Raw genomic sequence first — 57,671 nt, forward strand, 5'->3', positions numbered from 1 at the left:
CAACTTTTATTGTCATCGCAACCTTCCTTAATATAGGGTGGTTGATATTAAGCATTAAAGGTTTTTCAGTAAAAGATGATAATAAATGGGCACGCTGGAATTTTCTATATTCTGTAAATTATATTTTGATTATCTTTTTGTCGATGGTACTTGTGACACTCCCGAAATATATAGGGTAAGAAATGGATAGACCTCGCTGCTTTCTAAGTGGCGGGGTTTTTTGCATGTCGAGGAGACGTAATCTATTGAAAACTCAGAACCTGTTGTCACAAATTCGATTGTTCAATCGTCTTAGGTATAAATCGAACAATGGGAGTGAACAGGATGCAATTAGAAGAAAAAAGATGGGATTGTGTCATTATCGGTAGTGGGGTGGCTGGTCTAACTGCCTCTATATACTTGGCGCGTGCAGGGAAGTCGGTGCTTGTATTAGAAAAATCTAAAAACATAGGTGGGAGAGGAAGAACGACAGAGAAGGAGGACTCCTTTTTAAACCTGGGTCCACATGCATTATATACAAAAGGTAGATCAATGGAGATATTACAGGAGCTGGGGATATATGTTAAGGGAGGTGTCGTTCCCACGAAGGGAAAGATTGTTCAGAATGGCATTTGTTATGATATTCCTGCAACTCCTTATAGTTTGTTAACCAGTCCGCTCTTAAATTGGAAGGCAAAGAAAGAACTACTCACTTTCTTTATCAACTACAAAAAAATAGATACAGAAAACCTTCAACATATACCATTACGTCATTGGGTAGAGCATAAGTTTAAAGATAAAGTGGCACAGCATCTTATTCTAATGCTAACTCGATTATCATCTTATTCAAACGATCCAAATAGATTGAGTGCAGGCGCTGCGTTAAAGCAACTACAATTAGGAAATGCAATGTACCTCCATTATGGTTGGCAAAGTATGATACGACAGCTTGAGGAGAAAGCAGAATCATTTGGAGTATATTTTTATAGAGAGGCAAATGTGAAAATGATAAGTGGTTTTTCACCTCAACTAAAGGTTTATACAAATAATGAAGCAGTTCTTGCTAAAAACGTTCTATCAACGGCTAGTCCTGATGAAACCTATGCTATGTTGGAGGGGCATGAGAGTTTTTCTATTTTACGGAAATTAAAGGAGCGTAATCCAGTTCGTGTCGCATGTATGGATCTCGTTTTATCAGAACTTCCGAATCCTAAAATTAATTTTGCAATGGATTTAGAGAATCCCTTTTACTTTTCAAATCATTCAAAAATAGCAAAGCTTAGCTTGCAGGATTATCAGATTGTACATGTTATGAAATATAGAAATCCTTCAGATACCGATGATGCAAAGGAAATACAAAATCAGTTAATTTCCTTTTTAGGAGGAATTCAGCCTGGTTGGGAGGAATTTGTCCTTTATAAAAGATATCTTCCTACTATGATTGTTTCTCACAACACCGTTTTAGCAGAGACGAATGGTTTTCATGGAAGACCAAAACCACAAGTAGACCAGATACCTGGTTTGTATGTGGCAGGTGACTGGGTGGGACATGAGGGAATGCTTGTAGATGCAGCGTTTTCTAGTGGTAGGCAGGCTGCCGAATATATCATAGAACAATATGGCGCGGAAGGTTGTGTTGGAAATCATGATTGATAATCAATCTTATAGTGAATATAAGCCTTTGCTTTTTGCGATTGCATATCGAATGGTTGGAACGATTACAGAGGCTGAGGACATTGTTCATGATGTTCTACTTGCTTATGAGAAAGCGAGCCGTGAACAAATTGAGAGTAAGAAGGCGTATCTTTGTAAAATGGTTACAAATCGTTCTATTGATTATTTGAAATCAGCAAAAAAGCAAAGAGAGGTATATATAGGCCCTTGGCTACCAGAACCACTCATAATATCTGAAAATGAAGATCCCTTGCATGAAGTTCTGAGACAGGATGAAATTTCGTATGCATTACTTTCTCTGATGGAGCAACTAAACCCGGTCGAACGAGCAGTGTTTGTTTTAAGAGAAGCTTTCGACTATGAGTATGGTGAAATTGCGTCAATACTAGAAAAAGAAGAGGCAAACTGTAGAAAAGTGTTAAGTCGGGCCAGGAAAAAACTAAACTATAACAATACTAAATATGTAAAAAGGAACGAAAAAGAGTTAAACCAGTTTGTTCAATCCTTTCTCTATGCAGCAGCAACTGGAAATACAGAAGGCCTGTTACGCATGCTCACCAACGATGTTGTTCTCTATTCAGATGGAGGTGGTAAGGTGAAAGCTGCTTTAGTACCAATTGTATCTCAAGAAAGGGTTGTACAATTTATATTGGGGCTTCTTCGAAAGTTTGGGAATGATGATACTATGGAAATTGATTTGGCAAATGTGAATGGGGAAATCGGTATTATAATAAAGAGAAATAACGAACCTGAGAATGTGGTATGCTTTGAAACAGAAAATAACCAAATCAGTCACATATTTTTAATTCGAAATCCTGAAAAGCTAAAGTATGTGAATAAAGGGATATCACTTTAAAGGTAGTATAAGGAGATTAGGAATAACCCAATGAATGATTACTATACTGATGCACTTTTACATGTAAAAACGAGTGGAGGGCAAAAGGGATTTAGCTCCTCCGTTCATAACCATCGATACGAACCCACACCATATGAGGGACTTGATGCACTTTTTAAACAATATCAAGTAAAAAGTGATGATCGGGTGGTTGATTTTGGGTGTGGGAAGGGTAGATTGCTTTTTTATATTCATCATTTTTTCTCAGTATCTGTCGTCGGGATAGAAGTAGAGAAGAGCCTCTTCCAGGATGCACTTGATAACAGAGACCGTTATTTGAAAAAGACGGGTGCGCGTAAAGAGGAGATCAATATTCATCATTGTAAGGCACAGGATTATAGAATACATCCATTAGATAATCGATTTTACTTTTTCAACCCTTTTTCGATACAGGTTTTTAAGCATATCATTAACAATATCGTTCGGTCATTACAGCAGAATCCACGTGAAATAGAAATTATTCTTTACTATGGATCAGCGGATTACACTTATTTTTTAGAAAATCATACAGCCTTTCAGTTTAAGAAAGAAATTATCATTCCTGGATTATATGAGAGAAACAGCTATGAGCGCTTTTTGGTATATCATATCTCATAGAATAAACAGAAGCCTCCAAAGCTGGAGGTTTTTTTGTGTAAGAAAATGTATGTTCATCAATTTGTCAATTTTGCAAATGCCTATCTTCCATACAAATCAAAAAGGATGAAAATGCCGAATTAACGCGGTTCTTATATTGATTTACATATTTAAAAGGACGAGAAAATTCAATTTTCTCGTCCTTTTCTCATGGGGGTGTAATAAATATTACAGCTAATGTGTGATTCAGTTCACTTCTTTGAGAATGGTTACTAATTAAGATGTAAGTAAGAAGAACATAAGGAGGTTGAACTGGATGGGAGCTTCAAAAGTAAACCGAAATAAAAAAGAAGGTGGAGAATATCAAGGACCACTAGTAGGAACTTGGATCTCTGTCGGAGTGGTTGGAGCAGTCATTCTTGCTACGTATATATTATTATTTGGATTATTTATGTCTAGATTTTAGGAGGGAAAATGATGAAACAAAAAATGCATCTTGATGAAAAGATATGGCTAACAATAAGTTTCGGTATGATCATGGCGTTCATGCTTGTAACAGGTTATCAAACCTTTGCGTTAGAAATGGGGCCTCCAAGTAATATGGAAACAATTGATCCCGAGAAGGTTGATGAAACAGCTCCATTTGATAAGCCTGGTGTTTATCAGATTGATGAAAATGAATATGAAGTTGTTATGACATTAGAAGTTTTTAGTTTTAACCCAGCTAAAATAGAAGTGCCAGCGGGGGCAAAGGTTCACTTCACAATGACATCTAAGGACGTTGTACACGGATTCCAGGTTGCAGGTACAAACTTAAATGCAATGGTTATGCCTGGACATATCCAAAAAATTTCTCAAACCTTTGATGAACCAGGTGAATATTTAGTGCTTTGTAATGAATATTGCGGTGCTGGTCACCAATTAATGGGTACAACTATTACGGTTAAATAAAGGAGGGAAGACCCTTGGAAACAGTATTAAGAAATACAGATACTAGCTTTAAAGAGAAAACAAATAAAGTACTAGGTGTAAATCTAGAGGATGCAAAAATCGCGAAATCCTATATCTCAGTAGCAATTATTGCTTTATTACTAGGTGGTCTTTTAGGTTTATTACAGGGTTTGAACCGTGCAGGTCTTCTAGAATTACCAAGCTATCTCACTTATTATCAAGTATTAACAGCTCATGGTTTACTTTTAGTAGTGGTATTTTCAGCTTTCTTTACAACAGGTTACTTTTACGCAGGATTGTCTCACGACCTAGGGGGCTTACTGCCTAAGGTTAGAAAAATAGCGTGGATCGGGTTTTGGACAAAGATTGTTGGGATTGTATTGGTTGTCATTCCAATCCTTATGAATGAAGCATCTGTTATGTATACGTTCTATCCGCCAATGGCAGCACACCCTGTATTCTATATCGGGTTAGCGCTGGTTGTTGTTGGTATCTGGCTCCTATCAGTTGGGGCATTTATTCAAGTAGCTAACTGGAGAAAGAATCATAAAGGACAGCATCTACCAATCTTTTCTTTCTTTGCAACTGGGGTATTCATTCTTCTAGTTGGTGCAACAGCGTTTGTTGCAGTTGAAGTATTATTCATGATACTCCCATGGACACTAGGTTGGGTAGATACAATTAACGTAATGGTATCTCGTACATTGTTCTGGGCATTCGGTCATACGGCAGTTAACATTTGGTATTTAACAGCAGTGTCAGCATGGTATGTCATCATACCAAAAATTATCGGCGGAAAACGCTGGAGCGATTTACTAACTCGTGTAGTTGTAATTGCATTAGTTATCATGAATATTACAGGTGGATTCCACCATCAAATCATTGACCCAGGTATCCTACCGTCAGTTAAATTTTTACATGTATTTATGAGTTTAGCAATTGGTTTCCCATCTTTAATGACAGCTTACGCATTGTTTGCAGTATTTGAACGTACAGGTAGAAGAAAAGGTGGAAAGGGCGCACTAGGTTGGTTTAAAAAGCTTCCATGGAAAGATGTTCGTTTCTTATCACCATTTATCGCAATGGCTGCTTTTATCCCAGCAGGAGCTGGTGGAATTGTACAAAGTACAAACCAATTAGACCAAGTCGTTCACAATTCAATGTGGGTAGTTGGACACTTCCACTTAACACTTGGTATGTCAGTCGTTATGACATTCTTCGGAGTTTGTTATTGGTTAGTTCCACATATCTCTGGACGTGTGTTAACAAAAGGGATGAATAAACTAGGTATTGTACAAACAATTATTTGGACCATTGGTATGGCATTAATGTCAATCTCTATGCACTGGGTTGGACTTCTTGGTTCACCTCGTAGAACATCTTTCTCAGATTACTTTGGAAATGCTACAGCTCAAAGCTGGGAACCATTGTTAATGTTTGTAGGTATTGGAGCTACGTTCTTACTTGTCGGAGTAATCATTCAAGTGTATGCAGTATTCAACATGATGTTCTTTGCACCAAAAGGTTTAACAGAGTTTCCGATTGCAGAAGTGGAAGAAAATTCAGCAAAAACGCCATTCTGGACCGAGCGTTGGGGACTATGGGTTGTGCTAATGGTGTTAGTCATCGCAATGGCGTATGTCTTACCATTAACCGAAATGATTGTAAACGCACCTCCAGGATCACCACCATTTAAGACTTGGTAAAAAGAAAAGCGGATGCGAGCGTATAGCGACGTACGGACTGGACTGAGGCCGTAGGAGATAAAGGAAACACGGGGAGCAAAGCGAGCCGATGTTGAGCTTATCGTACGAAGGGTGAGGGAAGTCTCGCTAGTCGCTGCGAGCGGAGCTAGACAATAAAGAAAAGCGGATGCGAGCGTATAGCGACGTACGGACTGGACTGAGGCCGTAGGAGATAAAGGAAACACGGGGAGCAAAGCGAGCCGATGTTGAGCTTATCGTACGAAGGGTGAGGGAAGTCTCGCTAGTCGCTGCGAGCGGAGCTAGACAATAAAGAAAAGCGGATGCGCCTTGATCAGAAACGAGAAAACTGGCCGACTAAAACGCCACGTCCTGTGGCGACGTCGGCACTAGCACATCCTGTGCGTCGGATACTCCGACAAAGAGGCGCTTTTTGCGTCTGCAGGAGGAGTTGAAGTTTCTCGAGTTTCTAGGCGCAGCAGCTAGACAGAGAAGAAATCGGATGCGAGCGGAGCTAGACAATCAAGAGACGTAGATAGATTCCTTAAATAGAAAGAGATAGCTACTTTTCCTGCTATCTCTTTCAAGCCTTCTATCAAATACGCCTTGGCGTATTTGCGCCCAGATTTTTTCGAGCTTGCTCGAAAAACTTCCGTTGAAAATCTGAGGCATCCGCCGGAGGCTTTAACTTTATTCAGCCTAGTTGAAAACTCTAATAACTGTTTACTTTTTTTGTATACATTTCCCATATATAGAAGTAGGATCTTCTGCTGAATAAAGTTAAGGAAAATTGAGAAATAGGATGTGATCTTCGTGATCAAACAGAATCGAAAAACATTCGCTTGTATACTGATATTATTATTTGGATGTGTATTATTCTATACGGGAACTGACGGATTTCGGGCATTCACAGCAGAGACAGCTAGGGTAAATCAACTGATTGAAGACAAGCCAGTATTTCCAGATGTAACTCTCGAGGATAGCGAAGGGCGAAGATATCCTATTTCTGAGTTTAAAGACAAATTTGTATTTATCACTTTTATTTACACATCCTGTACAACGGTTTGTCCACAACTAGAAATGAATATGGCGCAGGTATATGAGCAGTTGCCACAGAAATACATCGGAAAAGATATTGTCTTTTTAAGCATAAGTTTTGATCCAACCAGAGATGACCCTGCTACTTTAAGTAAGTATCGAAACTATTTTGGTGCTGACGGAGCAACTTGGAGAATGGCTAGGATTTCAGACCAAATTGAATTACAAAGCCTACTTGATGAATTCGGTGTAATCGTGATTCCAGATGGTAAAGGGAATTTTGCTCATAACTCAGCTTTTTATTTAGTTGATCGCAATGGGTCATTACTTGATGTGATGGATTATCGGGAGATAGATGAAGCAGCTGCTAAAGTTACTAGCATCTTAGAAGATAATAAGGGGGAGTAAGTTATGAAACAATTTTTAATAGGAACTTTCTTATTACTTGTCTTGGCGCTGCCTCCTGTTACGAACTTACTTGAATCCATTATGATCGTTCACATGCATATGCAAATGCCATCAATTGTATTTGCGGGCTTCTTAATGGCGAAATTATTGCAAGAAAAGTTTCCGCGTTTTTTTGAGAAGTGGAACCAAGACGGAATACCAGGTATCTTATTATTTATTGTGATTATGGTATATTGGACAATCCCTAAAACAATGGATGAAACACTGACCATTACGAGTATGGAAGTGTTTAAGTTTTTAAGTCTAGCGTTATTAGCGGGTGTTCCATTACGGGATAGCTGGAAGAAACTAAGTAAGAGAGCAAAGAATTTTGTTTTTATCTTTTTTACAGTTAAGTATTTAGGCATGGGAGTGTTATATATTAATACAAATATGCAACTATGTAATAACTATTTGGTCATCGACCAAATCACACTTGGTTGGGGCTTTATTACGACGGCGATTTGCATTGTTATGTATGTAGTGTATGTCAACTTCACAGACCAATCGATATATAGCGAGTAGATCTGAGAGAAGCTGTGGATATTTGATGCAGCTTCTTTTCTTACAGATTGGAGAGAGAGGTATTCCCTGCATACTGTGCATATCTTGATTTCCTAGAATCTCACAATTGACAGTTTATAAAATAAGGTTCAGAATAATAGCAATACATAATAAAGAAGGTGCAAAAGTTGGGGAAACGGTTTGAAACGAAACTAATACATAGTGCGAAAAAGAATAGGCTACCGATTCGAAGTAAAGTAACACCCATCTATCAAACAACTGCATTTACATTTGATAATCTTGAGGATTTAGAGGGTTATTACCAAGGGGAAGGGAATTATCTATATTCTCGTACTGGGAATCCAAATCCAGACGAACTTGGTCAGATGGTTGCAGCAATTGAAGGAGCGCCAGCAGGTATAGCAACGTCATCAGGCTTATCTGCTATATTAGCGGGTATTCTTGCAGTCGTTAAGAGTGGCGATCATATCGTAGCTGCCGATGATGTATATGGTGGAAGCTACCATATGTTACACGAAGAATTACGTCAGCTCGGAGTAGAGACAACCTTTGTTTCCTTTACAAATCTTGACCTTGTCGAGCAGGCAATCCAACCAAACACAAAGCTACTTTATACAGAATCAATTACCAATCCACTTATACGTGTAGAGAACTTAAAAGCAGTTGTCGAGCTTGCTAAACGAAAGAATCTTACAACTGTTGTAGATAACACGTTTGCAACTCCTTACCACTGTAATCCATACGAATTAGGAGTCGAACTTGTCGTTCATAGTGCGACCAAATATATTGGTGGACACAGTGATGTCACAGCTGGTGTAGTTGTGGGAAGAGAAGATTTAGTTGAAAGGGCTCGGGCGAAGGTTGTAAATCTAGGAACAAATGTAAGCCCATTTGAAGCGTGGCTGACTACACGTGGTTTAAAGACGCTAGCTGTACGCATGCAGGTGCAATCGGCTAATGCAAGAAAGCTTGCAGATGTACTACGAAAAAATCCAAATATAGCAAGAGTATACTATCCGTTTGAGGAAGAAGCAACTGGATTTGGAGCGATGTTGTCTATCGAACTTTCAAAAACAGTAGACGTTAATGAGTTTTTCAAATCACTTGGATGGGTAAAGCTTGTACCAACATTAGCTGGAGTGGAGACAACCGTGTCTCATCCACTTAAGACTTCCCACCGTGCACTACCCCCTGAGGCACAGGAAGCGTTGGGGATTACAAATGAACTCGTGCGTATCTCAGTAGGTATTGAACATTGCGAGGACATCATCTCAGAATTTGAACAAGCTATTGAAAAGTCTTTAAAATAATCGTTAAAAAACAAGTATCCATGTGAAATGGATACTTGTTTATTTTCTTTTAAACAAACGCTTGATTAAAAATCTTTTATAGGATTTAATAGACTACACTCTTTAATTCTCCATCTGTATATATCCCTTTAATTCCTGGTTTGCTTTTAAGATATTCATAGATACTGTCTTCGGAGAAATGATCTTTTAGACCAGTAATAATGGTTTGTAAATATTCATGTGAAGGTTGTTTAAGTGTTACCTCTTCTATATCCCAAGGTGCGGTGAATGTATAAATTAGATATCCGTTGTCTTCGCCGAGATAGATTATTTTTCCATACCAGGCTTTTTTAAGAAAAGTGAGTGATCCTGTCTCTTTTACTTGGTTTAAATCAATATCAACTTTTGCCCCATTGTTTTCTTGTTTTAATACATCTAAAAACTGATCATATGTTATTAAATACTTTTTGCTAATTGTATATGATTCAGAGTCTTTCTTACTATCTATAAAAGCAACTCCTTGCGATTTCCACCTTCCAGCTTCTTTTGCGAAATACAATTGGTTCGGAATGGAGAAAAAGCCTTCTTTTAAAGGGAGGGATGGGTCTTTGCAACCAACTTCTGTAAGGTTCGATCCTTTTGGTCTGCCTCCTTTTATATAACAAAGAAATCGTTCCCTGCTTATATTTGAACCGTAACTGGCATACCACACGTACTGCTTCATTTTCAGCCACCTGCCTTTTCGGGAATAATATGAGAAATAAAATTAGGTCGTATGTATAGGAATTATATCATTTCCTAAGCTGTTATTTCGTTTTCGACACGTTGTTCTAAATTCCTTCATTTCCCGCGCAATATTTGTAAGATACAGGGGGTTTATGAGGAATTTAGAAAATGTATCACCCATCATTCACTTCACTAAGATTTTCTTAGCAAAGGTAGTGTTAAGCAGTGTATTCCACCGCCTAATTTATAGAATTCTGATACATCAACTGGTATGACTTCAATGCCATTTGCCTTTAGCATATCCATTGTTTTCGTTCCAGTGGCTGGGAAAATGATTTTACCAGGGGAAATAGGCAGAACATTAATCGTCAATGGATGATCTTTGGGATCGATATGAAATAGCTCAATTTTTCGTTTGTGTAGTTCATCTAAAAACCAGTAAGGCAGTAATGACTTATTTATTAATGCTTTATTATAGTCAATAAGAAGAAATGCCTCGTCAAGATGTATAATTGTTGATGGTAAATCTATCGTTACTAATTCGATGTTTTGCAGGGAGAGAAAAGTGCGCAACTGGTCAATGCCGCTAGGATTTACACGTTCAGAACGGCCTATGATAGCAGTATTTTTATCGAGCATTGTAAAGCTACCGCCCTCGGCAAAACCACTTCCTTGGATAGACCCTAAAATAGGCATACCAATACTACTAAACGTTTGTGCCGCTAATCGTGTTTCGCCGTATCGAATATACAGGGCAAGTCTAGAAATGATAACACCACTTGGAATAACCAATCCTAGATCTCGAGTAAAGATACGCTCTGGTAGGTTCTCATCTTCGCCCTCAAGGTAGACAACCTCGATACCTTCATTCTCTAATGCTTTTACCAAATTGTCGTGCTGGGTCTGTAGTTTTGTTAAATTAGGACTTTCCTTCTCTTGAAGATCTTCGGGCATTGTGCCCTTAATATACGTACCTAATAAGGGACCTGCTTCTATTTCCCTAGGGTTTTGATGAAGTTGTAGAATCTCATTTCCAGGTCGATGCATTAGAACCTTCTTTAGAGTGCCTATTTCATTTTCTACTCCCCATTCTACTCCCCAGAAGTCTTTAATAAGGGTGTTGTCATGAAAGGGTTCTTGTACTAGCTCTCTTGATAGATATATCTTCTTCATATTCATCTCCTACTCTTTACTTATTAGAACCGAAGTACAAAGGAAAACCTAGTAAATGGTTATTGTATTAGTATGTTTCCAAAAAAATTGAGGGATACATTATCACGTAATAAAGTATAAAATGGATGTAATAGTAATGCGATATGAGAATAAACTATCTCAAGTCCGTACACTTCTTCGTGAATGAGTAAACGAAAGTGATAGTAAGGAAAGGAATGAGTCTAATGCCTCTCAACAATGAAGTAGTTTTCACAAACGGAAAGTTTTTTACTTCTAATCCTGACCAGCCTTTTGCTGATACGATGGTCGTTCGTGATGGAAGGATTCTTTCGGTAGGAGATTTAACGGCAATAAATGTAGAGGGTAGAAAAGTTATCGATCTTCAAGGTCGACGTATATTACCTGGATTAATTGACGCACACCTACATCCATTGTTTCTAGCAAATGCGTCTAGACAAATCGCTTGTACACCACCAAATGTGTATTCAATTGAAGATTTAGTAGAAAAGATTTGTAAGCAAATTGAGGCACAAGATAATAGTCAATGGGTCGAAGCATGGGGCTATGACGAAGGGAAATTATCAGAGGGAAGGGCTCCAACTAGATGGGACTTGGACCAAGCTTCAACCGAGGTTCCGATTGTGGTGATACGTAATTGTGTACATATTATTTCTGCTAATAGTAAAGCGCTAGAACTTGCAGGAATTACAAAAGATACTCCCGACCCGCCAGGAGGGAAAATTGACAGAGATTCAAAAGGCGAACCAACTGGAGTTTTACGAGAAAATGCGAGATACCTTGTATTAGATATTGTTCCCACACCAACTATAGAAGAAAATGCACTAGCACTTGCTAATCTGGGACAAGAGCTTTTCTCCAAAGGAATTACTGGAATTACTGAGCTTCTAGCAAGAAAAGTACCAACTAACTATATGGAACTATATCAAAAGGCTAGAAATTATGGTTTTAAGCATAGGACAGCTCTATATGTTGTTGCTGAAGATGTAAGTGAGAATCGAACTTTTTCTAAGGAAGATTTGGACAGGGAGAAACAAATTCATGTTGGGGGAGTTAAGCTTTTAACAGACGGCAGTGTATCAGGACAAACGGCTTGGGTCAATCCTCCATTTTTAGGGGAAGAACAAAATACAGGAATTCAAATGATTTCTGAAGTTGATTTACTAGTTGCTGCTGATATTGCCAAGAAAAATAACATTCAACTAGTGGTACATGCGATGGGTGAACAAGCAATCAACTTTGTGTTAGAGACATTGAAGAATACTGAAAACTGGTTGTCAGATGGGCCATCTATTCGAATTGAGCATGCAGCTATGCCGACCGAAAAGGCAATGAAAGACGCAGCCAAAAGAGGGATTGCGTTTGTAACCCAACCTATTTTCCTCTATGCTGAAATTGAGAGTTATGTAAAGAATCTTGGTGCAGAGAGAACGAAAGAAACGTACCCGGTAAGAACAATGCTTGAAGCTGGAATACAGGTAGCGTTTTCATCTGACGCACCTGCAACAGCATGGGCGGACCCTGCAAATCCGTTTGTTGGACTAAAGGCAGCTGTTACACGATTTGCTTACGACGGGACTGATACTGGTCAGAAGCATAAGGTTGATATATCAACTGCAATATCCTTATACACAAGGAGAGCTCAGGAAATCACAAGAATTCCTAATGTAGGTCAGTTAACACCAGGCTATCATGCAGATTTCATCGTTCTTAATCGAGATATCCTTGAGATACCAGCTGAGGAAATAGATCAAGTTGAGGTAGAAGAAACGTATTTAGGTGGGGAACTGGTTTATTCAAAATTGAGAGGGTAGAAGTCTTTACGCTTAGGCAAAAGTAGTGGGTAATAAAAAAAGGATCAAGACATATTGTTTTGATCCTTTTTTGTTAAATTAAGGCATTTCATCCTCTTTTACTCTGTTCTTAAATGCTTCATGAGTAACAATGTCTTCAATTTGTTCAAATTGTCGACTATGTTCTTTTTCTTCACTAATACTGTTTTGTGGGAAGTTACCAGGATGTCCCTTTTCCTTATGTTTAAAGCTTTTTCCACGACTCATATACAAATCCCCTTTCAAATGCTTACATTTATAGTTTTCGCATTCGTAGTAAAATTATGTTTGTGTGTAAACTTTCTTACATAAATACAAGCGGAAGAGTCAGCATTGGGTTTAATCCTTTAATAAATGATGTATCCAAAATGTGAACCTGAATCCCCTTTTTTACAATAGTTTTAACTCCTTTTTATTTTCAGTGGCTACGGCGAGCTTTGTAAGATGACGATTCAGATAGTGTCGATCAAGTGAGAGCAGTTCTTCCTTTTGAATTCCCTCAACAATATACTCCGTAAAATCCCAAATTGCATTCCTTAAATGAGGGGTTGATGAATCAGCAATTGTAGTGAGGGTTCGTATAATAGCAAGTAGGATAGAGATATCGTGTACACCATAATGGAATACCTGGGAAAAGCTTTGATACAAATAATCTGAAAAAGTTGGTTGTTCACAGATAACCCGTAGGTTACGATATTGATCATTAAAATAGGACTTGGGTAAGTGTTTTTGACTAAGCCTTATTAAAAGTCTCCCTAAATTATCGATACAATTAATAGCTGTATTTGGATCGTTGACTGCAGGTGACAATGCTCTTACAGCTATTTCTACAATCTTTGTCATACCAAGCTCAATACTATTGAAAGGTGACTGTTTTGAAGCAACCGATATAAACTTTTCGTAATCCATTAAAGGGGCATTATTGTTAGTATTCCACACTGAAAGTACCACTGTTTGTTCATCTATAAAATCATTAATGTTTCTCTCTATTCGGATAATACTATCGTCTTTAGTTGCTTGTTCAACCAATCCTTTTATATCAATAAATTGTATATAACCAACTTGGTTTATTTTGAATTTTTGAGGAGAAATATGCTTAATTTCTTCTCCTTCCCAGTCATCCCAAGGAGGATCCTCGTTAACATCCTTCAAATCGGATAAATCTTCCTCGATTCGCTTTGCTGTACTTTGAGTAATATTGTATATGAGATTGCTCACTTGGATCCAATTTGTTACATGATGGATGAAGTAAACAAATACAAATAGGCAGATGATTGAAAAAAGTATTGCAAAAGAGGAAACGATATATCTGTTTCCAGGACCAGCATCCTCTATAACAAGTAACAAAATAATCGAATATACAAAGCCTCCAACAAACACACCTAGCACCCGTTGTGTACTGTGATTTGTAATAAAGTTTTGCAATGTACGCGGAGAAAAATTTGATAGATACGTTGTTAACACCACTAAAATTGTAGAAAAGGTAATCGTTGTAATCGTTAATAATGAAGCAGAAATGGTGCTTAAAATGGTTCGAGCTAAGACGATATCAGTAAACAAGACATCTGGAAGAAAGTGTTGAATGGCCTCATTTTTCATAATAATAGCCTCAATTTTTATACTCAGAAGTGCCATTAGTAAAGCAATAAGGCCATATAGAGTAGGAAGATACATGAAGTTTGAACGAATCTTTAAAAATAAACTTGTAAAAGACATGGATATCCCCCTATAGAAAATGTTACCTATAGTTTTTATCTGAAATTTAGTATTATACATTGTGAGGAATCGCGAAACATATTGGAAGGAGTATTTAAAATGAGTGAAACAAACGCGCAGTATTATATTTCGAAGCTTGGACTTAAGCCCCATCCAGAAGGTGGATTTTATAAAAATACGTATGCTTCAGATGTAACAATAGAAGTGGAACAAAATCGAGCAAAAACAAGGAATCTATTTACAAGTATTTATTTTTTGTTGAGATTTGAGGATATATCTCATTTTCACAGGCTTCAATCAGACGAACTTTGGTATTACCATGGTGGAAGTTCACTAACCGTTCATATTATTGATGAGAATGGAGAATATACAGAGGCTAAGCTAGGTTTAAATCTTGATCAAGGGGAAGTTCCTCAAGTATTGGTTCCTAAACATTCAATATTCGGTTCCTCAGTCAAGGAAGAAGATACATTTTCATTAGTTGGCTGTATGGTTTCACCAGGCTTTGATTTTGAGGATTTTAAATTATTTACACAGGATGAGCTTCTAAAGGAATACCCCCAATATGATGCGATCATTCGCAAACTAGCGTACAAGTCAAACTAACTTAAAATAGTGATTTATGAATTTTACATATATAACAGCTACATTTATTTCTCCTGAAACTCAGCTAAACAACCGTTTGTTTAAATGTAAAAGTAGTTGGTGGAAATAGCTTAATCCATTAAACAACCGTTTGTTTGAAATGAAAATAGCAAAATGAAACAGATTTCTATGAAATAATAGAACAATAACAATAAATGCGTCCTTCCTAAAAGTTTGGGAAGGGCGCATTTGTCTTTTTAGTGTAAGGATACCTGCAAACCAACCGAACTTTGTTGGTTTAAAGCGTTTATCGTGCAACGGGTATTCTTGAGAAAACAAGTGAAAATATTTTACATTATACATAGAGTGAATTTTCTAAAAATGGAGGGGTATGAGTGAAAAGAAGAACGGCAGAGCCCTATAAAATTAAGGCAGTTGAACCATTAACCATTTTGTCGTATGAGGAAAGAAAAGAAGCATTAGTACGGGCAGGATATAATACTTTTTTAATTGATTCAAAAGATGTGTACATTGACCTTTTGACAGATAGTGGAACGAGTGCGATGAGTGATCGTCAGTGGGGCGCTTTAATGGTAGGTGATGAAGCCTATGCTGGAAGCAAGAGCTGGAGGCGACTGGAGGAAGCGGTCAGAAAGGTATATGGCTACAAGTATGTATTGCCAACCCATCAAGGGCGGGGTGCGGAAAATATTTTATCCCAGCTAAAGATAAAACAAGGACATGTGGTTCCAGGTAATATGTATTTTACAACAACTCGTGCACATCAAGAGTTAAATGGAGCAAGATTTGTTGATATTATCATTGATGAAGCTCATGATTCAACAACTGAACATCCTTTCAAAGGGAATGTCGACCTTACTAAGTTAAAAGATCTTATACAAGAGGTTGGGGCAGAACGAATTCCTTATGTGTGTGTTGCGGTTACAGTCAATATGGCAGGTGGACAGCCGGTCAGCATGGAAAATATGAGGGACGTGTATAACCTGTGTAAGAGGCATGGAATTGATGTGATGTTTGATGCTACTCGCTGTGTAGAGAATGCATATTTTATTAAGGAAAGAGAAGCAGGATACGAAAATACTAGAATAAAGGACATTTTAAAGGAGATGCTATCTTATTCAGATGGCTGCACGATGAGTGGTAAAAAAGATTGCTTAGTGAACATCGGTGGATTTTTGGCAATGAACGATGAAGAGCTGTATGCAAGATCTCGAGAATTAGTAGTTGTTTATGAAGGCATGCCATCCTATGGTGGAATGGCCGGACGTGATATGGAAGCAATGGCACAAGGAATCTATGAATCTATTGATGATCATTATATTCATCATCGGATTCAGCAGGTTCGTTATCTTGGTCAGCAATTAATTGACGCAGGTGTACCAGTGGTTCAACCAATTGGGGGGCATGCTGTCTATTTGGATGCAAGACAGTTTTTATCTCACTTGAAACAAGACGAATTTCCTGCGCAAGCATTGGCAGCGGCACTGTATTTAGATTCAGGAGTAAGAGCGATGGAAAGAGGAATTGTATCAGCAGGAAGGAATAAAGAAACGGGCGAGCATAATAAACCAAAACTAGAATTAGTCCGTTTGACAATCCCGCGAAGGGTGTACACGAATAATCACATGGATGTAGTAGCAGATTCTGTTATCGCGTTGTATGAAAAGAGACGACAAATCAGTGGGCTAAAGTTGGATTATGAGCCACCAACACTTCGATTCTTTAATGCAAGGTTTTCGCCATTGTCCCAGGATTCAGAACTACTAGCTGAAGTGTAAATGAATAGAACGAGAGGGAAGGCCAGTCCTGCTTAGAAAGAGGGCTGGCTACTATCATTTAGACTTAACTAAGTAAGGGCGACTATTCTCCCACTTTACATGAACAGGAAGATTAAAGTATTCGGATAGTGTTTCACTTGTAATGACTTCACTAGTTTCTCCTAAAGCAAAAACTTCTCCGCTTTTTAGTAGGAGTGTTTTATTGAACACAGGAAGGATTTCTTCTATATGGTGAGTGACATAAATAATTGTTGGAGAATCCTTCTCATTCACTAGTTTCTTAACTGAATCTAGTAGCTGCTCTCGGGCGATAAAGTCTAGCCCATTTGTTGGTTCATCTAAAATAAGAATGGACGGTTGCGCCATCAATGCACGTGCTATCAAAATACGTTGTTTTTCTCCTTGTGATAATGTTGAGTAATCTCGGTTCGCATAGCCAATACAGCCCAATTGCTCTAATAATTCGATGGCTCTTTTACGCATATCATCTGTAGGTGTCTCATATAAGCCAATCGATGCAAATGCTCCACTTAACACAACCTCAAAGGCATTGTTGGTGGGATAAAACTTTTCCTGAAGCGAAGTTGAAACAAATCCAATTTTTTTCCTAAGCTCTTCGCCAAGATATGTTTTTCCAAACACAAAGCCCAGCACATTTGCTTTACCACTAGTAGGGAAGTTGTATGCGTTAATTAGTTTTAATAATTCTGTTTTACCAGAACCATTTAACCCATAAAGGACCCAATGTTCTCCTCTTTTAATCTCCCAGTTAATATCTTGTAAAATCTTTTTTTCATTACGTTGAAGTGACACATTCTTTAGATCTAATACCACAGTATTTCCCTCCTTATCCTAGATTAATAGTATCAGACATATAACTAAATTGTTAAACAAAAAATTCAAACAATTGATACGTCCTTTCCACTAGCATCTTTAGGTACCTTTACATAATCTTTACAGGGAATTTACACTAGTTGTTTATAATTTGTGTAACGTAGGGAATAAGTCTTGGGGTGGGGGTATTGGATTTATGAGCATTGAGTTAAAAGAACTAGAAAGAAAGAATAGTAGTGTACAGCGTATCTCTAAGAGAATATTTAAAAAGTTGAATGTAAGTGCACGGTTATTCATTTTATTTGTTTCTTTATTAGTGATCTCAGTTACGGTGGTGGGTGTTGCTTCGTATGTAAATGCAAAAGAGACGACAATCAAAACCATTGAACAAAGACTAGAAAGTGAAGCTGAGTTAATGGGATATATCGCAGAAAGCTTAAAGTTTGTATATGTCAGTGATGAGACCTATTTTATGCAACAGCTGGAAGGAAATGTTCGCATGCAACAAGAAAAGCTAGAAGCTGATGGGATGCAGGCAGACTTTTTCTATATCTCAGATCAAAAGATAGAGCCTTTTAAGATAAGTAAAGATTCGATTCCGGATATTTCAGAGAAGACGTTATTAAAACTAGATAAACAGAAGAATGGAGTTATTCACGAAAGGATTAAGGGCGAGGATTATACATTAACTTTTCATTCGATAGAGGAAATCGGAGGTATCTATGCAATTATTATACCTACTAAGTCTTTTACTGCCCCGATTGATCAGATGGCTTATTTTACGTTAGCTATCACTGTCATCAGTATAATTGTCATGAGTGTGTTAATTATTCTTTTTGTGAGAACGATTGTGAAGCCTTTAACTGCTTTACGAAATACAATGAAGGAAGTAAGAGAAGGTAACCTTCAGCACTCGGTTGATGTACACACAACTATTCCTGAAATAATCTCATTACATAAAAGTTATAATGCGATGATTGATCAAATGAGTAGTATGATAAAAGAACTGAAAACATCAACAAAGGAATTAGAAAACACGGGAGATGAATTAAAGGTTTCATCGGAAGACGCTATGGAATCAAGTCATCAATTAGTGTCCGTCATAAACCAGGTTAGACAGGGAGCGGAGCAAACAGCAAGTAGTTCTGAAGAAAGTGTAATGAGTTTTAAAGCAATGTCACATCGGATTGAAGGTATTATGAAGAACTTGCAAACTGTTATTGGAAGTTCAGAAAATATGAATACTTCAGCATTGCGTGGAGAAAAAAGCATGGGGGAATTGATTTCTACGATACAGTCATTTCAACGTGACTTCAATCAGTTAACAATAACGATTAGGGAAGTAAAGGATTACTCAATTGAAATTACATCACTTGTCCAATTAGTGACAGAAATTGCAAAACAAACAAAGCTATTAGCACTAAATGCAACCATTGAAGCGGCACGTGCTGGGGAAGCGGGTAAAGGCTTTGCTGTCGTGGCGCAGGAGGTTCAAAAGCTTGCGGAGCAATCAACGAATGCAACGGAAGAAATTTCACAAGCTATTTCGAAGATGGAGACCATTACAATAGTTGCTTCAGAGGAATTTGATCAAATGCTAGTCCAGTTAAACGCCAATCTCCAAATGGCAAATCAATCAAAAATGTCTATCAATGAGTTGATGGCTGGAATCTATGATGTAAGTGGAAATATAAAAGTCATGCAAGAAGAAATAACGGGGTTAGATAGTATCGTACCAGAGCTTGTCCAATCTGTTACGCAATTTTCATCAGTTTCCCAAGAAACGTTGGCGAGTGCAGAAGAAATGTTAGCCTTTAGTGAAAGTCAAATTCAGCAGATGGAAAATACAAATATAGTTGGAAAAAGGCTTCAAAATTTGTCCAAATCACTTTCGAAAATGACTCAGCGTTTTCATATTTTATAAGAAGGTATATACTCGAAAGGCAATAAGGTACTTTTCACAAAAAGCAGGAGTACTTTCCTTTTTGTCGAAGAGACTAATGATAGATTAATGATAGAGGAGAGTACGTTTATGGTATATGACAAGGTTCGTTGGGGAATCATCGGTTGTGGTAATGTAACAGAAGTGAAGAGTGGACCCGCATTCCAAAAGGTCAATCATTCTGAGTTAGTTGCGGTAATGCGAAGGACAGGTACGCTTGCAGAAGACTATGCGAGAAGGCACAATGTACCGAAGTGGTATGACAATGCAGATGATCTAATTCAAGATCCTGAAGTGGATGTAGTCTATATTGCCACACCTCCAGGATCGCATAAAGAATATACGTTAAAAGCAGCAAAGGCTGGAAAACCGGTTTATGTCGAAAAACCAATGGCACGGAATTATGCGGAGTGTTTGGAGATGATAGAGGTTTGTAAGAAGGAAAATGTTCCTCTGTTTGTTGCATACTATCGTAGAGGACAAGAGCGATTTCTAAAAATTAAAGAGTTGCTAGAAAATGGGGCAATTGGGGATATTCGTTTCGTCTCAACTACACAGTATCGAAAAGCTTCTCATGATGGTGAGAATATCCCATGGCGTCTGCAGCCAGAACTATCTGGAGGGGGATTGTTTTTCGATTTAGCAAGTCATACGCTTGATATTCTCGATTTCTTGTTAGGTCCAATTAAGAACGTGAATGGGTTTGCTTCCAATCAAGGAGGTCAGTATCGTGCGGAGGATATTGTAACAGGTACATATGTATTTGAATCTGGAGTCCATGGTGTTGGGAATTGGTGTTTTACTGCATTTGCAGAAGAAGATGTGAATGAAATAGTTGGCAGCAAAGGGAAAATAACCTTTTCTACATTTGGAAGTGAGCCGATTTCATTAACAACTGAACATGGAAGAGAGCAGTGGAGCTTTGATCGACCTCAACATGTGCACCAGCCTCTAGTAGAAACAATCGTAGCTGAATTAACGGGTAATACGGTAAAATGTCCAAGTAATGGCGAGTCCGGTGCGCGTACTAACTGGGTAATGGAAGAAATGGTAAAAGGATATTATCAATCTGTCTAACAATGGCGTTCCTTTAGGGAACGTCATTTTTATTTCCTACAACGCCCATAAATATTTCAAGAAAAATTTGTAAACACTATCTTCTGTATAACCTATTTTTGGAGGGCATTTCATCATGAATACTCATAAGGCTGAATTAACGGCTTCAGAAATATCTAATTTATGGACTTCTTATCAAAACGATACAATGGCAAAATGTGCAATTCTTCATTTCATTGCAAATTGTGATGATGAAGAGATTCTTTCTGTATTGAAGTACGCGTTATCAATATCAGAATCTCATATAGAAAAGGTCACAAAAATATTCGAAGAAGAAGGATATCCTATACCCAAAGGTTATACAGACGAGGATTTGAATTTGGAAGCACCAAGACTATTTACTGACAAATTATATTTATTATATATCGTCAATATGGGCAAATTTGGTTTGAGCTCCTACGGTCTAGCTTTATCCATTGTTGTAAGAGAAGATATTCTTGAGTATTATACAAATTGTTTAGATGAAACGAAAAAACTGCATAATGAAGCAAAAAGGCTGGCCGTCAAAAAAGGGGTACTAGTTCGTCCGCCAATTATTCCAAGACATGAGCAGGTAGACTTTGTTAAGAAACAAAACTTTTTGACAGGCTATTTTGGGAACCGTAGACCCTTACTTGGAGTTGAAATTGCAAACCTCCATTATAATGCAGAACGTAATGCTTTGGGACTTGCAGTGATTATAGGTTTTAGTCAAGTCGTGAAGAAAAAAGAGGTTCGTCGCTATTTTGAAAGAGGCAGGGATATTTCACAAAAACATTTAGAGGTGTTTAATTCTATATTAGAAGAAGAGTATATGAGCGGTGTAATGACTGAGGCACAAGAGGTGACAGATTCTACGGTTGCACCTTTTTCAGACAGACTGATGATGTATCATATTACTGCGTTAACAGCTTCTGCGATTGGTCAATATGGAATCTCTATGTCAACAAGTCCACGACATGATATAGGCGTTATGTACGAACGGCTAAAGATGGAGATTGTTCATTTTTCTGATGATGGAGCGAATATCATGATTAAAAATGGGTGGTTGGAACAGCCACCAATGGCAACAAATCGAAAAGAGTTAGCTAGGGAAAAAAAGAACTAGTAGTGTAGAGTCAAAATTGTAGAAAACTGATAAACAAACGTTTGCTTAGTTAAGAAAAAATGAAACTAAACAAACGTTTGTTTTATTTTGGGATATGAGTATTCACCTAATGGGAATTTGTAAACAAATGTTTGATTGAATCAAAATTAAGAGCTAGACTAACGTATGACAGGATAATAGTTATATTTTTAGATGAATTGAGTATCAAATGATTTGTTTAGTGAAATATCTATTTGTAACAGTAATGGCAATATTTTTTTATTCCCAAAAAAAATTACAAATAAATTGAAATATTGATTAAGTTCAATACACCATTTAATGGTGTAATGTGTTAAAATAGTTGATAATATTATCAGAATAGTATAAGATTTCGATTATCAATTATTAAGGTTTATCTTAAATGAAAGCTGGGATTAACATGACGACAGAGTTTGCAATCGATATTACCCTAACAACAAAGAAAAAAGAAATTCCCCCATTTGACCAGTTGGTGTTCGGAACAAGTTTTTCTGACCATATGTTTATGTGGGATTATACGGAAGGAAAAGGCTGGCATGATCCAAGAATTGTACCCTACCAACCTATTACCTTAGATCCGGCAGCATCCGTTTTCCATTACGGTCAAACTGTTTTCGAAGGATTAAAGGCGTATCGTACAGAGAATGAAGAAATTTTGTTATTTAGACCAGATCAGAATATGAGTAGGTTCAATCGTTCTAACAAGCGTTTAGTCATGCCGCAATTTGATGAAGGATTTGCATTAAATGCGCTGAAGCAGTTGATCATGATTGATAGAGACTGGGTTCCAAATCTACCAGGTACTTCGTTGTACATTCGTCCTTTTATGATTGCTACCGAAGCACATCTAGGCGTTGATCCATCTACTAACTATACGTTTATGATTATTTTATCGCCAGTAGGTTCTTATTATGAAGAAGGTATCAATCCAGTGAAAATAGCTGTGGAAAATGAATATGTTCGTGCAGTTGCTGGAGGTACGGGAGATGCGAAAACAGCAGGGAACTATGCAGCTAGTTTATTAGCATCTGAAATTGCTAGTGAAAACGGATATTCTCAGGTCCTATGGCTAGATGGTAAAGAAAGACAATATGTTGAAGAAGTGGGAAGTATGAATATCTTCTTTAAGATAAATGGAGAGGTCGTTACTCCAGCTTTAAATGGTAGTATTCTTGATGGGATTACACGAAAATCCATTATTGAACTTTTAAAGTATTGGAATGTACCTGTAACAGAGCGAAAAATCTCCATTCATGAAGTCCAGCAGGCTTATAACGATGGAAAATTAGAAGAGGTCTTTGGAACAGGAACGGCGGCTGTGATTTCACCAGTTGGGGAGCTTTTCTATAATAACGAAAAACTAGTTATTAATAATGGTGAAACGGGAGCATTATCTAAAAAGTTATACGAAACATTAACTGGCATCCAAAATGGAACGGAACAAGACCCATTTGGTTGGTCTATCAAATTATAAAAATGGGAATAGTGCTTACCTTAAGAGGTAAGCACTATTTTTTTGTTCATAGGAAAAATAGTGGGTCACGGGGACAGGTTCCTTGTCCCACCACACCGTATATGAATCTAAAAGATTGTTAGCCAATAGATAAAAGTAGTAACGAGCAAACCTACATATGCCCAAGATAGCTTGCGTAGCCATGTTTTGGATTGAAAGGTAGTAAATAAAAATAAGATTGGTACGAGTGTCCAAGGCAGCAAGAGTATAAGACTTATTACAAATAATCCGATTGAATATCCGAGAGAATCAGTTCCAAATGATAGTTGCGCTACGTATGCCGGTGCACCTAATCCAATAGGAGAAACGAGAAGCAGGAGATAGCATTTAAGTCGGAAGGTTAGGAAAAAGGTTAATAGGGATTCTTTGTCATAGAAGCTGAATTTCAATCTAGGATTGAATTTGAAATTTGAGAGTGGTTCACGAAGCTTTTCAGGAACTAATTGCATTTTTATCACTCCTCATTGATTAGTAGCTGGGCTTAAGTATATTATACGTGTTTAATAGTAAAAAGTTTTACAATAGTACTAAAATATTCCATTTTAATAGAAAATATGATAATTATAACGTTCCATAATATATTTAGGGCCAAACCGAGGTGGTTTGGCCTGTTTTTGAAATTATTGTAAGTCTAGCTCTACTTCTAAATCCGAGAATACATCGTAAGTAGCATCATACATTAAAAACTGTGAGGATTCCGGATTCTTTACTTTCGGATAGGTTACCTCAAGAAGGTTCTCTTGTTGTTTATAAGATATTGCTCGATACTCAGTGTCATTATTGCGATCTTTTATTATCGGGAAGATCGGCAATAATGTTTCCATATTATAAGACACAATTGTCTCACCAGCATTTTCTTTAATTGCAGCTACCTTAATTTGAGAATTAGTTTCTAAAACTGCGCCTTTTAAAAATGGGGCAGTAATTTCATCCCATATATATCCGTTGTCATCAATCTTTTCACCTTTAAAAGTTACAATATATGGAACGACTTTATATAAATAAAGGTTCTTGTTTCTTGGAATTTCGACCTTTTCTTGTACCGTTAGTTCTGGTGCTTCTAGTTGATATGAATCATTACCACTTCTCCTTATATAATCCTCCAGAAATACGATTCCGTCCGAACCAAGTGCAATAATCGACATTTCAAAATGACTGTAATCAGAATAGGATTTTTCTAGCATTAGTGTAGTTCTTGTGTTTAATTGCAAATGAGATGGAGTAAGAAGAGCTTGGTTGATTTTAAAAATGTTTCCTTTCTCGTCTATTTTTTCAGCTACGCTAGATTTTTTGATATATTCTTTTTCTTTTTGCAAATCAAATGTAAAAGCCCAATTTCCCTCGATATTATTGATGGATTTGATACGAATTTCTATCTCTGGATGTTCTGGAAATCTTTCTGATGTTTCAAATTGGAATATGTCACCGGAATCAAATAATTCGTTTGTGCCCATTCCACTATACCCGTGATTACCTCTATATTTTCCATTAACAAATAGGTCCAAAGAAATGGAAGTTTCTTTAATAAATTTCATTGAACCGGTTAAATCTAAACGATAGGAAATGGCCATTTGCTGGCTGTCTAGATAACCTTCTTCAAGGATTACCTTTACTCCCTGATCCTCCGACTCTAGAGATAGATTCTTTGTCCTTCCTTCCATGGCCATTCTTTTAAGCCCGGCATCACCGACATTATATAAAATACTATCAGCATATTGGATTTTTTCGGCTTGTTCTTGGCTACTAAATTGAGTTTCCTTTTCGGGTGGTCCAAAATAATATGATGTAAATAATAATCCTCCAATTGCTAAAATGAAAATGGAGGCGATGCTAGCCAGTGCATTCGGCATTTTTAATAGAGAAGGTTTCCTCCGTTTATTACCAGATGATAGAGCGACTTGGATAGTTTCATTAAGCTTTTCAGTAGGTACAGATACTTTATCCACCATACTTTTAATATCTTGACGAAGCTTTTCCATATGTATCTCCTCCATTTTCAAGTTTTTCCTTCACTAATTGAAGTGTCCGATGCAATTGGGATTTTATTGTACCTTCCGGTTTACCCAAAATTTCAGAAATCTCGATGATGGAGTAGCCGTAATAGAAACGTAAAAGTAATAATGTTTTTTGCTGTGGTTTTAATTTTTCAAAGACAATACCGATATCTATTGTCATAATCGAATTGTTTTCTTCATTCCGTCCGGAGTCGAAACAGTCGGTTTCTAAAGGAATAACAGTTCTGGCTTTCCTTATATAGTCGATAGCTGTATTAATTAGAATTCGAGTAATCCATGTCGAAAAATAATGAATATCTTTCAATTTATCAAACGATTTAAAGCCCTTTATGACTGCATCTTGTACTATATCTAGGGCATCTTGTTCATTTCTTACATATGAATAGGCAATTTTATAGAGTTTTTCTTGATCATTTTTTATCAGTTCTTCAAAGGAATAATCCTCGGAATTGGTATTCTTGAAAATGGATTTGAAAATAGACATATGCCAGGGCCCCTCCTCACTAGCTTTTATTTTACTATGAATTTAACAGTATAGACATGATTGCTTAGTCCGGACCTAAACGACTGTATACTTATTAGACATAGTTATTCTTTCATTCGTTCCATTATTTTGTCTAGGTACTTCATACACCAAGTTTCTAAATTTGATAAAGTGACTAAATTCATAAATAATAGGGGTAGTTAATCAAGTAAGTAAAAACAACTAACTACTATAAAAAAGTAAACACAGGGGGTACTCGTAATGGAAATTGGAATTAGTACATTTGTTGAAACAACGCCAGATCCTCGGACAGGTGAGGTTATCAGCCATGCTCAGAGAATACGCGAGGTTGTGGAAGAAATAGTTCTTGCAGACCAAGTTGGATTAGATGTATTTGGAGTAGGGGAGCATCACCGAGAGGATTATGCTGCATCAGCTCCTGCAGTTGTGTTAGCTGCAGCTGCATCTCAGACGAAGAGAATTCGTTTAACAAGTGCAGTTACCGTGCTCTCTTCTGCTGATCCTGTTCGTGTGTACCAAGACTTTGCTACACTTGATGCAATTTCAAATGGTCGTGCTGAAATTATGGCAGGGAGAGGCTCTTTTATCGAATCCTTCCCACTGTTTGGTTATGATTTAAAAGATTATGATGAGCTCTTTGAAGAAAAATTAGATTTATTATTGCAGCTACAAAAATCCGAGATTGTAACCTGGCAGGGAAAGCATCGACCAGCAATACATAACCGAGGCATTTATCCAAGACCCGTGCAAGACCCATTACCGATCTGGATCGGAAGTGGCGGGAATCAAGAATCAGTTGTTCGTGCAGGACTATTAGGCTTACCCCTTGTACTAGCGATCATTGGAGGAAGGCCGATACAGTTTGCACCATTAGTGGAGTTATATAGGAAAGCAATCGCCCATGCAGGACATGATGTAACCAATTTACCAGTTGCGTCTCATTCTCACGGTTTCGTTGCAGAGAGTTCAGAAATTGCAGCAGAAAAATTCTTCCCATCCACGCAACAGGCAATGAACAAACTTGGAAGAGAACGAGGATGGGGTCCGTATACCCAGGATACCTTTGACTATGCGCGCAGCTTTGAAGGTGCACTATACGTAGGTGACCCTCAATTCGTTGCAGATAAAATCATACACTTACGTAAAAATGTTGGGGTTACACGTTTTATGCTTCATTGTCCGGTTGGTACAATGCCACATGAGGATGTTATGCGATCAATTGAATTATTGGGGAAAGAAGTTGCACCACGGGTAAGAGAAGAAGTAGCGAAATGGGAAGCGGAGAACGAAGCGAAATAATTGATTGTAAATAGAGGGGACCAGTATGAATCAACTATCTCATAAACAAGTAGCATCAGAATGCTTCAATAAAGTTTGGGATTTACTTGATATGCCCAACCGTACAGAAAAAGAAGCAGAGGAAATGGTTCACCTTTGCCATACTTCATTCTGGCACTGGAGTCAGGCAAAAGAGCATACAGAACAAAATCTATCTATTGGATATTGGCAGCTTTCAAGAGTGTATGCGGTGGTAGGAAACGGAGAACAAGCCCTATACTATGCAAATCGATGTATTGAAGTGAGTATAAAAGCAGAGCTTGCACCATTTTATATTGCGTATGCATATGAAGCCCAAGCGAGAGCATATATCGTACTTGACCGGAAGAAACTAGCTGAAGACAGTATCGTTCTCGTCAAAAAGCATACGGAACAGGTAATAGTAGAAGATAGTAAAAATCTACTAGTAGCAGAGCTTGCTGAATTATTGAGAAAAATATAGCCTTATACAGGAATATTTTCTGTAAATTACTGGGATATTACTATTGAGGTGAAGTATATGAAAAAAATAGTAGTGTCCTTGTTAACTCTTTTCATCCTATTCCCATATCAAATCAGTGCACAAGCGAATGTGGAATGTCCGAATGTGAATCAGTTAGAGACGACCTCTTTAACAAACAAAGATGAACTGATTCAAGCTTTGGATCAAATTGTACCTACTACATTTGGAGAAAGTGATTACGGAAATCACTTCTCAGAATGGGAAGTAGTTACGGCTCAGCCGTTGAATGAAAAGGCTGAGAAAGAATATAAAATGTCTACAAAATACTGTGGCCAAGCTGTAGCTGATAAATCTTGGTTGGTCACACTGCATTTTCCTAGATGGGAAGGGAAAAGTGAAACTGCAACAAAGGGTCAAATTTTCTTAGCGAAAAACAAAGATGACGGTTGGTTCGTGTGGTATAGAAATCAATAGCATCTTTAAAAGAAAGGCATAAAACGCTTGGTTCCTCAATGGACCAAGCGTTTTAAATGTGTTAAAGAAAGGCAAGCTTACTAAATATTTTTATATGAAATAAGATGAATGCATGACTATGATTTATTTCTTGTCACCCTTGCTTCAACTGATTGTTTCAACAATTGATGTCCAAATACAGCTACCCCAGCTGCAATGATTCCATTCAATACGGCCTCCACTGTAAAACCAAAAAAGAATGATCCGCCAAGTACTGAAATAACTAGTAAGATCCAAGTGATTGACCAGTTTGGAATTCTTGGTGTTTGTTTTAAGAAATAGCCAATTACCCATAGCGCAGGAACTAACATGTAATAATTTTCGTGTAAAAAATCAAGCAAGTCCATGGTTGTCACCTCCTTAGTCCCATCGTATGCATTGAAATAACCATGTGCTTGTACTGATATACCTATGTGAAAAATTTATATGAGAATACCCAATTATTGTATTGACGATTGTTGTATCAAGGAACATAATAAAAGTGAGTAATCACTCACTTTTATAAATTAGGGGGGGCACTATAAATGAGCAATACTGTAGAAATCAATAAGATCAGTAAGAGCTTTGGTAAAAAGATAGTGTTAAACGAGATCGACCTTTTGATTGAACAAGGGCGGATCTATGGATTTATCGGACCCTCAGGAGCCGGGAAAACCACATTAGTAAAAATTATTGTAGGGATGGATTCACCTGATAGCGGAGCAATTCAAGTTTTAGGAAAGAAAGTTCCTAATTTAGAACTGTTGCAGGATATAGGTTACATGGCTCAATCTGATGCTTTATATTTAGAATTAACTGGAGAGGAAAACCTCGCATTTTTTGCTTCACTTTATAGGTTGAATCGTGCAGAAAAAAAGGAACGAATTGCGTACACATCGAAGCTTGTCAATCTTACGGAGGATCTAAATAAAAAGGTTTCGACTTATTCGGGTGGGATGAAACGTAGATTATCACTAGCTATTGCATTGATTCATAATCCGAAACTATTAATTTTAGATGAGCCTACCGTGGGTATTGACCCGGAGCTTAGACTCAATATTTGGAATGAGTTAATTCGATTAAAGAAAGAGGAAGGTAAAACGATAATTGTCACAACCCATGTCATGGAAGAGGCAGAGAGATGTGATTATATTGCAATGGTGAGAGACGGTCATATTTTAACTAGAGGGACACCGGAAGAATTAAAAGAAGCCTATCATGCAAGAAATTTTGACGAGGTATTCTTACATGCTGGGAGGGCGAGACTATGAGAACATTCGCGCTTATAAAAAGAATAGTTCAGCAGTTACTTCGTGACAAGCGGACATTGGCTTTATTATTTGTTGCACCACTTCTAATCTTGTCTCTCATGTATGTAATGTTTAATGGAGATTCAGTTGAACCTACATTAGGGGTAGTTAGTGTTGAAGAAAACCTTGTCGAGGCTTTAAAAGAGCTAGACATTAAAATAAAAGAATACGAGCAAGTTACAAATTCGGAAAAGACGATAATAGATCAGAATCTTGATGGATTGCTTGTCATGGAAAATAATCAGGTTCTACTTACGTTAACAAATAGTGATCCCATGTCAGCGAAGGCATTGCAGATGAAGGTAAACCAGGTTATTGCTGCTCAGGCACAGGAAGGGCTAGTTAATCAAATTCCTAATCTCAGAGATTTCCCTAAAACTGAAATGGGAATAATTTATGTGTACGGAAGCGAGGAAACCGTGTTTTTTGATGTGCTAAGTCCAATTTTAATTGGCTTTTTTGTATTCTTTTTTGTATTTCTAATATCAGGTATAGGACTGTTAAAAGAAAGAACAACTGGAACATTAGATAGGTTGTTGTCTACTCCGATTCGTAGGGAAGAAATTGTGACAGCGTATTTAGTTGGATTCGGAAGTTTTGCTATTATCCAAACTATTATTGTCGTTTTTTTTGCCGTTACAGTGTTGGACGTAACTTTAATAGGTTCGATATGGAATGTTCTTTTAATTAACTTATTATTGGCGTTGGTTGCTTTATCCTTAGGAATACTATTATCCGCTTTTGCCGCTTCTGAATTTCAAATGGTACAATTTATTCCTGTAGCGGTCATTCCGCAAGTCTTTTTTTCTGGAATTATACCACTTGAAGGAATGGCTACCTGGTTACAGGGAATTGCAAAAATTATGCCTTTATATTATGCTGCAGATGCATTAAAGGGTGTCATGTATCAAGGTCTGGGGATAGCTGATATAAGCTTCAACCTTCTAGTGTTAGTGATATTTGCGACAACTTTTATTATTCTTAATGTATTGGCATTGAAAAAGTACCGAGCAATGTAGGTAAGGAAGTGAACATATTTGTCAAAAGATAATCTACTAGATGCCCTAATCGAACAAACCAAATTATCGAAAAAACAAACTGACAAACAACAGAAAATTATTGAAACAGCTATAAAATTGTTTGCTGAGAAGGGCTATGCAAATACATCTACAAGTGAGATTGCAAAAGCTGCAGGAGTAGCAGAAGGCACAATTTTTCGTCATTATGGCACAAAGGATAATTTGTTACTTTCCGTTATCCTCCCATTTCTAAAAGAAGCTTTACCGAGTATGGCTGAAAATGTGTTTAGAGAGGTATTGACCGAGGAAACCTTACATTTTGAGGATTTTTTAAGAGGATTGTTCAAAAACAGAATGAAGTTCGTCATTGAAAATAAAGAAATCTTTCAAATTATCGTTAAGGAATTAGTATATAGTGATGCGTTGAAACAGGATATTGCCCCTTTTTTCACTGAAAATGTAATAAAAAGAATTGTTCATGCAATTGACATGTTTAAGGAACGTGGTGATATAAAGGACTTACCGGCAAACACAATTCTAAGAATGCTAGTAACTGTATTTGGCGGGTTTCTCGTTTCCACTTTTATTCTTGCACCACCTCCGGACCGAATTGATATTGACAAAGAGGCAGAAAATCTAGTTGACCTGATTATGAATGGGATCAAAAAGTAAAGGAAGATGATCTTGTAAAAAAAGCATTAGAGGAGGAAGAACGATGATAACAAATATTGGAACAGTTGCGATTTATGTAGATGATCAACAAAAGTCTAAGGAATTCTGGGTAGAAAAAGTAGGATTTGAAGTTACAGCCGAAAACCAAATGGGCCCAAATGCATTTTGGCTTGAGGTAGCTCCTCAAAATGCCAAAAGTCGACTTGTCATTTACCCGAAATCGATGATGCAAGGATTTGAAAATATGAAGGCATCGATTGTCTTTGATTGTGACAATGTGCTCGAAACATACGAAAGCATGAAAGCAAAAGGTGTCGAATTTAAAGGTGAGCCTCAACAAATGCAATGGGGTTCTTTTGTACAATTCAAGGATGAAGACGGTAATGAATTTCTTTTAAAAGGATAAAAAAGGTAGAAGCCTTGCCCAATAAGTAGTTGTGGCAAGGCTTCTTTTTACATGGATAGAGATGTAGAATGACCTTTTCGATTTGCATGCTCTTTCTTACCATGAAGGAAAAAGTAAAGTCCTGAACTGAGTAAGGCAAATACGCCTAAAAGTAGATAAAGGTTACTGTACCCTGTTAGTGGAACAAGAAAGCCTAATAGATAAGGACCAAACCCTAGGCCGGCATCTAAAAATATAAAGAATGTTGAGGTTGCAAGACCCATGCGATGAACGGGAGTTAGTTTTATCGCAACAGCCTGGGTACAAGACTGCATATTTCCAAAACCAAGTCCTATAAGAGCACCGGAAATAAGGAGCATGATACTATTATGTGCTGTACCTAACAAAAACAGTCCGATAGCAAGTAGGATAAATGCTGGATACATGATATAGTTTGCGCCCTTTACGTCCATTAAGCGACCAGTGAATGGACGTGATAATAAGATGGCAATAGAGTAAACAAGAAAGAAAAAACTAGCAGCCGTAACTAGTTCAATTTCAATCGCATAAAAATTAATAAACGAAAGAACACTGGCGTAACAAAGTGAAATGGCTAAGGTCACGAATGCGATTGGTAGTGCTTTTGGCTCTACAAAATTGGAAAGCTTAAAGCCAGCCATCTCAGTTCTATCACTCTCTTGTTGTTCGATTGGTGGTACATTTAGGATGAATGAAGTGAGCAGGCTAATGACACCTATTATAAGGCAAAGACTGAATATAGCCTGGAAGCTAGTGTTCTGACTCATATACAATCCAATAAATGGACCAATAGCAGTTGCTAATGTGGTACTCATACTAAAATAACCAATGCCTTCACCTCTACGGTTAGGGGGAATGATTTGAGCAACAATTGTACCAGTTGCGGTGCTTGCAATACCAAGTGTAATTCCATGTATAAAACGATTTAGGAGTAGGAAAGTAACACCGGCATGTACAAAATATAAAAAGGTAGCACATGTGAAAAGGACCAAACCAATAAGTAGTGTTTTTTTACGTCCAATACGATCTAGATATCGGCCAATAAATAAACGTCCAAGTAACGTTCCGACAATAAATATCCCCGTTACAAGTCCTGCTTGACTTGTGGAAGCTCCAAACTCATCAACCGCGTAGACAGCGATAATGACAACTAATAGATAAAAAATGAAGGTAATGAGAAAATTGATGGAGGAGACAACGATAAAATCCTTTGTCCACAGTTTTTGTTTTATTTTATCCAATGTAAAAAACTCCTAACTATTAAAAACTAAAAAAATAGTTACCGAGGTAACTATTTACTTACTTTAACAAAAATCCTTATTAATGACCATATAAAAATATTGGTTACACTTCTTTCAGTGGTTCTTCTGATTGATCACGAACCCTACTAATAAAGATGAAAGCAAGGATTAAGCTCCCAGCTGCAGCCAGAAATAGTACGCTAAATCCAAATAAATCGATTAGATAGCCTAGGGTAGGAGGGGAAATGATCGCGGCCAAAGAAGACACTAAATAATACAAACCAGTTCGAGTTCCAAAACTGTTTTCGTTTCCAGTTGAAACAATCAAAGGGTATGCATTTATATTAACAAAAGCCCAAAAGACGCCCCCTAAAAATAAGATCATACGTAAAAATAAAACAGATTCAACCCAGTTTAACAGCAAGAAGGAAACAATTAAACCGACAACACCGACTAGAATGACATTCTTCTTTTCAAACCTCGCACCCAAGAATCCACTCGGAATCGCAAAGATAACAAAGCTTAACGAAAAAAAGGTAAGGGAGAATGCAGAAGCACTCCTTGATAATCCTAATTCATTTACACCATATAATGTAAAAAGAGCCTCCATCCCTTGTATAGCAATAAACCAAAAAAAGATAGCAGCTAACAAGTATAAAGTAGGAGAGTTTAACTCTTCTTTATAATTTAGTTTTGGTACATTGGTCTCTGTATAAGAAATTGCATCCCGGTGTTCATTAATATTTTTATATACAATCCAAAGGGTAATTAAAAAAACGACCGAAACAGCAAAAAACGGAAATGTCTCATCAATACTGAAGAGGAATGAGCCAATACTAAAGGCAAGAATTGCTCCACAGCCCCCCATAAAATTAATGATTCCATTTGCCTTTGTTTGTTTGGATTCGGGAGTTATATCTGGCATAAGTGCAATGGTGGGGGAACGAAATAACGCCATGGACAAGTTCATGCATAACATAAATATGAGTAGGGTAAATAAGCCAGTGTGCAGAGGAATGAGTGTATAGAATAGGGATGCAAGCGGTACACCAATTAATATATACGGCATTCGGCGGCCAAAACGTGTGCGTGTTCGATCACTGAGCTGTCCGATATACGGCTGTAGAAAAAGCGCAATATAATTATCGATTGTCATAAGAAAGCCAATCAAAGCTGTACTTGATATGTAGTTATCAAGAAAAAAGGGGACAAATCCGTTATATAGGGACCATCCTAGACTAATACTAAAAAAACCAAAACCCAATAGCCACGTTTTTTTCATGGAAGCTCTCCTCGTGAATGCGTTTTGAAAAATCAGTGTAAGGTAAAAACATACTACTAATTGTATGCTGGATACTAGTACTTTTTTCCTGTTCTTCAATTATCTTTTCAAACCATTGTATTTGCTTTAAAGTGTGAAAATATTGTATCGTAGGTAATATGTGAAAATGTGTGTAAGAAAGTGGGAATAAAAAATGAAAGAACCAAGTGTTATTTTTTTCGATATAGATGGAACGTTATTAAACCATAAAAAGGAACTTCCACAGTCAACAAAGGATGCTATTTTTACTTTGAAGGAACTTGGACATGAAGTTGCCATTGCAACAGGTCGGGCTCCTTTTATGTTCGAGGATCTACGCGAGGAATTAGGAATTGGTACATATGTTAGTTATAACGGACAATATGTCGTTTTAAACGGAGAAGAGATCTATCGTAATCCATTACATATCAAGTCACTTACTAGCTTAACTGAAAAAGCACTTGCGAATAATCATCCAGTTGTTTACATGGACCACGAAGATATGAAAGCCAATGTCCCAGAGCATAGCTATATTACAGAAAGTATAGCTACGTTAAAAATAAATAGCTTTCCTGCATACGATCCTACCTATCATGAAGGTCGTGATTTGTATCAAACTCTTCTTTTCTGTCCAGAAGGAGAAGAAGTGCAATATGAGACAGAGTATACAGACTTTGACTTTATTAGATGGCATCCGGTATCCGTAGATGTTATTCCGAGTGGCGGTTCTAAAGCTAAAGGAATTGAAAAGGTAATTGAAAAATTAGGCGTATCAAAAGAGCATATATATGCTTTTGGTGATGGATTAAATGATATTGAAATGCTTTCCACTATTCAAAATAGTGTTGCCATGGGAAATGGGGAAGACGAGGTAAAAGCAGTAGCAAAACATGTAACAAAGTCAGTTGAAGACGATGGGATTTTACATGGACTTAAAATGGTGGGCTTATTATAAAACGAAAATAAGGTGTATGTTTCTTTTCACAGCTATATGTTAGCTGTGTTTTTTTTTGTGGGGTTTGCCTTCTGAAATGGTAATCACGTTTCCATAAATTGCATGAAATCTATTTAATTTCAAATTTGTTTCCCTTATAATAGAATTATATTATTTCGAATTGCGAAACATTTAGAAAGGGGAATTTTTATGACAAAGGGAACAATCCTACGATCAGAGGTACCGATTGAACAAACGTGGAACTTACGTGACTTGTTTGAAACTGACGAGGCATGGGAGAAAGAATATAAGGCTGTTCAAAAGGATATCGAAACTGTAACACAGTTTAAAGGGCATATTGGAGATAGTGCAGAAACTCTGTTGGACTGTTTAGTGGCACAGGATGCATTATATGAAAGAGTCATACGCGTGATGAGTTATGCAGATTTACATATGTCAGTAGATGGTACGAACCCAATTTATCAGTCCAACGCTGCACGTTCTGCTTCATTACTTTCTACTGTCAGCGCAAGTTTGTCCTTTATTAAATCGGAGCTGCTTTCAATTGATACAAAGACCCTTCAATCATATATGGAACAAGAGCAAGGTCTACAAGAATTCCATAAAACATTATCTGATTTGTTAGAAGCGAAAGAACATACGCTTTCACCTGATGCGGAAGAAATCCTAGCAGCCTTTGGGGAGGTACTAGACTCTCCGTATATGATTTATCAACGAAGTAAAACGTCTGATATGCAGTTTTCTTCATTCACAACGGATGATGGAGTAGAACATCCATTAACCTTTAATTCATTTCCGACATATGAGGATTCGGCGAATACAGAGTTACGTCGTAAGGCATCCGCAGCTTTTGCCGCAACGCTTACTCAATATAAAAATACATATGCAGCAACTTTTGCTACAGAAGTAAAAAAACAGGTCATCGAAGCGAAATTACGTGGGTTTAATTCTGTTACAGATATGTTGTTGGACGAGCAACAGGTAACGAAGGAAATGTATCATAATCAATTACATACTATTCAAACCGAATTAGCGCCACATATGCGTCGTCTTGCAAAACTTAAACAACGTGTATTAGGTCTTGATCAGATGTATTATAGTGATTTAAAGGCACCACTTGATCCTGACTTTGATCCGAAGGTTAGCTATGAGGAAGCATCAAAGCTAGTTCTTGATGCCCTGCAGGTAATGGGGCAGGAATATATTGAAATTATGGAGCAAGGAATTCAAAATCGCTGGGTGGACTTAGCGGATAATGTTGGGAAACGGTCCGGTGCATTTTGTTCAAGTCCATATGGTGCACATCCATATATTTTAATGACATGGAATAATTCAATGAGAAATGCCTTCACACTAGCTCACGAACTAGGGCATGCAGGCCATTTTGTCTTAGCGGGGCGTAACCAACGAATTTCTAATACAAGACCTTCCCGATATTTTATTGAGGCACCTTCAACGATGAATGAAATGCTGTTAAGTAAACATATTTTACAACAGTCAACAGATGCTCGTATGAAACGATGGGTTATTCTTCAATCCTTGGGCACCTATTACCATAACTTTGTCACGCATATACTTGAAGGAGAGCTACAACGCCGTATCTATGATTTAGCTGACAAAGGAACACCAATTACAGCTAAACTGTTATGTGAAGAGAAAACAGAGCTTCTCTCTGCTTTCTGGGGTGAAGATGTCGTAATGGATGAGTTAGCTGGACTAACTTGGATGCGCCAGCCACATTATTACATGGGTCTATATCCGTATACGTATTCAGCCGGACTTACAGCTTCAACCGCAGCCTCACAATTGATTCAGGAAGAAGGGCAGCCTGCTGTAGATCGTTGGTTATCCGCATTAAAAGCAGGTGGTACACTAAAACCACTAGACTTGATGAAGCTCGCTGGAGTGGATATGACAACACCTGACCCAATTAAAAAGGCAGTCGCATATGTTGGTTCGTTGGTGGATGAACTTGAGAAAAGCTTTGAATAAATAGCATCATGACTAGTCATCGGTAGTAAACAACGTAACTGATGGCTAGTTTTTTTGGCCTAATGAGGTGTAAAAAACATTCAAAGTCATAACCTATGGTAGAGAATATACTAATACAACTGTGATATAATTTGATTGTTTAAAAAGGAAAATTTTGAGGAAGATCGAATATAATAAGTCGGCAAATTCTCCACGGTATCATACTATACTAGCGGTAGAGTAAATTGTAAAAAGGGGATTAGCATGGATAATATGGAGAAACAATATTCAGATGAGAGATTCTGGGAAAAACTAAAGAAGTTTGCACTAAGAGCAGGTCATTCTGTTGTTTATACTGCATTATTGCTTTATTATGTTCTGCAAAAACCAAACCTTCCTACAAAAGCCAGAGTAACAATTATCGGAGCATTAGGATATTTTATTTTCCCGGTTGACCTTATTCCAGACCTTGCAGCTGGAATAGGATTTACAGATGATTTAGGGGCTCTAGGTGTTGCGCTATTTCAGGTTGCCATGTATATTGATGAAGATGTAAGGCAGAAGGCAAAAGGAAAGCTAGTTGATTGGTTTGGGGAAGATGTTGATACAACCGATGTTGACGAAAAGCTGTAATGTATTGACATTGAAATCTAATGTCGAGAAGGTCGAACTACCCACCGTCAGCTTGAAGAGGAAGGTAGTTCTTTATTTACTTTTATAGATCGTGGTGTCTTCGGTTCATAATCTAAAATTCCTCTATTTTTCATTCGGTCAAGGTAAGCTTTGATTGTGCTTGTTGAATTTACCGACCTACAAAGTCTTGAAAGCTCACGAAGGGAAGGTGAGTTGTTATTTTTCACGATGTATTTTTCGATTTGTTCGAGAATCTCTTGTTCTGTATGTTCCATTCGCATTTGTAGGGTTTTAATTTGCAAATCTAACCTCTCCTTTTTTCCTCGGTACGGCAGCAGATAAAATACTATTTATTTTAAAGGTTCTTTTTTTACCTCTTAGTAAGCAATAAGCTTTTATCGTTTCTTCATTGACTTCTAAGATCTTAATACAACGTTGGGTTAGGATGCCATTTTGAGACATATAGATGATTTCGATTGCTGTATGTTGAAGCAGAGCTCTATTTAATATCCCGCGCATACTATCATCTCCTTTTTTACATTATATACGAACATATATTCTAATATCAACAAAAATAAGAACATTTATTCGTATTTTTAATAAATAAGGACTGGTGTGCCGATGGGAACGGTTCTTGCTAGTTCTTCTACATCATGATTATACATTCGGATACAGCCTCTCGAGACGGCTTTCCCAATTGAACTAGGGTCATTCGTTCCATGAATCCCGTAATGCTCTTTTGATAAGCTCATCCACATTGTACCGAAGGGTCCTCCGGGATTTGGTGCCTTATTAATAATAATAAAGTTTCCAATGGGGGTACCGTGGAGCATCCTGCCAACTGCAATTGGATATTGTTTTTGTACAACCCGGTTTCTCAGTAAACGTAACCAACGGCTCCCAACGGATACCTCGATTTGGAAGGGGAGAGTGTTAGGATCTGGAAAGCCAGGAATGATAATAGATTGACCAATATATAGTACATCTGGGTTTATCGAAGGATTGCTTTGGATGATTTCAAAAAGTGGTTTCCGATAATCTCTTGATATTTGTCCAAGTGTTTCCCCTGGTTTAACTATATGAATCAATGGGATTACCTCCTTATTTAATTTATATAGTCTATTTAAATGGCATAAAAATAGAGCCTGTTTGTAACAGACTCTTCAGACTGTTGACAAACGCTCGCATACTGCGTTGCTTGCCTCTCTCGTCCGCTCATGAAGGTAACTTCTATTCGCGTCTTCGATCGACTGCGCGCCTTGTCTGACAACCGTTTTCAAGACAGTCTGGGGAAAGTAATTTCTTTTTAGAAGTACTGATTTTGTCTACACTCTAAAAGAGCCTGTTTGTAACAGACTCTTTACTTTATACGATAATATTCCTTATACCAGTTTACAAACTTCACAAGGCCTTCTTCAATCGATGTTTTTGGAAGAAATCCGATTGCTTCATGTAAGTCTGTAATGTCTGCATAGGTTTCTTTTACATCACCTGGTTGCATCGGGTAAAGCAGGATATTGGCCTGTTTCCCAATTGCATTCTCTAATGTTCGGATAAAATGAATAAGGCTTACAGGATTGTTATTTCCTATATTATATATTTTGTAAGGTGCGTTGCTAGAACTAGGATCAGGATTCAAGGGGTCCCATTTTGTGTTTGCACGTGGGGGATGATCGAGTAATTGAATAATCCCCTCCACAATATCATCAATATACGTAAAATCCCTCCGCATATCACCATTGTTAAATACCTTAATAGGTTTGCCCTCAAGTATATCCCGAGTAAATGAGTAGTAAGCCATATCGGGGCGTCCCCAGGGTCCATATACAGTAAAAAAGCGTAGCCCGGTAGTGGGGATGTGAAAGAGATGGCTGTAAGTATGGGCCATTAGCTCATTAGATTTTTTAGTTGCTGCATAGAGACTTACTGGATGGTCGACAGTATCTTTTGTTGAAAAAGGGATACTTGTGTTTGCTCCATATACGGAGCTTGAAGATGCGAATAACAAGTGATCGACTGGATGATGGCGACAAGCCTCTACTATATTCAAAAAACCGATTAAGTTTGAATGGATATATGAATAAGGATTGTATAAGCTATAGCGTACTCCAGCCTGGGCGGCTAGGTTAATGACGATATTAATTTTTTCTTTATTAAAAACCTCGTTAAGTTTATCGGAGTCTGCCAAATCTATCTGGTAAAAGGTAAAATTATTATTCTTCTGCAATAATGTGAGTCTATTCTTTTTAAGACGTACATCATAATAGTCATTCAGATTGTCAATGCCTATCACATGATAACCTTTCGAGAGCAATCGTTTTGTTAAATGGAAACCAATAAAGCCTGCTGAGCCAGTTACTAGAATACTCATGCTGTGATCAACCTTCCTCGGTTAAAGGAATTGGAGTTTTGGTCCATTCATCATATGTTTTTTGGTCTGCATTTCTAACATACTCTAGGAAGGATTCAAAGAAGCCTCGTTCACGAAGGTCTTTGAATAACTCGAGTGGACGATCCTGATCACGTGTAAAGGAATAGACATGGTCTACCATTTTGAGTCCGTTAGTAGTGATAATAACATGACGTAATGGTGCATCGATTTGCTTAAAGCGCTTTTTCTTCATCGTTGTTAAGATATCGAGTAGTCCTTTTGCAATTTCATCTGGGAGTTTGGATTGCTTTTTTAGATACGTATTAAGGTCCGGTCCTGATAGATATTCCATTACAACGTAATTTTTCTTTGCTTCGTGTACTTTTGGAATGAATGATAAATCCTGACATGATAATAAAACCTTCTGTTCTTGTTCTGCATGTGTTATTTTGCCATAGACCTTTACGCAACGATCCTCAGATAATCGGTACACAGCTCCCTGATGACCTTTTCCTATGAGCCATTGTGAAAGGGAGCTATCAACTTTAACACTGCTACCCTTATCTGGCATAACGAGAAACTTTTTAATGCTCATTTTTTGGTTGAAGAATTGGTCCCATTCTTTATAGGTATCAGGTTCGAGTTTTTGAACTTGCATGAGGAACGAATCTTTTAATAATAGTAAATTTAGATCGCGAATTAATTTAATAGGAACGGGATGTACTCGTTTAAATGCATTTACATGGTCGATTACTTTTAATTCATTATTTACGATAAAGATATGACGGAGTGGTGCATCAAGCATGGTGAACTTTGCCTTTTTAAATGATTTTAGCAAGTGTAATAAACTCCGAGTAATGTCTTCTGGCATATACATGCTTCCTAGAAGATACTCTTTTAAGTTGGGTCCATTCAGATACTCCATTACAATATAATTTTTCCCTGTTTCGTATACCTTAGGCATAAAGCGGTTCTTTTTAGCTGCTTTAAGTGCATCATTTTCCATCTTTGCTTGAAGTGGATCCGCATAAATTTTTACGCATTTTTCTTCAGTAAGCTTGAAAACTGCACCTTGTGAACCCATGCCAACTAGTGGATATGTTGTGGGATTTTGAATCTCAAGTGTTTTTTCACCTTTAGTTACAGTAATTGAAGTGAAATCTTTCATTTCAACCCTCCTAACAGTTCATCATAAAAGCGGGCTTGCTGTGCGAGCTGTGCTTGTAATTCAAAGTTTTGTTCAACTTTTCTACGTGCTGCGGTAGCAAATGGATTCCATAATGACTGGCTTGTCAGCATATGTTCAAGTGCAAGTGCAAGTTCGTCAATATTGTTTTCTTGGACTAAAAAACCATCGACATTATGGGTAACTAGTTCTGGAATCCCAGCATGAGTGGTTGAAACAACAGGAAGACCAGTTGCCATCGCCTCTTTTACTGTATTGGGAATCCCTTCGACATCCCCATTAGATGCTGTAAGACTCGGGGCACAGAAGATATCAGCATTTCTCATATGCTCATGAACTTGAGCCTTTGGGATACGCTGTACAAGACGGAAAGAATCGCCTAAATTCAACTGGTTTGCTAATGAAACAATATACTCTTCTAATTTGCCACCCCCTATTATGGTTAACGTGGCATTTGGAAATTTTTCACGAATTTTTGCGAAGGCTTGCATCAAAATGTGATGGCCTTTCTTTTCTACCAGTCTTCCCATCGCTAGTATATTTTGAGATTCTCTAATTTCAGGTGGTCTATATTGGAATTGGGTAAGGTCTACACCCCCATATAGGACTCTAATTTTCTCCTCCGGGCAACCCCAATCCATGATTCTTTCCGCTAGATAATTACATACAGGGAAAAAGAGTTCAGTACGTTCAAACAACATTTTCATATGGTCTAAATAGGTGAAATGCTGATCAGCCAGTGTACCGTCTCTCCCTCTTATGCTTGTGACCATAGGGAGGCCAGATTTTTCTTTAAAGGGAAGCAACAAAATTCCCAGTTGTCCATGATGGGCATGAATCAGTGATACTTTTTGTTTCTTTACGTATTTTTTTGGATCGACAATTTCATTCAGATAGTAAACCTTATCATTTAATAGGGACATATCTACCATATATTTAGGCTGTCTTACGAGATGAATATAGTCATAGCCTGGAATATTTCGAATTTGAGGAATGTATTGGGTAGGGTCAACTCGTAAATTTAAATGAAGAGCAGTAGGCAAATCTATCGACTCCTTTCTTCGTAGTAGTCTTTTCAATTACTCTATGCACAGAAGTACATAGGAGTTTGGACAATACCCCTAAAAAACAAAATTTTTCAAATTAGTTGATAGGCTAATAGAGATGGTACAAAAGTGGAGTAGGAAAGTGCACATAAAAAAACACCAGGATTTTGGCCTGATGTGTTTACGGTTTTGTTGTAATGTTATGGGTGGAGCTGTTCGAAGGGACTTCCTTGGTGTTTCCATTCACACCGTTTGTTTCTAATAATGTAAGTATTCGATCGAGATGAGCTGGGTCTTCAATTACGACAAAGTTTATGAAAGGAAGTAAACTCTTTACCTTGATTGTGAGTTTGTAGCTGAAATTAACACGGTCATGCATGCCATATAAGTCATGCCAACGTACAATCTGCTCAACTTCGTATTCTTTTACTCTACTATAAGGAAAATATCTTCCTTGTAGAATAATGCCTTTCTGTAATAGAAAAAGATTCCCTCTGTGTTGGACAGCACTTAAGAGAACAAAAAACAAATATGCCATGGAAAAGAAGGAAGATCCTAAAAAGTCTGTCGTAAGGACGACTATCAGCAAACCTAGAAGGATTACTATTACAATAGTAGTTCCCCATTTAACAAATTTATACGATTTGGTTGTCTTAGTAAGAGGTTCCATCTCCTTATACTCGTTCGGTATAAGAATACTACGAAACTCCTCCTCGGTTCGGGGAAAAAGTGCATCCTTTGATATATCAACTGCCTTTTTAATGCTAAGTCTATACTGAATCAAATAATACACACCGAGAATGTAAACAATTGTAAAAAAGATATTGAAAAACAAATGACCACATCCTAACATGGTTTTACGAATAACCTTATATATATTTTTTCAAAAAATTAACTGGAAATCAAGTTTTTTGCAGAGGTGGGAGATAATGATGAGTGGATTGTGAGAATAGAGAGGGGTCACAAATGTTATGACCCCATGTCTTATTGGTCTGCTTTTTTTGCATCCTCTACGATATGGTATAGCAAATGGGCAAGATGATGGATTGGACCGTACTCTTCCTCTTCGTCTTCTGACTCTTCATCAGAGAATGCAAGGTCACTGAGATACAATGCCATAAATTCATAAAAGTCTTTAAGCTCAAAAGAAAAGCAGTATGTAGGATCTTCACTATTCTCTTCATATTGCAAAGCTAGATAATGTATATTACCTTCTGAATCAGCTCCATCAAAAAAGACAAAAAATCCTATATTCGTATCAAGCTCAAAAAGATGTCTGGTACCGCCTTCTGTTACAGTATTAAAATCCTGTTCATCTAATATAGATACATTCATACCTTCAACGCCATCTTCCTTGTGGAACGAGACAGTCATTGTTTTCATGTTCAACACCTCCTTTGTTATTTTCTTAGCATGTACAGAATGTAGCGGTTTAAATCAAATGAATCAAAAATAAACTCTATGAAATAGATATTTTAATATAGTTGTGAAACTATTCTTAATTTAGTAGACTTTAGTTATATTTTCTATTTTTTGTATTTTGAATGGAGAGACCGATGAACACAGCATTGATTAGAGTAATATGTAAGCAATTAGCGTTATGGAGCATTACAACGGTTATCCTTATGATTGTAATCTTTATACCTAGGGATGTCGTCTATGAAACTAGTAAATATGGAGATATACAAAACATCCTATATGACTATAGTATAGATAGCCATATATCTACTATAAAGGAATTTTTTACATTTATCCAGGAAAACCAAGGGTTAGGAGACTATTCTGATGGGAGCTCTGTTGAAACACATGTAGTAAAAGCAGCAGAAAGAAGCCTCATTATCATAATCCCAGCTATCTTAATTGGTTTCTTTTTCGGAATTATAAAAGGGGTTTTTGATTATTTTGTAAAGAACAGGAAAATGGGAGTGGGAAACGGTATAACGTGGTTTATGCTTTCTGTACCAGATCTCTTTTTCATGATTATGATTCAACTTTCGCTTATGTTTTTATACGAGGTGGGAATCTTTCCACATATTGATTTATTTGGCCATGAAAAACTTGAAAATATCATTGTGTGTATTTTATTTTTGTCTCTGTTTCCCTTGTTTTTTATAGCCAATATTACGTATACGAGTCTTCTTGAAGAAGAAACAAAGGATTATAATACTACAGCAAGATCAAAAGGAATTTCCCATTTTAAAATGATTACGGTCCATATGTTGAAAAATGCCTTACAGAAAATAAATGTGAGTAGTAACACAATGACTTTGTATGTATTATCGAATTTATTTATTGTGGAATTCTTAACAAACTATCGAGGAGCAGCCTTTTATTTTCACAAGGCAATTGCTTCACCAAGAAGTTTTGTAGAAGGAAGCAATTTTTCTATGAACACAAATATTGCAGTAGGCTTTGTACTTTTATTTACCCTCATTGTTTTATTTTCAAATCTCTTTTTCCAAGTACTTAGTCATATGGTATCACCGAAAGGAAAAAATACATGAAGAATCCATCATTGGTTATTGGAACAATACTTTTAAGTTTCATTTTTATTTTGGCTATTTTTGGTCCATATTTTCCTTTTATAGATAAAGAGTTAACTGAACATTTATATCTAACGTATGAGGATGGAACAATGGTTACACCACCGTTTCCTCCTTCTGAAGACTTTCTTTTAGGAAGTGATCGACAAGGTGTTGATTTGCTAAGTCGTCTTGTGATTGGAACAAGGGAAACACTGTTGATTATCATCAGTGTTGTATTTGTTCGAATGCTAGTTGGCATGCTACTGGGGATGGGGGCTTTTTATTCAAGGTTTCTTAAGGGAGTATTACAGATTTGGTATCAGGTTTTTTCTTATATACCGCCCATTTTTCTACTTGTTATGATTGTGGGAATTCCATTCTTTTTGTATTCACCTAACCGACCGTTATGGTTTATTCTCGTTCTAGCCTTGCTAGAGGTTGGTAGAGTAGGAGACGTAATTCATAAGCATGTAACTGCAATTTCCGCCCAGCCTTATTATGAAGCAGGTATTGTTGCAGGAGGAACACCATTAGGCTTATCTCGAAGATATTTATTGCCAAATATGTTGCCTCAACTTATAACACTGATTGCAAATGAGTTAGGCCGAACACTGTTTCTAATTGCTCAACTTGGGATTGTAGGCATATTTATTAGTGTAACATTTGAAAATGATGCATCAGGTGCTTATTATGCTGTAAACACCTCGGACTCCTGGCCATTGGTTCTATCGACTGTGTTAAAAGATATGTGGGGGGTAAAAATAATTCCGTTTAGTGCAATCTTCTTGATCTCTATCACTGTCCTATCGTTCTATTTGATCGGAAACGGACTAGTCAAGAAAATGAACAAATGATAAGCATACGAAAATTAATTTTTAAAAGATTGATAGTTTGTATGTATAGATCCGTAAATCCCTGGTTATCCTTGCTAAAGAGGTGAGGAACGGATGAAGATGACTATTGCATTAATCTTATCGTTTGGGATATTAGCTGGGTTTTATTCGAACAATCAGGATGAAATGATAAATAGGAATGACCTTGAGGATTTAAAAGTAGTTGCAGAGAATAGTGATGTAACAATTACTTCGTGGATGGCCCTTTCAAGAAGTAAGCTAGGGCAAGCGAAGGATAACGATGATATGAAGCTACATGTTGAGAAGATAATGAATGAATATGATACTTACAGCTGGAAAAGCATACTTGAAGAGGAAAATAGTCATTATGTGTGGCAAGGGACGAGAGAAAACAAGCTAGGTATAGCTGAATCAATCAAGCTAAAAGCATATACGTCAGGAGCGAAATATGAAATAGCCATCACACATGAGGCAAAGGGTAATGAGCTTACAAATGACCAGCTAGAGTGGGTTAGCCAATCTTTTGTAGACGCTGATACGTTTTATACAGTTTCCGGTGTAAGTCAGTTTAATAGCAATCAATTAGAAGAGGTAGCGACTAGCATTATAGCAGCTACAAACGGAGAAGTTGTAGAAAAGCTTTCTGAAAAGAGATTTGTTTCTGTTTCTGCATATTCACAAGCTTTTGAATCAGAATTATTAACAGCAAATCAAGAGAAGATTAATCTTCAGGTTGGTTTGCGAGCAGATGTAGAAAAGAATAAAATTGATATCACAATCGGTACACCGATTATTACAACGGAATATTAACCGAAGGCTTAGGATTCTCTAAGTCTTTATTTTTTGATCTAGATGGAGCGGAAAGGTGTATTTTTATGAGTTTATAAAGTTTTGTGATAAATTAAAATAATATATTAGGAAGAAAGGATGAACAAAATGTCACTAGAAAGTGTAAAAGAACATTTTAAAAAGTGGAACCGTGAAAAGGATGTAATGGAGTTTGATACGGTAAGCGCGACGGTCGATCAAGCTGCAGAAACAATTGGTGTTGCTCCAGAAAGAATCGCAAAGACTCTGTCATTCCGAGGAGAAGGAGAAACTGCCATTTTAGTAGTTACTGCAGGCGATGCAAAAATTGATAATAAAAAGTTTCGACATACCTTTGGTTTTAAGGCACGTATGTTATCTGCAGAGGAAGTAGTAGAACAAACCGGGCATGTTATCGGTGGAGTGTGCCCGTTCGGACTAGCAAACAAACTTGATGTCTACCTGGACGAGTCAATGAAACGTTTTACAACTGTGTTTCCCGCATGTGGAAGCATCAACTCAGCCATAGAATTAACCTGTGATGAACTATTCCTCTATTCAGACGCAATAAAATGGGTCGACGTATGTAAAGGGTGGGAAACAGAAAAGACAGCGGAGAAGATTGCAATACATAACGAATAAGTGGGTCAGAGGGACAGGTTCTCTGTCCCAAAATTTATAGGGAGTATTGTATGAATCTTCTCTCTGACGCTTATCGTGATTTTTATTTCTTCCTGTTGTATCCTCGATCTTCAAATGGTTGAAGTTGTTCAATCCATTTGTTCTCTAGCTCTAACAATGCTTCCTTTTCATTAAAATAGGGGTCATCTTTCTTTTTAAGAGTCTCTACAATATCGATACTGAATGCACTTTCACCATATTGACTCCATTCTTCTTGGAGTTTTTTGTTTGTCGGTGAGGCTGTGCCTGCATTTAAACTGAATTTTAGTCCGTTTAACGTTTTAAGGTTTCTGGTACTTCCGATGAAAAGCTTCCCATTTTTATTGTTTTTTATTTGATAAACACCTGCTTCAATGGGAGTTTCTTTGTATTGTTGCTTTAATTCTTTTTTTCGATTCACTGTAGACACTCACTTTCTGCTTATTGTTTTAGCCAATATTGACTTCCATCAGGCAACCTCTCCAAAAAGCCATAACTAATCAAATATCTCCGAATCAATACGTAATCATCATACATATTTTCTAAAATCTGGTTGATTTCTTTTTCTGTGTAAGTATTATTACTTTCAAAGCATTTTGTAACTTCACGCAGAACAATCAATCTTTGTTTTTCCTTCGGAGGGAATTTTGTTAAGCGACCATGTATCCCATTAGGTAAAAATTTATGAATAATATCTTGTTGTTCCTCTTCCGTAACAGCGTATCGTTCATCTACCATTGTTGCTGTTTTATGTGGTGGAACAAAAGCTGGTGCATATTGGTCTTTTTCTTTTAACAGTTCCATCATTGCTAAAAAAGTCTTGGCTTGACGTTCTTTCTCTTTTAACACAAAACGATGATGTCTAATTGTAGAAGTACTGCCAATCCCCATCTCACTTTGAACTTCTTTATCACTTTTACCTTGATAAAAAAGACGGAGAAGATGATTTTGATGATCAGTTAGCCCAGTCAACTTCTTATCCAGACCAATTAAATAATCAAATACTGATTGATGAGTAGTCTCGATATGAATTCGCATATATCTTTTTGCCTCATAAAAAACACCTTCATGAGGATAAATGACACCTTTTTCAATTTTCTCTCCACATAGAAGACAAATGTATGAATCTGGCTCTTGAATATACCCCTGTTTAAGTTCCTCTAATGAGGCATTCCAAAAATTTTCAGAAATATCCACTGTTCAAACACATCCAATCAGAGTTTAAGGTAGAACAAACACACTTTCAAAATGTTTATTATTCATTAAACATAATATAATGATGTTGGTTTATTGTCAAATGTTAGGTCGGAATGTTTGTTTATAACCAAACGTTCCTATGTGACGTTTATAAAAAAAGAACTAGGCTTATTTAATCCTAGTCTTTCACGCATCATCTATTTAATCAATCCAAGTGATACTAATCCTTTGTAAACCCCAGAATTCTCGACGTCGGTTGTTTTGTATTTTGCAAAGGAAATCAAATCAGGATGAGCATTCCCCATTGCAAATCCTGTACCTACAGTTGAAAGCATTTCTTTATCATTCATTCCGTCCCCGAATGCCACAGCCTGTTCAGGTGTTAATTGAAGTGCCGCTAACACGGCTTTAACTGCAACTCCTTTATTCACTGTGTTACGTATGACATCTCGGCATGTTTTCATTCCCTCAACATTAACAGAGGATAAATGAATGTCTTTGAGGTGGCGATATTTTTCTTCGGCCTGTTCCTCAGTTGTTATAATTGTTGCACCTAAGAACTCTTCTTTTTTATCTGCACTATACAAGGAGTTCTTTCTCAAATGAAAGGTCTTAATGAACTGTTTCACAATTTGAGGTTCCATGTTTGTAAAAACATTTTTATTCTGTGAATATAGAACGACATCAAAATTGTGCTCATTTGTTGTTTGTAGTAGATTCTCAACTAATCGAGGACTTAATGGTTCGTTAAAAAGTGTGTCTCCACGACGGATTGCAAATGCGCCATTATATGCAATATAAGATGATATGGAGAGTTCGTCACCGATCTCGGTAATTTCGTGAAGTGGTCTTCCTGTTGCAAGAAAAACCTCTATTCCTTTTTGCATAAGCTGGGTAACGGCTTCCTTGGTAGAAGGTTCAATCGTGTCATCTGGACGTAAGATCGTGCCATCAATATCTAGGAATACAATTTTTATATCAGACATTATAAGACTCCTTAGTGTTTTTACAGAATAGTATAACACTTTTTACCGTTATTAAGCAGAAACGCGACATCCTGTGCCAACGTCTTTATGAACCACCTCGTGTTAACCTAAAAAATCGGGCGCAACTATACCAAGGTGCATTTGATAATAAGTGAGTGCATGTTTGAAACCTAATAGTGTTCTTAATCGTATATAAAAGTACGGAGGAGGGAACGGCATGAGAGCAAAAATTGTGGGAGTTATTCTTTTTTTTCTAGCGTTATTCGTGTTTTATCCAATACAAGGATTTGCGGTAGATTTTTGGATTAATGATCTAAAAATAGATGCGCATCTAAACGAGGATGGAACCGTAAAGGTAATTGAGACCCATGTATATGAATTTGATGGGGAGTTTAATGGTATTACTCGGGCCATTGATCCGAAAGACGGAAGTGAAATTAAGGGCTTTTCCGCAACTGAAAATAATGCCACGTTAAAAGTGGAAAAAGATGAGGATCTTTATAAAGTTTATCGAAAGGGTAAGGATGAGACGATTACGGTCGCACTCTCTTATACAATTGAAAAGGGTGTTGAAGTTTTTCAAGATGTTGCCCAATTTTATTGGCCATTTTTTGATGATAGAAATGAATCAACCTATGAAAATCTAACAATCAATGTATATCCGCCACAATCAACAAGTGATGTGATTGCGTTCGGTTATGATGAGGCATTCCAATCGGAAGCTGTTCAGTCAGATGGGGTCGTTATGTTCCGTCTAGGGGAGGTACCGAGTGAAACGAATGGTGATATTCGTGTTGCTTATGATAAAACTATCTTCCCGGCAGCAACATATGTCACCGCAGATCTGCCTATGAAAGAGGAAATAGTGAATGATAAAAACGAGTTGCTTGCCAAAGCACAGGAAAGAGCAGATGCAAAAGAAACACTTTCAATTGTAGCTCAGATATTAATTCCTGCTTTTATAGTTATGTTTCTATTTTTTATCATACGGAACTGGAGGGAAGCTAGGGCAAAGCTTGCAGCTTTAGGAAGAGAAATGACCAATGCGGGTTCTCTGCCAAAACAGGATCTAAGCTTACCTGCAACAATCTCTTTTACGAATCATAACTACCTGCCAACACAGGCAAAGGCTGCTGCCTTACTAGACTTAGTGAGAAAAAGACTGGTTAGGCAAGTCTCCGATGAAAAGTTTCAGCTCGTGAATGAGACAGGAGCCTTGCCGCATGAGAGTATTTTAATAGAATGGTTATTTAAGAAAATCGGTCGAAATGGGGAATTTAGTTTTTCAGATCTCGCTGCATTTTCCGACAACAAGAATAACTATGATAAATATTCTAGTTTTCTAATGAAATGGGGAGAGGCTGTTCGAAAAGAGGTAAAGGATCGTACTCTTTATGAGGATAAATCTAAATTGAAATTATTCCTTGGTTTATCAAGTATCGTGTTGGTACCCTTTTTATTCCTGTTTCCTATTTATGATTTATTAGGATGGTTTCTTCTAGCATTATTTTTGTTTATAGGAATACTTGTTTACGTGTTCACATATCGACCTAAAAACCTAGAGGGACTACGTATACACCTAGAATGGAAGCAATTTAAAGAAAGCTATCAATCACTATCACCTGAAGAGTGGAAAAAATGGCCAGAAGATGACCAGATGAGAGCATATATCTACGGCCTAGGTCTTGGAGATAAAAAAATGATAAAGCAGAATAAGAGACTAATTGAGGCATTTTCGTCACCTTACCATTCTAATAATGGGTTTTATCCATATTCCATTTACTCCTTTGGACATGTTGGACCGAATGCTACCACTATTTTTGAAACGGCAGATAGTTCCATTGGAAGTAGTAGTAGCAGTAGTAGTAGTAGTAGTAGTAGTGGGGGAGGAACTGGTGGTGGCGGAGGAGGATCTGGCGCATTTTAACTATTATTCTGCGTTATGTCCCATATTTGCCAGTGAATGTCCCAAAAAATTAGGGTTATGTCCTATATAACTTGGTGGGTGTCCCATATATTTCAGACTATGTCCCATATAACTAAATGATTGTCCCATATAAAAACGGCAACCAAACCAAGTTTTGGATGCCGTTTTTTTTACTAAATAAGCAAGTATAAGATTTTGAACATGGTTTTTGGTGTCTAGAACCAGGCGACACCGTCCTGAGGACCTAAGGTTGCGAGCCTTGCACTTTTAGTTAATATAATTTTCCTTGTCTGAAGAGTACCGTTGATAATCTCATTACGGAGTGAATATAACAGTTCTGACGTAATGTGAAGGAGTCACTAAAGAATACCGGTAGAATCGAGTCTAGTGTTCCCTTCATTTTCTCAAATAATTGAGTAAATACCTCTTCCTCGCTATAAAACTGAGTTTCTCGTCCTTGTAACCATTCTAAGTAAGATACAATCACTCCACCTGCATTCGCGAGAATATCAGGTATGACAATGACACCTTTCTTACTTAAGTACTCATCAGCATCCTTTGTTACTGGTGCGTTTGCACCTTCTACAATAATGGTAGCTTTTATTTTATCCATATTAACCTTGTGTACTTGGTCCTCCAGTGCAGCGAGAATCAAAGTATCGACATCAAGATATAGGATGGCTTCTCGGTCTAGAATTTCTGCTTTAACTCCAGCTCCTTCTAGTTCTTCAGATGATACTGGGAGATCCCCTCTGTTACCCCCAGTGTACTTGATGAGAGATGGAATGTTTAATCCATCTTCATTATACAACGTTACATTTCGGTCACTGACTGCCACCACTTTGTTTTGCAAGTGTGAACAATGGTATGCCTCTAAAGCGGCGACTGAACCAACATTTCCGAAACCCTGTACAGCTAGCTTCATCGTCTTGTTTTCAAGGTCCGCCACAGTTTTGGCATATACATTATCTGTTTTTGTCAGTAAACTTTTTTGGTTTGTAAGGAAGTCATGAAACATATATCGGAATGTGAAATATACACCTTTCCCTGTTGCTTCGCGTCTTCCTAGAGAGCCACCATTCACTACTCTTTTTCCGGTGAAACTACCCCTATAGGGAGTACCTGGTCGGATGCTTTTATATTCAGCCATCATCCAGTCCATCTCGCGTTCTCCTGATCCGACATCTGGAGCAGGTATATCCTTATCAGGCCCTAAGCTATCACTAAAATAACGGACATATTTTTTACAAATGAGGTGTAGCTCTTTTTCAGATAAGGTTCGAGGATTGACGACAAGTCCCCCTTTACCTCCACCAAACGGAACATCATGAAGAGCGTTTTTCAACGTCATTAGTGATGCTAGATTAATAACCTCATCTTCATTAACGGTTTCATGAAACCGAATACCACCTTTATATGGTCCTAGTGCATTATTGTGTTGTACACGGTAGGCGGGAATTCGCACCACCTGCCCATTTTCTAAAGGAATTCGCAAAAAGGATTTATGTACATGGTTTGGAGTAGAAAGTATGGAGGCTAACGAAGAAAAGGCTTGCTCACGAGTCATACCTGTTAATTCAGGTATAAAGGTATGATCTTTCATTAATGCATCTAAAGATTGTTGGACAACTTGTTTTGTTTTATTCAATTCCATTCCCCCTTGATGAAAGCGTTATAATAATAAATTGTAACATACTAAATAGGAAAATTGTGGTTTGAAGGCTTGTAAAGAAATTATAAATCCAAAGGTTTAAAAGTAATAAAATAAAGGAAAATAACGGAATGGAGGGATTATGGATGAAATTTATTATTATTGGCGGAGATGCAGCGGGTATGAGTGCTGCAATGCAGATAGTGCGAAATAGCACGGGGCATTCCATTACTGTTCTTGAAAAAGGAGGAATTTATTCTTATGGTCAGTGCGGATTGCCTTATGTAATAGGTGGCAAAATCGAGAATACATCTAAGGTTATAGCTAGAACACAAGCTGAATTTCAGGAGAAGTACGGAATTGATGCAAGAGTGTATCATGAAGTTAGAAACATTGATGCAAAGTCAAAATTAGTTCAAGGAATTAACCATACTTCCGGGGAGACCTTTGAACTTGCATATGACCGGTTGTTGATTGCAACAGGAGCAAGTCCGGTAGTCCCAAATTGGGACGGGAGTTCACTTCAAGGGATTTTTACTTTAAAGACTATTCCAGATACAGAAGAAATCTTAGATTACCTTTACAAGGGGTTCCGTGATGTAAAGGAAGTTACCATTATCGGTGGTGGTTATATAGGATTAGAGATGGCGGAAAGTTTTGCGGAAATTGGTAAAACGGTAACTATCATTGAAAGAAATGAAAAGCTTGCAGGGATTTTTGATAGTGATCTTTCGGAACTTATCCATAACGAAGCGAGTAAGCAAAATATAAAGCTAAGGCTCAAAGAATCTGTTGAAGGCTTTATTGGAAACAGCCATGTGGAATATGTGAAAACAGATAAGGGGGAAATCAAGACGGATTTAGTTTTAGTTGCTGTTGGAGTTAAACCGAATACAGCGTTTACTGAGGGTGCGGGAATTGTCAGAAGTGTGAAGGGGGCAATTCAAGTAAATGCCTATATGCAAACAAGCGTGGAGGATATTTTTGCAGCAGGAGATTGTGCAACCCAATACCATCGCATTAAGGAAAGAGACGATTATATCCCTCTCGGTACGCACGCCAATAAACAAGGGCAGATTGCAGGGTTAAATATGGTCAATATGCATAAAACGTTTAAAGGTGTTCTTGGTACTTCCGTCATTAAATTTTTTGACCTAACACTAGGAAGAACCGGAATTACAGAAAAAGAGGCAAAAGGCTTGCATATTCCGACAGGCTCCGTAACAATCCAAGCGAGGGATATTGCTGGGTATTATCCAGGGGCAACCAAGATGACAGTAAAATTGGTATACCATAAAGAAACACATAAGCTACTTGGAGGCCAAATCATTGGAGAAAGCGGTGTAGATAAACGAATCGATGTACTAGCAACCGCACTATATCACTCCATGACAGTAGACGAACTAGTAGACCTAGACTTAGCCTACGCACCGCCATATAACGGAGTATGGGATCCAATCCAGCAAGCAGCAAGAAGAGTAAAATAGGGACAAGGGGACAGGTTCCGCGACCCACCACAATTTGTGGGACAGGGGACCTGTCCTGTATTCTTTTTACTTGACATAAACAAGTGTAAATAGTATAAAGACAATGTGTTTAGTCGGATTTATTGTAGGTAAAAATGAACACTTTCAATGAACTAGATTACGAGTTGCATAGTACCATATTTTAATTATGAGTATGAAGGAGACGTTTATATGTCTAAAAAAATATATATAATCCATGAAAATGATGATTGGACGTTACATTTAACAAAACGATTAGATGAATTACACTTACCGTATGAAGCGTGGCATCTTGATCAAGGAATTGTTGATTTAACTTCAACCCCACCTGAGGGGGTGTTTTATAACCGCATGAGTGCATCTTCTCATACTAGAGATCATCGATTTGCACCTGAGTTGACTGGCGGAATTCTTGATTGGCTAGAATTCCATAATCGTACTGTTTTTAATGGAAGTAATGCTTTACGACTTGAGCTTAGCAAAATCAAGCAATATACAGCACTTGAAGCAAATGGAATTCGAACTCCGAAAACAATTGGAGCAGTGGGGCGTATGCAGATCATTGAGGCTGCGAAAAAACTAGGAACAGCTCCATTTATTACAAAACACAATCGTGCAGGTAAGGGACTTGGGGTACAATTATTCCAAACAGTAGAGTCATTGGAAGCATATGTGAATAGTTCAGCATTCGAAGAGCCAGTTGATGGAATTACGTTAATACAAGAGTACATCCAATCACCAGATTCCTATATCACGAGAGCGGAGTTTGTTGGAGGGAAGTTTGTGTATACGGTTAGGGTCGATACATCGGAAGGTTTTGAGCTTTGCCCGGCAGATGCTTGTCAAATTGGGGATCTATTTTGCCCAGTGGGTGATGAAGAAGTGGAAGTACGACCTAAGTTTGAAATTGTTGAAGAGGTAAGCGCAGATCTGATAGAACGTTATGAAGCTTTTCTAAAGGCAAGTAAAATTGATGTAGCGGGTATTGAATTTGTAAAAAATGCCAAGGGTGAGATTTTCACCTATGATGTGAATACCAACACAAACTATAATTCAGATGCTGAAGCAAAAGCACAGAAATTCGGTATGCTAGAGCTTGCAAAGTTTCTTGGCGAGGAATTAGAAAGAATATAAGATCAGTAAGCCACTCATGGTTATGGGTGGTTTGTTTTGTTTAGTATGATAAGATGAAGAAAAAGAAATAGTGTTAAACAAACGTTTGATTAGAATTTATAAGCATAGTGGATAAGCGGGCTAGCACTACTATTCAAACGTTTGTTTGAACTTTAAAAGGAGCAACAGAAGTGGATCAACAGACAAGGAAAGATTTGAAAATCTTAACTCGCCGGATAAAGATGCGCAATATCAAGCCTTTACAAATATCATCGAAGCAACTAACAACGAGGTTGATTGGGCATATGAGGTGTGGAATCAACTTAAAGAAGATCTTTCAAATAAAGACAACCATCGAAGATCGAGAGCTGCACAATTTTTATGTGGGTTAGCCAAAAGTGATCCGGAGAAGAGAATGCTTCACGATTTCCGAGCTATTTGGGAGGTAACCTTTGATAAGAAGTTTGTGACAGCAAGACATACTTTACAATCCATTTGGAAGGTAGGACTTGCAGGCGAAGAACAAAGAGATATGCTTCTTACCTATGTTAAAGACCGTTTCGTAGCATGTACCTCTGAAAAAAATCACACCCTAATTCGTTTCGATCTCATTCAAGGGTTAAGATATTTATATGACCATCTACATATAGTAGAAATCAAGGAGCTTGCTCTTGAACTTATTGAAAAAGAAGAAGATCCCAAGTACAAGAAGAAGTATGCTGCAGTGTGGAAATAAAAAAGGATAGCAATCATGCTACCCTTTATCTGTCTTATTTTAATGATTTACCTCTTTCTGTTTTCCCTGTGAAGCTGCATACATTCGGAAGAGAATAAAGGCAACGGCTGAAAGGAATATACCTGAAATATAAGGTAATCCCATGGCGATTGTATAGAGCCAGCCACCTAAAATAGGTCCAAGAATTCTACCAAGTGAATCGAAGGATGATAATAAACCTGTTACACTTCCATGTCCAGATTTAGACTTCTTTGTTAGTAAAGCGGAAACACCCGGACGGATGACACCATTCCCTACTCCAAATACCGTTAAATAAATCGCTGCTGTAAGGAAGCTTTCGGTATATAAAATAAGAAGGAACCCTAAGGCAGAAATAAATAACCCAATTTGAATGACGAAGCCTTCGCCAAAGCGCTTTGTTAGCCTTCCTACTAATCCACCTTGAACAATAGCTCCTGCAAGTCCCATAATCATGAAGATATAACCGAGTTCTGTTGTTCCTAATCCAGCTTTCTCCGCAGCAAAGTATGCAAAGGTAGCCTCAAGACCTGATAAAGATAATGTAACAAATAAAGAAAGAAAAAATAATACTGATTCTTGTCCGTTCAGCGCTTTTAATAGTCCTTTTCTACCTCTTGTTTGTTGTGATTGTCTATTCTCTTTTGGTAATGATTCCTTCAATACAATCAGTACGAGGAAAAAGGTAATCAAGGAAGATATCCCTGCAATATAGAATGGCATATGTAAGCTTGATTTTGAAAAAATACCACCAATCGCTGGCCCAAAAACGAATCCAAGACCAATTGATGCACCAATGACACCCATACCTTTTCCACGGTCTTCTTCAGAGGTAATATCGGCTGCATAGGCCATAACAGTAGGCATATTTGCGGCAGAAAGAAATCCTCCGATAATCCTAGCTGCGAAAAGCATCCATAACTCTGTAGATAAGGCCATTAAAAAGAAAGAAACAGCAAGGCCGAAAATACCGATCATCATAACTGGCTTGCGTCCGATTCGATCGGAGATTCTTCCCCACATCGGTGCAAACAAGAATTGCATTAAGGAATAAACCGCCATCAGTAGTCCTAATTCAGTTGGTGAAGCACCAAGCTCCTCTGCATAGAAGGGAATAACGGGAATAATGATCCCAAATCCAATGTAAACCAAAAACATAACTGCAAATAAAATAGGTAATGCTTTCTTTGTCTCCAAAATTATGTCACTCCAGTTAACTTTATTCAGCAGAAGTCCCCTACTTATAAAAGCGGGGAAAAATGCAAATGTAATATATAATTCAGTCGGGGTTCTAACCTGACTGAATAAAGTTAAGTCTCCAGCGGATGCCACAGAT

The 57,671-nt window shown here is 37.4% G+C and carries 59 protein-coding genes (1 of these 59 only partly in view); 35 read left to right on the forward strand and 24 right to left on the reverse strand.

Annotation, left to right across the window (positions count from 1 at the left end):
* The 10 genes from cyoE to ACWNMY_RS13055 all read left to right on the forward strand — a co-directional run.
* Positions 1 to 179, forward strand: the 3' end of a protein-coding gene (gene cyoE, locus ACWNMY_RS13010; RefSeq protein ID WP_449538690.1) for a heme o synthase. Its footprint begins 724 nt before the window's first position; only the last 179 of its 903 coding nucleotides appear in the window; its start codon lies beyond the left edge, outside the window; it ends in the stop codon at positions 177 to 179.
* 145 nt (positions 180 to 324) lie between these two features.
* Entirely contained in the window at positions 325 to 1,632 is a 1,308-nt protein-coding gene (locus ACWNMY_RS13015) for a phytoene desaturase family protein (protein ID WP_449538691.1), read from the forward strand.
* Positions 1,625 to 2,509: an RNA polymerase sigma-70 factor gene (locus tag ACWNMY_RS13020; RefSeq protein WP_449539126.1), complete on the forward strand. Its 885-nt coding sequence runs from the start codon at positions 1,625 to 1,627 to the stop codon at positions 2,507 to 2,509. Before ACWNMY_RS13015 ends, ACWNMY_RS13020 begins: the two co-directional genes overlap by 8 nt.
* 30 nt (positions 2,510 to 2,539) lie before the next feature.
* Positions 2,540 to 3,145, forward strand: coding sequence for an SAM-dependent methyltransferase (locus ACWNMY_RS13025; protein ID WP_449538692.1), 606 nt, complete (start codon positions 2,540 to 2,542; stop codon positions 3,143 to 3,145).
* 295 nt (positions 3,146 to 3,440) lie between these two features.
* Positions 3,441 to 3,590 carry a hypothetical protein gene (locus tag ACWNMY_RS13030; protein ID WP_449538693.1) on the forward strand — a complete coding sequence of 50 codons (150 nt, stop codon included), beginning with the start codon at positions 3,441 to 3,443 and terminating at the stop codon, positions 3,588 to 3,590.
* A gap of 11 nt (positions 3,591 to 3,601) precedes the next feature.
* Positions 3,602 to 4,075, forward strand: coding sequence for a cytochrome c oxidase subunit II (locus ACWNMY_RS13035; protein ID WP_449538694.1), 474 nt, complete (start codon positions 3,602 to 3,604; stop codon positions 4,073 to 4,075).
* A 14-nt stretch (positions 4,076 to 4,089) separates the two neighbouring features.
* Positions 4,090 to 5,781, forward strand: coding sequence for a cbb3-type cytochrome c oxidase subunit I (locus tag ACWNMY_RS13040; RefSeq protein WP_449538695.1), 1,692 nt, complete (start codon positions 4,090 to 4,092; stop codon positions 5,779 to 5,781).
* Positions 5,782 to 6,591: 810 nt separating this feature from the next.
* Entirely contained in the window at positions 6,592 to 7,224 is a 633-nt protein-coding gene (locus ACWNMY_RS13045) for an SCO family protein (protein WP_449538696.1), read from the forward strand.
* A gap of 3 nt (positions 7,225 to 7,227) precedes the next feature.
* The gene (locus ACWNMY_RS13050; protein WP_449538697.1) at positions 7,228 to 7,788 is read left to right on the forward strand and encodes a hypothetical protein; all 561 of its coding nucleotides are present in this window, start codon (positions 7,228 to 7,230) and stop codon (positions 7,786 to 7,788) included.
* A 167-nt stretch (positions 7,789 to 7,955) separates the two neighbouring features.
* On the forward strand, positions 7,956 to 9,098 hold the full coding sequence (locus tag ACWNMY_RS13055) for a trans-sulfuration enzyme family protein (protein ID WP_449538698.1): 1,143 nt from the start codon (positions 7,956 to 7,958) through the stop codon (positions 9,096 to 9,098).
* A gap of 85 nt (positions 9,099 to 9,183) precedes the next feature.
* Here ACWNMY_RS13055 and ACWNMY_RS13060 read toward each other — a convergent pair whose 3' ends face one another.
* Both ACWNMY_RS13060 and ACWNMY_RS13065 read right to left on the reverse strand, forming a co-directional pair.
* Positions 9,184 to 9,801 carry a hypothetical protein gene (locus ACWNMY_RS13060; RefSeq protein WP_449538699.1) on the reverse strand — a complete coding sequence of 206 codons (618 nt, stop codon included), beginning with the start codon at positions 9,799 to 9,801 and terminating at the stop codon, positions 9,184 to 9,186.
* Between the two features lie 194 nt (positions 9,802 to 9,995).
* A complete protein-coding gene (locus ACWNMY_RS13065; RefSeq protein WP_449538700.1) occupies positions 9,996 to 10,976 on the reverse strand; it encodes a dimethylarginine dimethylaminohydrolase family protein in 981 nt (326 codons plus the stop codon).
* Positions 10,977 to 11,173: 197 nt separating this feature from the next.
* Between ACWNMY_RS13065 and ACWNMY_RS13070 the strand changes: the two genes are divergently transcribed.
* Complete coding sequence (locus ACWNMY_RS13070; RefSeq protein ID WP_449538701.1) at positions 11,174 to 12,808, forward strand: amidohydrolase; 1,635 nt, start codon at positions 11,174 to 11,176, stop codon at positions 12,806 to 12,808.
* 78 nt (positions 12,809 to 12,886) lie between these two features.
* On the opposite strand, the gene ACWNMY_RS13075 is transcribed toward ACWNMY_RS13070, so the two are convergent.
* A complete protein-coding gene (locus ACWNMY_RS13075; RefSeq protein WP_449538702.1) occupies positions 12,887 to 13,054 on the reverse strand; it encodes a hypothetical protein in 168 nt (55 codons plus the stop codon).
* 162 nt (positions 13,055 to 13,216) lie between these two features.
* Positions 13,217 to 14,542, reverse strand: a complete 1,326-nt coding sequence (locus tag ACWNMY_RS13080; protein WP_449538703.1) for a DUF2254 domain-containing protein — start codon at positions 14,540 to 14,542, stop codon at positions 13,217 to 13,219.
* A gap of 99 nt (positions 14,543 to 14,641) precedes the next feature.
* On the opposite strand from ACWNMY_RS13080, the gene ACWNMY_RS13085 reads away from it, so the two are divergent.
* A complete protein-coding gene (locus ACWNMY_RS13085; RefSeq protein WP_449538704.1) occupies positions 14,642 to 15,148 on the forward strand; it encodes a cupin domain-containing protein in 507 nt (168 codons plus the stop codon).
* A gap of 374 nt (positions 15,149 to 15,522) precedes the next feature.
* Positions 15,523 to 16,926, forward strand: a complete 1,404-nt coding sequence (locus ACWNMY_RS13090) for a tyrosine phenol-lyase (RefSeq protein WP_449538705.1) — start codon at positions 15,523 to 15,525, stop codon at positions 16,924 to 16,926.
* Positions 16,927 to 16,980: 54 nt separating this feature from the next.
* On the opposite strand, the gene ACWNMY_RS13095 is transcribed toward ACWNMY_RS13090, so the two are convergent.
* Positions 16,981 to 17,760 carry an ABC transporter ATP-binding protein gene (locus tag ACWNMY_RS13095; RefSeq protein WP_449538706.1) on the reverse strand — a complete coding sequence of 260 codons (780 nt, stop codon included), beginning with the start codon at positions 17,758 to 17,760 and terminating at the stop codon, positions 16,981 to 16,983.
* A gap of 196 nt (positions 17,761 to 17,956) precedes the next feature.
* Here ACWNMY_RS13095 and ACWNMY_RS13100 point away from each other — a divergent pair, with 196 nt between their 5' ends.
* The 4 genes from ACWNMY_RS13100 to ACWNMY_RS13115 all read left to right on the forward strand — a co-directional run bounded on the left by ACWNMY_RS13100 (position 17,957) and on the right by ACWNMY_RS13115 (position 23,397).
* Positions 17,957 to 19,684: a methyl-accepting chemotaxis protein gene (locus tag ACWNMY_RS13100; RefSeq protein ID WP_449538707.1), complete on the forward strand. Its 1,728-nt coding sequence runs from the start codon at positions 17,957 to 17,959 to the stop codon at positions 19,682 to 19,684.
* A gap of 108 nt (positions 19,685 to 19,792) precedes the next feature.
* On the forward strand, positions 19,793 to 20,779 hold the full coding sequence (locus ACWNMY_RS13105; protein WP_449538708.1) for a Gfo/Idh/MocA family protein: 987 nt from the start codon (positions 19,793 to 19,795) through the stop codon (positions 20,777 to 20,779).
* 115 nt (positions 20,780 to 20,894) lie between these two features.
* Positions 20,895 to 21,905 (forward strand): DUF3231 family protein, encoded by a 1,011-nt coding sequence (locus tag ACWNMY_RS13110; protein WP_449538709.1) that lies wholly within the window; start codon positions 20,895 to 20,897, stop codon positions 21,903 to 21,905.
* Between the two features lie 400 nt (positions 21,906 to 22,305).
* Complete coding sequence (locus tag ACWNMY_RS13115; RefSeq protein WP_449538710.1) at positions 22,306 to 23,397, forward strand: branched-chain amino acid aminotransferase; 1,092 nt, start codon at positions 22,306 to 22,308, stop codon at positions 23,395 to 23,397.
* A gap of 107 nt (positions 23,398 to 23,504) precedes the next feature.
* Here ACWNMY_RS13115 and ACWNMY_RS13120 read toward each other — a convergent pair whose 3' ends face one another.
* The 3 genes from ACWNMY_RS13120 to ACWNMY_RS13130 all read right to left on the reverse strand — a co-directional run bounded on the left by ACWNMY_RS13120 (position 23,505) and on the right by ACWNMY_RS13130 (position 25,935).
* On the reverse strand, positions 23,505 to 23,885 hold the full coding sequence (locus ACWNMY_RS13120) for a hypothetical protein (RefSeq protein WP_449538711.1): 381 nt from the start codon (positions 23,883 to 23,885) through the stop codon (positions 23,505 to 23,507).
* 171 nt (positions 23,886 to 24,056) lie between these two features.
* Positions 24,057 to 25,415, reverse strand: a complete 1,359-nt coding sequence (locus ACWNMY_RS13125) for a hypothetical protein (protein ID WP_449538712.1) — start codon at positions 25,413 to 25,415, stop codon at positions 24,057 to 24,059.
* Positions 25,390 to 25,935: a sigma-70 family RNA polymerase sigma factor gene (locus tag ACWNMY_RS13130; protein ID WP_449538713.1), complete on the reverse strand. Its 546-nt coding sequence runs from the start codon at positions 25,933 to 25,935 to the stop codon at positions 25,390 to 25,392. The genes ACWNMY_RS13125 and ACWNMY_RS13130 overlap by 26 nt, the downstream gene beginning before the upstream one ends.
* 261 nt (positions 25,936 to 26,196) lie before the next feature.
* Between ACWNMY_RS13130 and ACWNMY_RS13135 the strand changes: the two genes are divergently transcribed.
* From ACWNMY_RS13135 to ACWNMY_RS13145, 3 genes are read left to right on the forward strand one after another with little or no spacing between them, the layout of a single operon-like run.
* Complete coding sequence (locus ACWNMY_RS13135) at positions 26,197 to 27,255, forward strand: LLM class flavin-dependent oxidoreductase (RefSeq protein WP_449538714.1); 1,059 nt, start codon at positions 26,197 to 26,199, stop codon at positions 27,253 to 27,255.
* A 25-nt stretch (positions 27,256 to 27,280) separates the two neighbouring features.
* Positions 27,281 to 27,736: a hypothetical protein gene (locus tag ACWNMY_RS13140; protein WP_449538715.1), complete on the forward strand. Its 456-nt coding sequence runs from the start codon at positions 27,281 to 27,283 to the stop codon at positions 27,734 to 27,736.
* Between the two features lie 57 nt (positions 27,737 to 27,793).
* Positions 27,794 to 28,210 carry a hypothetical protein gene (locus ACWNMY_RS13145; protein ID WP_449538716.1) on the forward strand — a complete coding sequence of 139 codons (417 nt, stop codon included), beginning with the start codon at positions 27,794 to 27,796 and terminating at the stop codon, positions 28,208 to 28,210.
* 116 nt (positions 28,211 to 28,326) lie between these two features.
* On the opposite strand, the gene ACWNMY_RS13150 is transcribed toward ACWNMY_RS13145, so the two are convergent.
* Positions 28,327 to 28,596, reverse strand: a complete 270-nt coding sequence (locus tag ACWNMY_RS13150) for a phage holin family protein (RefSeq protein ID WP_449538717.1) — start codon at positions 28,594 to 28,596, stop codon at positions 28,327 to 28,329.
* A 177-nt stretch (positions 28,597 to 28,773) separates the two neighbouring features.
* Here ACWNMY_RS13150 and ACWNMY_RS13155 point away from each other — a divergent pair, with 177 nt between their 5' ends.
* From ACWNMY_RS13155 to ACWNMY_RS13170, 4 genes are read left to right on the forward strand one after another with little or no spacing between them, the layout of a single operon-like run.
* Positions 28,774 to 29,499, forward strand: coding sequence for an ABC transporter ATP-binding protein (locus tag ACWNMY_RS13155; RefSeq protein WP_449538718.1), 726 nt, complete (start codon positions 28,774 to 28,776; stop codon positions 29,497 to 29,499).
* Positions 29,496 to 30,557 carry an ABC transporter permease gene (locus tag ACWNMY_RS13160; RefSeq protein WP_449538719.1) on the forward strand — a complete coding sequence of 354 codons (1,062 nt, stop codon included), beginning with the start codon at positions 29,496 to 29,498 and terminating at the stop codon, positions 30,555 to 30,557. Before ACWNMY_RS13155 ends, ACWNMY_RS13160 begins: the two co-directional genes overlap by 4 nt.
* Before the next feature lie 18 nt (positions 30,558 to 30,575).
* Positions 30,576 to 31,229: a TetR/AcrR family transcriptional regulator gene (locus tag ACWNMY_RS13165; protein WP_449538720.1), complete on the forward strand. Its 654-nt coding sequence runs from the start codon at positions 30,576 to 30,578 to the stop codon at positions 31,227 to 31,229.
* A 43-nt stretch (positions 31,230 to 31,272) separates the two neighbouring features.
* Positions 31,273 to 31,635 (forward strand): VOC family protein, encoded by a 363-nt coding sequence (locus tag ACWNMY_RS13170; protein ID WP_449538721.1) that lies wholly within the window; start codon positions 31,273 to 31,275, stop codon positions 31,633 to 31,635.
* A 47-nt stretch (positions 31,636 to 31,682) separates the two neighbouring features.
* Here ACWNMY_RS13170 and ACWNMY_RS13175 read toward each other — a convergent pair whose 3' ends face one another.
* Positions 31,683 to 32,894 (reverse strand): MFS transporter, encoded by a 1,212-nt coding sequence (locus ACWNMY_RS13175; RefSeq protein ID WP_449538722.1) that lies wholly within the window; start codon positions 32,892 to 32,894, stop codon positions 31,683 to 31,685.
* 103 nt (positions 32,895 to 32,997) lie between these two features.
* On the reverse strand, positions 32,998 to 34,176 hold the full coding sequence (locus ACWNMY_RS13180; RefSeq protein WP_449538723.1) for an SLC45 family MFS transporter: 1,179 nt from the start codon (positions 34,174 to 34,176) through the stop codon (positions 32,998 to 33,000).
* 193 nt (positions 34,177 to 34,369) lie between these two features.
* On the opposite strand from ACWNMY_RS13180, the gene ACWNMY_RS13185 reads away from it, so the two are divergent.
* The 3 genes from ACWNMY_RS13185 (at position 34,370) to ACWNMY_RS13195 (ending at position 37,753) form a co-directional block, all read left to right on the forward strand.
* Positions 34,370 to 35,149: a Cof-type HAD-IIB family hydrolase gene (locus tag ACWNMY_RS13185; RefSeq protein WP_449538724.1), complete on the forward strand. Its 780-nt coding sequence runs from the start codon at positions 34,370 to 34,372 to the stop codon at positions 35,147 to 35,149.
* A gap of 189 nt (positions 35,150 to 35,338) precedes the next feature.
* Positions 35,339 to 37,141, forward strand: a complete 1,803-nt coding sequence (gene pepF, locus ACWNMY_RS13190; protein WP_449538725.1) for an oligoendopeptidase F — start codon at positions 35,339 to 35,341, stop codon at positions 37,139 to 37,141.
* A gap of 252 nt (positions 37,142 to 37,393) precedes the next feature.
* Positions 37,394 to 37,753, forward strand: coding sequence for a YkvA family protein (locus tag ACWNMY_RS13195; RefSeq protein ID WP_449539127.1), 360 nt, complete (start codon positions 37,394 to 37,396; stop codon positions 37,751 to 37,753).
* A 47-nt stretch (positions 37,754 to 37,800) separates the two neighbouring features.
* Here the strand turns inward: ACWNMY_RS13195 and ACWNMY_RS13200 are convergent, their stop codons facing one another.
* The 8 genes from ACWNMY_RS13200 to ACWNMY_RS13235 form a co-directional block, all read right to left on the reverse strand.
* Positions 37,801 to 38,055: a LexA family protein gene (locus ACWNMY_RS13200; protein WP_449538726.1), complete on the reverse strand. Its 255-nt coding sequence runs from the start codon at positions 38,053 to 38,055 to the stop codon at positions 37,801 to 37,803.
* Positions 38,045 to 38,272, reverse strand: coding sequence for a hypothetical protein (locus tag ACWNMY_RS13205; RefSeq protein WP_449538727.1), 228 nt, complete (start codon positions 38,270 to 38,272; stop codon positions 38,045 to 38,047). Before ACWNMY_RS13205 ends, ACWNMY_RS13200 begins: the two co-directional genes overlap by 11 nt.
* A 77-nt stretch (positions 38,273 to 38,349) precedes the next feature.
* Positions 38,350 to 38,841, reverse strand: a complete 492-nt coding sequence (locus ACWNMY_RS13210; RefSeq protein WP_449538728.1) for a L,D-transpeptidase family protein — start codon at positions 38,839 to 38,841, stop codon at positions 38,350 to 38,352.
* A gap of 272 nt (positions 38,842 to 39,113) precedes the next feature.
* Positions 39,114 to 40,124, reverse strand: coding sequence for an NAD-dependent epimerase (locus ACWNMY_RS13215; protein WP_449538729.1), 1,011 nt, complete (start codon positions 40,122 to 40,124; stop codon positions 39,114 to 39,116).
* Between the two features lie 7 nt (positions 40,125 to 40,131).
* Positions 40,132 to 41,292 (reverse strand): hypothetical protein, encoded by a 1,161-nt coding sequence (locus ACWNMY_RS13220; RefSeq protein ID WP_449538730.1) that lies wholly within the window; start codon positions 41,290 to 41,292, stop codon positions 40,132 to 40,134.
* Positions 41,289 to 42,353, reverse strand: a complete 1,065-nt coding sequence (locus ACWNMY_RS13225) for a glycosyltransferase (protein WP_449538731.1) — start codon at positions 42,351 to 42,353, stop codon at positions 41,289 to 41,291. The genes ACWNMY_RS13220 and ACWNMY_RS13225 overlap by 4 nt, the downstream gene beginning before the upstream one ends.
* A gap of 184 nt (positions 42,354 to 42,537) precedes the next feature.
* The gene (locus tag ACWNMY_RS13230; protein WP_449538732.1) at positions 42,538 to 43,191 is read right to left on the reverse strand and encodes a hypothetical protein; all 654 of its coding nucleotides are present in this window, start codon (positions 43,189 to 43,191) and stop codon (positions 42,538 to 42,540) included.
* A gap of 149 nt (positions 43,192 to 43,340) precedes the next feature.
* The gene (locus tag ACWNMY_RS13235) at positions 43,341 to 43,739 is read right to left on the reverse strand and encodes a cytosolic protein (RefSeq protein WP_449538733.1); all 399 of its coding nucleotides are present in this window, start codon (positions 43,737 to 43,739) and stop codon (positions 43,341 to 43,343) included.
* A gap of 173 nt (positions 43,740 to 43,912) precedes the next feature.
* Here ACWNMY_RS13235 and ACWNMY_RS13240 point away from each other — a divergent pair, with 173 nt between their 5' ends.
* The 4 genes from ACWNMY_RS13240 (at position 43,913) to ACWNMY_RS13255 (ending at position 47,184) form a co-directional block, all read left to right on the forward strand.
* Complete coding sequence (locus ACWNMY_RS13240) at positions 43,913 to 44,860, forward strand: ABC transporter permease subunit (protein ID WP_449538734.1); 948 nt, start codon at positions 43,913 to 43,915, stop codon at positions 44,858 to 44,860.
* Positions 44,857 to 45,735 carry an ABC transporter permease gene (locus tag ACWNMY_RS13245; protein ID WP_449538735.1) on the forward strand — a complete coding sequence of 293 codons (879 nt, stop codon included), beginning with the start codon at positions 44,857 to 44,859 and terminating at the stop codon, positions 45,733 to 45,735. The genes ACWNMY_RS13240 and ACWNMY_RS13245 overlap by 4 nt, the downstream gene beginning before the upstream one ends.
* A 93-nt stretch (positions 45,736 to 45,828) precedes the next feature.
* A complete protein-coding gene (locus ACWNMY_RS13250; RefSeq protein ID WP_449538736.1) occupies positions 45,829 to 46,545 on the forward strand; it encodes a YwmB family TATA-box binding protein in 717 nt (238 codons plus the stop codon).
* A gap of 126 nt (positions 46,546 to 46,671) precedes the next feature.
* Positions 46,672 to 47,184, forward strand: coding sequence for a YbaK/EbsC family protein (locus ACWNMY_RS13255; protein WP_449538737.1), 513 nt, complete (start codon positions 46,672 to 46,674; stop codon positions 47,182 to 47,184).
* 82 nt (positions 47,185 to 47,266) lie between these two features.
* Here the strand turns inward: ACWNMY_RS13255 and ACWNMY_RS13260 are convergent, their stop codons facing one another.
* The 3 genes from ACWNMY_RS13260 to ACWNMY_RS13270 all read right to left on the reverse strand — a co-directional run bounded on the left by ACWNMY_RS13260 (position 47,267) and on the right by ACWNMY_RS13270 (position 49,385).
* Positions 47,267 to 47,623 (reverse strand): GIY-YIG nuclease family protein, encoded by a 357-nt coding sequence (locus tag ACWNMY_RS13260; protein ID WP_449538738.1) that lies wholly within the window; start codon positions 47,621 to 47,623, stop codon positions 47,267 to 47,269.
* Between the two features lie 20 nt (positions 47,624 to 47,643).
* A complete protein-coding gene (locus ACWNMY_RS13265; RefSeq protein ID WP_449538739.1) occupies positions 47,644 to 48,399 on the reverse strand; it encodes a DUF2087 domain-containing protein in 756 nt (251 codons plus the stop codon).
* Positions 48,400 to 48,596: 197 nt separating this feature from the next.
* Positions 48,597 to 49,385: a Cof-type HAD-IIB family hydrolase gene (locus ACWNMY_RS13270; protein ID WP_449538740.1), complete on the reverse strand. Its 789-nt coding sequence runs from the start codon at positions 49,383 to 49,385 to the stop codon at positions 48,597 to 48,599.
* 217 nt (positions 49,386 to 49,602) lie between these two features.
* Between ACWNMY_RS13270 and ACWNMY_RS13275 the strand changes: the two genes are divergently transcribed.
* Positions 49,603 to 51,312, forward strand: coding sequence for a DUF2207 domain-containing protein (locus ACWNMY_RS13275; protein WP_449538741.1), 1,710 nt, complete (start codon positions 49,603 to 49,605; stop codon positions 51,310 to 51,312).
* Positions 51,313 to 51,583: 271 nt separating this feature from the next.
* Here the strand turns inward: ACWNMY_RS13275 and ACWNMY_RS13280 are convergent, their stop codons facing one another.
* Positions 51,584 to 52,960: a Glu/Leu/Phe/Val family dehydrogenase gene (locus ACWNMY_RS13280; protein ID WP_449538742.1), complete on the reverse strand. Its 1,377-nt coding sequence runs from the start codon at positions 52,958 to 52,960 to the stop codon at positions 51,584 to 51,586.
* 149 nt (positions 52,961 to 53,109) lie between these two features.
* Between ACWNMY_RS13280 and ACWNMY_RS13285 the strand changes: the two genes are divergently transcribed.
* From ACWNMY_RS13285 to ACWNMY_RS13295, 3 genes are all read left to right on the forward strand, one after another.
* A complete protein-coding gene (locus ACWNMY_RS13285) occupies positions 53,110 to 54,450 on the forward strand; it encodes a CoA-disulfide reductase (RefSeq protein ID WP_449538743.1) in 1,341 nt (446 codons plus the stop codon).
* A 210-nt stretch (positions 54,451 to 54,660) separates the two neighbouring features.
* The gene (locus ACWNMY_RS13290) at positions 54,661 to 55,602 is read left to right on the forward strand and encodes an ATP-grasp domain-containing protein (protein WP_449538744.1); all 942 of its coding nucleotides are present in this window, start codon (positions 54,661 to 54,663) and stop codon (positions 55,600 to 55,602) included.
* A 145-nt stretch (positions 55,603 to 55,747) separates the two neighbouring features.
* Positions 55,748 to 56,317 carry a hypothetical protein gene (locus ACWNMY_RS13295; protein WP_449538745.1) on the forward strand — a complete coding sequence of 190 codons (570 nt, stop codon included), beginning with the start codon at positions 55,748 to 55,750 and terminating at the stop codon, positions 56,315 to 56,317.
* A 39-nt stretch (positions 56,318 to 56,356) separates the two neighbouring features.
* Here ACWNMY_RS13295 and ACWNMY_RS13300 read toward each other — a convergent pair whose 3' ends face one another.
* A complete protein-coding gene (locus ACWNMY_RS13300) occupies positions 56,357 to 57,532 on the reverse strand; it encodes an MFS transporter (protein WP_449538746.1) in 1,176 nt (391 codons plus the stop codon).
* Between the last annotated feature and the right edge of the window lie 139 nt (positions 57,533 to 57,671).

Source organism: Ferdinandcohnia sp. Marseille-Q9671 (genome assembly GCF_976954385.1).

Excerpts from the sequence above, each read along its gene's own strand:
- ACWNMY_RS13015 (WP_449538691.1), top strand. The coding sequence starts at position 325 with ATGCAATTAGAAGAAAAAAGATGGGATTGTGTCATTATCGGTAGTGGG.
- ACWNMY_RS13020 (WP_449539126.1), top strand. The coding sequence starts at position 1,625 with ATGATTGATAATCAATCTTATAGTGAATATAAGCCTTTGCTTTTTGCG.
- ACWNMY_RS13025 (WP_449538692.1), top strand. The coding sequence starts at position 2,540 with ATGAATGATTACTATACTGATGCACTTTTACATGTAAAAACGAGTGGA.
- ACWNMY_RS13030 (WP_449538693.1), top strand. The coding sequence starts at position 3,441 with ATGGGAGCTTCAAAAGTAAACCGAAATAAAAAAGAAGGTGGAGAATAT.
- ACWNMY_RS13035 (WP_449538694.1), top strand. The coding sequence starts at position 3,602 with ATGAAACAAAAAATGCATCTTGATGAAAAGATATGGCTAACAATAAGT.
- ACWNMY_RS13050 (WP_449538697.1), top strand. The coding sequence starts at position 7,228 with ATGAAACAATTTTTAATAGGAACTTTCTTATTACTTGTCTTGGCGCTG.
- ACWNMY_RS13060 (WP_449538699.1), bottom strand. The coding sequence starts at position 9,801 with ATGAAGCAGTACGTGTGGTATGCCAGTTACGGTTCAAATATAAGCAGG.
- ACWNMY_RS13065 (WP_449538700.1), bottom strand. The coding sequence starts at position 10,976 with ATGAAGAAGATATATCTATCAAGAGAGCTAGTACAAGAACCCTTTCAT.
- ACWNMY_RS13075 (WP_449538702.1), bottom strand. The coding sequence starts at position 13,054 with ATGAGTCGTGGAAAAAGCTTTAAACATAAGGAAAAGGGACATCCTGGT.
- ACWNMY_RS13080 (WP_449538703.1), bottom strand. The coding sequence starts at position 14,542 with ATGTCTTTTACAAGTTTATTTTTAAAGATTCGTTCAAACTTCATGTAT.
- ACWNMY_RS13085 (WP_449538704.1), top strand. The coding sequence starts at position 14,642 with ATGAGTGAAACAAACGCGCAGTATTATATTTCGAAGCTTGGACTTAAG.
- ACWNMY_RS13100 (WP_449538707.1), top strand. The coding sequence starts at position 17,957 with ATGAGCATTGAGTTAAAAGAACTAGAAAGAAAGAATAGTAGTGTACAG.
- ACWNMY_RS13105 (WP_449538708.1), top strand. The coding sequence starts at position 19,793 with ATGGTATATGACAAGGTTCGTTGGGGAATCATCGGTTGTGGTAATGTA.
- ACWNMY_RS13110 (WP_449538709.1), top strand. The coding sequence starts at position 20,895 with ATGAATACTCATAAGGCTGAATTAACGGCTTCAGAAATATCTAATTTA.
- ACWNMY_RS13115 (WP_449538710.1), top strand. The coding sequence starts at position 22,306 with ATGAAAGCTGGGATTAACATGACGACAGAGTTTGCAATCGATATTACC.
- ACWNMY_RS13120 (WP_449538711.1), bottom strand. The coding sequence starts at position 23,885 with ATGCAATTAGTTCCTGAAAAGCTTCGTGAACCACTCTCAAATTTCAAA.
- ACWNMY_RS13125 (WP_449538712.1), bottom strand. The coding sequence starts at position 25,415 with ATGGAAAAGCTTCGTCAAGATATTAAAAGTATGGTGGATAAAGTATCT.
- ACWNMY_RS13130 (WP_449538713.1), bottom strand. The coding sequence starts at position 25,935 with ATGTCTATTTTCAAATCCATTTTCAAGAATACCAATTCCGAGGATTAT.
- ACWNMY_RS13135 (WP_449538714.1), top strand. The coding sequence starts at position 26,197 with ATGGAAATTGGAATTAGTACATTTGTTGAAACAACGCCAGATCCTCGG.
- ACWNMY_RS13140 (WP_449538715.1), top strand. The coding sequence starts at position 27,281 with ATGAATCAACTATCTCATAAACAAGTAGCATCAGAATGCTTCAATAAA.
- ACWNMY_RS13145 (WP_449538716.1), top strand. The coding sequence starts at position 27,794 with ATGAAAAAAATAGTAGTGTCCTTGTTAACTCTTTTCATCCTATTCCCA.
- ACWNMY_RS13150 (WP_449538717.1), bottom strand. The coding sequence starts at position 28,596 with ATGGACTTGCTTGATTTTTTACACGAAAATTATTACATGTTAGTTCCT.
- ACWNMY_RS13155 (WP_449538718.1), top strand. The coding sequence starts at position 28,774 with ATGAGCAATACTGTAGAAATCAATAAGATCAGTAAGAGCTTTGGTAAA.
- ACWNMY_RS13160 (WP_449538719.1), top strand. The coding sequence starts at position 29,496 with ATGAGAACATTCGCGCTTATAAAAAGAATAGTTCAGCAGTTACTTCGT.
- ACWNMY_RS13170 (WP_449538721.1), top strand. The coding sequence starts at position 31,273 with ATGATAACAAATATTGGAACAGTTGCGATTTATGTAGATGATCAACAA.
- ACWNMY_RS13180 (WP_449538723.1), bottom strand. The coding sequence starts at position 34,176 with ATGAAAAAAACGTGGCTATTGGGTTTTGGTTTTTTTAGTATTAGTCTA.
- ACWNMY_RS13185 (WP_449538724.1), top strand. The coding sequence starts at position 34,370 with ATGAAAGAACCAAGTGTTATTTTTTTCGATATAGATGGAACGTTATTA.
- pepF (WP_449538725.1), top strand. The coding sequence starts at position 35,339 with ATGACAAAGGGAACAATCCTACGATCAGAGGTACCGATTGAACAAACG.
- ACWNMY_RS13195 (WP_449539127.1), top strand. The coding sequence starts at position 37,394 with ATGGAGAAACAATATTCAGATGAGAGATTCTGGGAAAAACTAAAGAAG.
- ACWNMY_RS13205 (WP_449538727.1), bottom strand. The coding sequence starts at position 38,272 with ATGCGCGGGATATTAAATAGAGCTCTGCTTCAACATACAGCAATCGAA.
- ACWNMY_RS13215 (WP_449538729.1), bottom strand. The coding sequence starts at position 40,124 with ATGAGTATTCTAGTAACTGGCTCAGCAGGCTTTATTGGTTTCCATTTA.
- ACWNMY_RS13220 (WP_449538730.1), bottom strand. The coding sequence starts at position 41,292 with ATGAAAGATTTCACTTCAATTACTGTAACTAAAGGTGAAAAAACACTT.
- ACWNMY_RS13235 (WP_449538733.1), bottom strand. The coding sequence starts at position 43,739 with ATGAAAACAATGACTGTCTCGTTCCACAAGGAAGATGGCGTTGAAGGT.
- ACWNMY_RS13240 (WP_449538734.1), top strand. The coding sequence starts at position 43,913 with ATGAACACAGCATTGATTAGAGTAATATGTAAGCAATTAGCGTTATGG.
- ACWNMY_RS13245 (WP_449538735.1), top strand. The coding sequence starts at position 44,857 with ATGAAGAATCCATCATTGGTTATTGGAACAATACTTTTAAGTTTCATT.
- ACWNMY_RS13250 (WP_449538736.1), top strand. The coding sequence starts at position 45,829 with ATGAAGATGACTATTGCATTAATCTTATCGTTTGGGATATTAGCTGGG.
- ACWNMY_RS13255 (WP_449538737.1), top strand. The coding sequence starts at position 46,672 with ATGTCACTAGAAAGTGTAAAAGAACATTTTAAAAAGTGGAACCGTGAA.
- ACWNMY_RS13270 (WP_449538740.1), bottom strand. The coding sequence starts at position 49,385 with ATGTCTGATATAAAAATTGTATTCCTAGATATTGATGGCACGATCTTA.
- ACWNMY_RS13275 (WP_449538741.1), top strand. The coding sequence starts at position 49,603 with ATGAGAGCAAAAATTGTGGGAGTTATTCTTTTTTTTCTAGCGTTATTC.
- ACWNMY_RS13285 (WP_449538743.1), top strand. The coding sequence starts at position 53,110 with ATGAAATTTATTATTATTGGCGGAGATGCAGCGGGTATGAGTGCTGCA.
- ACWNMY_RS13290 (WP_449538744.1), top strand. The coding sequence starts at position 54,661 with ATGTCTAAAAAAATATATATAATCCATGAAAATGATGATTGGACGTTA.